The 57,449-nt window shown below is 73.1% G+C and carries 48 protein-coding genes (1 of these 48 running past the window's edge); 28 read left to right on the plus strand and 20 right to left on the minus strand.

Annotated features, from left to right (window positions below):
* Positions 1-130: 130 nt before the first annotated feature.
* Both ACGF5G_RS32125 and ACGF5G_RS32130 read left to right on the plus strand, forming a co-directional pair.
* Positions 131-847, plus strand: a complete 717-nt coding sequence (locus ACGF5G_RS32125; protein ID WP_393269820.1) for a TetR/AcrR family transcriptional regulator — start codon at positions 131-133, stop codon at positions 845-847.
* 5 nt (positions 848-852) lie between these two features.
* Entirely contained in the window at positions 853-1,827 is a 975-nt protein-coding gene (locus ACGF5G_RS32130; protein ID WP_393269822.1) for a VOC family protein, read from the plus strand.
* 116 nt (positions 1,828-1,943) lie between these two features.
* Here ACGF5G_RS32130 and ACGF5G_RS32135 read toward each other — a convergent pair whose 3' ends face one another.
* Positions 1,944-2,798, minus strand: a complete 855-nt coding sequence (locus tag ACGF5G_RS32135; RefSeq protein WP_393269825.1) for an arginase family protein — start codon at positions 2,796-2,798, stop codon at positions 1,944-1,946.
* A gap of 37 nt (positions 2,799-2,835) precedes the next feature.
* Here ACGF5G_RS32135 and ACGF5G_RS32140 point away from each other — a divergent pair, with 37 nt between their 5' ends.
* Positions 2,836-3,522, plus strand: coding sequence for a helix-turn-helix domain-containing protein (locus ACGF5G_RS32140; protein WP_393269828.1), 687 nt, complete (start codon positions 2,836-2,838; stop codon positions 3,520-3,522).
* A gap of 94 nt (positions 3,523-3,616) precedes the next feature.
* On the opposite strand, the gene ACGF5G_RS32145 is transcribed toward ACGF5G_RS32140, so the two are convergent.
* The gene (locus ACGF5G_RS32145) at positions 3,617-4,012 is read right to left on the minus strand and encodes a VOC family protein (RefSeq protein WP_393269831.1); all 396 of its coding nucleotides are present in this window, start codon (positions 4,010-4,012) and stop codon (positions 3,617-3,619) included.
* A gap of 191 nt (positions 4,013-4,203) precedes the next feature.
* Here ACGF5G_RS32145 and ACGF5G_RS32150 point away from each other — a divergent pair, with 191 nt between their 5' ends.
* The 4 genes from ACGF5G_RS32150 to ACGF5G_RS32165 all read left to right on the plus strand — a co-directional run bounded on the left by ACGF5G_RS32150 (position 4,204) and on the right by ACGF5G_RS32165 (position 9,463).
* Entirely contained in the window at positions 4,204-4,353 is a 150-nt protein-coding gene (locus ACGF5G_RS32150) for a hypothetical protein (protein WP_350685822.1), read from the plus strand.
* A 7-nt stretch (positions 4,354-4,360) separates the two neighbouring features.
* A complete protein-coding gene (locus ACGF5G_RS32155; RefSeq protein WP_393269834.1) occupies positions 4,361-5,785 on the plus strand; it encodes a class I SAM-dependent methyltransferase in 1,425 nt (474 codons plus the stop codon).
* A 115-nt stretch (positions 5,786-5,900) separates the two neighbouring features.
* The gene (locus ACGF5G_RS32160; protein ID WP_393269968.1) at positions 5,901-7,904 is read left to right on the plus strand and encodes a sulfatase-like hydrolase/transferase; all 2,004 of its coding nucleotides are present in this window, start codon (positions 5,901-5,903) and stop codon (positions 7,902-7,904) included.
* 275 nt (positions 7,905-8,179) lie between these two features.
* On the plus strand, positions 8,180-9,463 hold the full coding sequence (locus ACGF5G_RS32165; protein ID WP_393269835.1) for a citrate synthase: 1,284 nt from the start codon (positions 8,180-8,182) through the stop codon (positions 9,461-9,463).
* A gap of 151 nt (positions 9,464-9,614) precedes the next feature.
* Here the strand turns inward: ACGF5G_RS32165 and ACGF5G_RS32170 are convergent, their stop codons facing one another.
* The 4 genes from ACGF5G_RS32170 to ACGF5G_RS32185 form a co-directional block, all read right to left on the minus strand.
* Entirely contained in the window at positions 9,615-11,018 is a 1,404-nt protein-coding gene (locus ACGF5G_RS32170; protein ID WP_393269839.1) for a glycosyltransferase family 4 protein, read from the minus strand.
* Between the two features lie 237 nt (positions 11,019-11,255).
* Positions 11,256-11,945 (minus strand): fasciclin domain-containing protein, encoded by a 690-nt coding sequence (locus tag ACGF5G_RS32175; protein ID WP_393269842.1) that lies wholly within the window; start codon positions 11,943-11,945, stop codon positions 11,256-11,258.
* Positions 11,946-12,191: 246 nt separating this feature from the next.
* A complete protein-coding gene (locus tag ACGF5G_RS32180; protein ID WP_393269845.1) occupies positions 12,192-14,285 on the minus strand; it encodes a M14 family zinc carboxypeptidase in 2,094 nt (697 codons plus the stop codon).
* 192 nt (positions 14,286-14,477) lie between these two features.
* Positions 14,478-15,140 carry a response regulator transcription factor gene (locus ACGF5G_RS32185; RefSeq protein ID WP_393269848.1) on the minus strand — a complete coding sequence of 221 codons (663 nt, stop codon included), beginning with the start codon at positions 15,138-15,140 and terminating at the stop codon, positions 14,478-14,480.
* A gap of 271 nt (positions 15,141-15,411) precedes the next feature.
* Here ACGF5G_RS32185 and glgX point away from each other — a divergent pair, with 271 nt between their 5' ends.
* Genes glgX through treZ form a run of 3 tightly spaced genes read left to right on the plus strand, consistent with a single transcriptional unit; the run spans position 15,412 to position 21,585 of the window.
* Positions 15,412-17,529, plus strand: a complete 2,118-nt coding sequence (glgX, locus tag ACGF5G_RS32190) for a glycogen debranching protein GlgX (protein WP_393269851.1) — start codon at positions 15,412-15,414, stop codon at positions 17,527-17,529.
* 1 nt (position 17,530) lies between these two features.
* Positions 17,531-19,855 (plus strand): malto-oligosyltrehalose synthase, encoded by a 2,325-nt coding sequence (gene treY, locus ACGF5G_RS32195; RefSeq protein ID WP_393269855.1) that lies wholly within the window; start codon positions 17,531-17,533, stop codon positions 19,853-19,855.
* Complete coding sequence (treZ, locus tag ACGF5G_RS32200) at positions 19,852-21,585, plus strand: malto-oligosyltrehalose trehalohydrolase (RefSeq protein ID WP_393269857.1); 1,734 nt, start codon at positions 19,852-19,854, stop codon at positions 21,583-21,585. Before treY ends, treZ begins: the two co-directional genes overlap by 4 nt.
* A gap of 609 nt (positions 21,586-22,194) precedes the next feature.
* Here the strand turns inward: treZ and ACGF5G_RS32205 are convergent.
* Together ACGF5G_RS32205 and ACGF5G_RS32210 are read right to left on the minus strand one after the other, a co-directional pair.
* Positions 22,195-22,689: an NUDIX domain-containing protein gene (locus ACGF5G_RS32205; RefSeq protein WP_393269860.1), complete on the minus strand. Its 495-nt coding sequence runs from the start codon at positions 22,687-22,689 to the stop codon at positions 22,195-22,197.
* A 41-nt stretch (positions 22,690-22,730) separates the two neighbouring features.
* A complete protein-coding gene (locus ACGF5G_RS32210; RefSeq protein ID WP_393269862.1) occupies positions 22,731-24,089 on the minus strand; it encodes a hypothetical protein in 1,359 nt (452 codons plus the stop codon).
* Positions 24,090-24,329: 240 nt separating this feature from the next.
* On the opposite strand from ACGF5G_RS32210, the gene ACGF5G_RS32215 reads away from it, so the two are divergent.
* The 8 genes from ACGF5G_RS32215 (at position 24,330) to ACGF5G_RS32250 (ending at position 34,496) form a co-directional block, all read left to right on the plus strand.
* Complete coding sequence (locus ACGF5G_RS32215; RefSeq protein ID WP_393269865.1) at positions 24,330-24,500, plus strand: hypothetical protein; 171 nt, start codon at positions 24,330-24,332, stop codon at positions 24,498-24,500.
* Positions 24,487-25,638 carry a helix-turn-helix domain-containing protein gene (locus ACGF5G_RS32220; protein WP_393269868.1) on the plus strand — a complete coding sequence of 384 codons (1,152 nt, stop codon included), beginning with the start codon at positions 24,487-24,489 and terminating at the stop codon, positions 25,636-25,638. The genes ACGF5G_RS32215 and ACGF5G_RS32220 overlap by 14 nt, the downstream gene beginning before the upstream one ends.
* A 355-nt stretch (positions 25,639-25,993) precedes the next feature.
* Positions 25,994-27,004 (plus strand): trypsin-like serine peptidase, encoded by a 1,011-nt coding sequence (locus ACGF5G_RS32225; protein ID WP_393269970.1) that lies wholly within the window; start codon positions 25,994-25,996, stop codon positions 27,002-27,004.
* 151 nt (positions 27,005-27,155) lie between these two features.
* Complete coding sequence (locus ACGF5G_RS32230; protein ID WP_393269973.1) at positions 27,156-27,707, plus strand: YciI family protein; 552 nt, start codon at positions 27,156-27,158, stop codon at positions 27,705-27,707.
* Between the two features lie 306 nt (positions 27,708-28,013).
* Positions 28,014-29,654 (plus strand): pentapeptide repeat-containing protein, encoded by a 1,641-nt coding sequence (locus tag ACGF5G_RS32235; RefSeq protein ID WP_393269871.1) that lies wholly within the window; start codon positions 28,014-28,016, stop codon positions 29,652-29,654.
* A 65-nt stretch (positions 29,655-29,719) separates the two neighbouring features.
* Entirely contained in the window at positions 29,720-30,226 is a 507-nt protein-coding gene (locus ACGF5G_RS32240) for a hypothetical protein (RefSeq protein WP_393269873.1), read from the plus strand.
* Entirely contained in the window at positions 30,223-33,687 is a 3,465-nt protein-coding gene (locus ACGF5G_RS32245; RefSeq protein ID WP_393269876.1) for a tetratricopeptide repeat protein, read from the plus strand. Before ACGF5G_RS32240 ends, ACGF5G_RS32245 begins: the two co-directional genes overlap by 4 nt.
* 137 nt (positions 33,688-33,824) lie before the next feature.
* Positions 33,825-34,496 (plus strand): hypothetical protein, encoded by a 672-nt coding sequence (locus tag ACGF5G_RS32250; RefSeq protein ID WP_393269976.1) that lies wholly within the window; start codon positions 33,825-33,827, stop codon positions 34,494-34,496.
* Here ACGF5G_RS32250 and ACGF5G_RS32255 read toward each other — a convergent pair.
* From ACGF5G_RS32255 to ACGF5G_RS32270, 4 genes are all read right to left on the minus strand, one after another.
* A complete protein-coding gene (locus tag ACGF5G_RS32255) occupies positions 34,475-34,729 on the minus strand; it encodes a hypothetical protein (RefSeq protein WP_393269879.1) in 255 nt (84 codons plus the stop codon). The two genes, ACGF5G_RS32250 and ACGF5G_RS32255, sit on opposite strands and share 22 nt — an antisense overlap.
* Positions 34,663-34,941, minus strand: a complete 279-nt coding sequence (locus ACGF5G_RS32260) for a hypothetical protein (protein WP_393269882.1) — start codon at positions 34,939-34,941, stop codon at positions 34,663-34,665. The genes ACGF5G_RS32255 and ACGF5G_RS32260 overlap by 67 nt, the downstream gene beginning before the upstream one ends.
* A 266-nt stretch (positions 34,942-35,207) precedes the next feature.
* Positions 35,208-36,206 (minus strand): hypothetical protein, encoded by a 999-nt coding sequence (locus ACGF5G_RS32265; RefSeq protein WP_393269885.1) that lies wholly within the window; start codon positions 36,204-36,206, stop codon positions 35,208-35,210.
* 272 nt (positions 36,207-36,478) lie between these two features.
* On the minus strand, positions 36,479-37,957 hold the full coding sequence (locus tag ACGF5G_RS32270) for a glutamate--cysteine ligase (RefSeq protein ID WP_393269888.1): 1,479 nt from the start codon (positions 37,955-37,957) through the stop codon (positions 36,479-36,481).
* Between the two features lie 183 nt (positions 37,958-38,140).
* Between ACGF5G_RS32270 and ACGF5G_RS32275 the strand changes: the two genes are divergently transcribed.
* Positions 38,141-38,479 carry a DUF3817 domain-containing protein gene (locus ACGF5G_RS32275; protein ID WP_393269890.1) on the plus strand — a complete coding sequence of 113 codons (339 nt, stop codon included), beginning with the start codon at positions 38,141-38,143 and terminating at the stop codon, positions 38,477-38,479.
* 17 nt (positions 38,480-38,496) lie between these two features.
* Here the strand turns inward: ACGF5G_RS32275 and ACGF5G_RS32280 are convergent, their stop codons facing one another.
* Both ACGF5G_RS32280 and ACGF5G_RS32285 read right to left on the minus strand, forming a co-directional pair.
* On the minus strand, positions 38,497-39,357 hold the full coding sequence (locus ACGF5G_RS32280) for an alpha/beta fold hydrolase (RefSeq protein WP_393269893.1): 861 nt from the start codon (positions 39,355-39,357) through the stop codon (positions 38,497-38,499).
* A gap of 111 nt (positions 39,358-39,468) precedes the next feature.
* Positions 39,469-40,017, minus strand: coding sequence for a hypothetical protein (locus ACGF5G_RS32285; protein WP_393269978.1), 549 nt, complete (start codon positions 40,015-40,017; stop codon positions 39,469-39,471).
* 142 nt (positions 40,018-40,159) lie between these two features.
* Here ACGF5G_RS32285 and ACGF5G_RS32290 point away from each other — a divergent pair, with 142 nt between their 5' ends.
* Genes ACGF5G_RS32290 through ACGF5G_RS32300 form a run of 3 tightly spaced genes read left to right on the plus strand, consistent with a single transcriptional unit; the run spans position 40,160 to position 44,189 of the window.
* On the plus strand, positions 40,160-41,284 hold the full coding sequence (locus tag ACGF5G_RS32290) for a Vms1/Ankzf1 family peptidyl-tRNA hydrolase (RefSeq protein ID WP_393269896.1): 1,125 nt from the start codon (positions 40,160-40,162) through the stop codon (positions 41,282-41,284).
* Positions 41,277-43,040, plus strand: coding sequence for a thiamine pyrophosphate-binding protein (locus ACGF5G_RS32295; protein WP_393269898.1), 1,764 nt, complete (start codon positions 41,277-41,279; stop codon positions 43,038-43,040). The genes ACGF5G_RS32290 and ACGF5G_RS32295 overlap by 8 nt, the downstream gene beginning before the upstream one ends.
* Positions 43,041-43,091: 51 nt before the next feature.
* On the plus strand, positions 43,092-44,189 hold the full coding sequence (locus ACGF5G_RS32300) for an iron-containing redox enzyme family protein (RefSeq protein WP_393269900.1): 1,098 nt from the start codon (positions 43,092-43,094) through the stop codon (positions 44,187-44,189).
* A gap of 128 nt (positions 44,190-44,317) precedes the next feature.
* On the opposite strand, the gene ACGF5G_RS32305 is transcribed toward ACGF5G_RS32300, so the two are convergent.
* A complete protein-coding gene (locus tag ACGF5G_RS32305; RefSeq protein WP_393269903.1) occupies positions 44,318-44,548 on the minus strand; it encodes a CDGSH iron-sulfur domain-containing protein in 231 nt (76 codons plus the stop codon).
* Between the two features lie 190 nt (positions 44,549-44,738).
* Here ACGF5G_RS32305 and ACGF5G_RS32310 point away from each other — a divergent pair, with 190 nt between their 5' ends.
* Positions 44,739-46,160, plus strand: coding sequence for a hypothetical protein (locus ACGF5G_RS32310; protein WP_393269905.1), 1,422 nt, complete (start codon positions 44,739-44,741; stop codon positions 46,158-46,160).
* A gap of 228 nt (positions 46,161-46,388) precedes the next feature.
* Entirely contained in the window at positions 46,389-47,528 is a 1,140-nt protein-coding gene (locus tag ACGF5G_RS32315; RefSeq protein ID WP_393269908.1) for a SigB/SigF/SigG family RNA polymerase sigma factor, read from the plus strand.
* Positions 47,529-47,606: 78 nt separating this feature from the next.
* Here the strand turns inward: ACGF5G_RS32315 and ctaD are convergent, their stop codons facing one another.
* The 3 genes from ctaD to ACGF5G_RS32330 all read right to left on the minus strand — a co-directional run bounded on the left by ctaD (position 47,607) and on the right by ACGF5G_RS32330 (position 51,016).
* A complete protein-coding gene (ctaD, locus tag ACGF5G_RS32320) occupies positions 47,607-49,610 on the minus strand; it encodes a cytochrome c oxidase subunit I (RefSeq protein ID WP_393269910.1) in 2,004 nt (667 codons plus the stop codon).
* Between the two features lie 106 nt (positions 49,611-49,716).
* Entirely contained in the window at positions 49,717-50,445 is a 729-nt protein-coding gene (locus tag ACGF5G_RS32325; protein ID WP_393269913.1) for an ATP-binding protein, read from the minus strand.
* A gap of 118 nt (positions 50,446-50,563) precedes the next feature.
* The gene (locus ACGF5G_RS32330) at positions 50,564-51,016 is read right to left on the minus strand and encodes a DUF4383 domain-containing protein (protein WP_393269980.1); all 453 of its coding nucleotides are present in this window, start codon (positions 51,014-51,016) and stop codon (positions 50,564-50,566) included.
* Between the two features lie 105 nt (positions 51,017-51,121).
* Between ACGF5G_RS32330 and ACGF5G_RS32335 the strand changes: the two genes are divergently transcribed.
* Entirely contained in the window at positions 51,122-51,919 is a 798-nt protein-coding gene (locus ACGF5G_RS32335; RefSeq protein WP_393269916.1) for an RNA-guided endonuclease InsQ/TnpB family protein, read from the plus strand.
* Between the two features lie 184 nt (positions 51,920-52,103).
* On the opposite strand, the gene ACGF5G_RS32340 is transcribed toward ACGF5G_RS32335, so the two are convergent.
* Positions 52,104-53,261 (minus strand): glycosyltransferase, encoded by a 1,158-nt coding sequence (locus ACGF5G_RS32340; protein ID WP_393269918.1) that lies wholly within the window; start codon positions 53,259-53,261, stop codon positions 52,104-52,106.
* A gap of 76 nt (positions 53,262-53,337) precedes the next feature.
* Positions 53,338-54,336, minus strand: a complete 999-nt coding sequence (locus ACGF5G_RS32345; RefSeq protein WP_393269983.1) for a glucosyl-3-phosphoglycerate synthase — start codon at positions 54,334-54,336, stop codon at positions 53,338-53,340.
* 210 nt (positions 54,337-54,546) lie between these two features.
* On the opposite strand from ACGF5G_RS32345, the gene ACGF5G_RS32350 reads away from it, so the two are divergent.
* The 3 genes from ACGF5G_RS32350 to ACGF5G_RS32360 form a co-directional block, all read left to right on the plus strand.
* On the plus strand, positions 54,547-55,554 hold the full coding sequence (locus ACGF5G_RS32350; protein WP_393269921.1) for a Gfo/Idh/MocA family protein: 1,008 nt from the start codon (positions 54,547-54,549) through the stop codon (positions 55,552-55,554).
* Positions 55,547-56,635, plus strand: a complete 1,089-nt coding sequence (locus tag ACGF5G_RS32355; protein ID WP_393269923.1) for a zinc-binding alcohol dehydrogenase — start codon at positions 55,547-55,549, stop codon at positions 56,633-56,635. The genes ACGF5G_RS32350 and ACGF5G_RS32355 overlap by 8 nt, the downstream gene beginning before the upstream one ends.
* Before the next feature lie 70 nt (positions 56,636-56,705).
* Positions 56,706-57,449: the 5' end (the start) of an ABC transporter ATP-binding protein gene (locus ACGF5G_RS32360; protein ID WP_393269925.1), read on the plus strand. It continues 1,098 nt past the right edge of the window; 744 of the gene's 1,842 nt are visible here — the first part of the coding sequence; its start codon is at positions 56,706-56,708; its stop codon lies off the right edge, out of view.

Here is a 57,449-nt window from a genome sequence, read left to right on the forward strand (position 1 = left end):
GGTTTTTGGTGCGTGGCTGTGGGGGGGGGGGGGGGGGTGGCGCGCGGCCCCCCCCACCCCCCCCCCCCACACGCCGTCGTGACTGATGACCAGAATGCTATTCTGGTCATCAGTCATCGAGAGGGGTCCCGTGGCGGAGCGACAACCGGATCAGATCGACCGCGCCGACCGCATCCTCGACGCGGCGAAGGAGTTGCTGCTGCGCTGGGGATACCGGCGGGTGACCATCGATGAGATCGCGCGGCACGCCGGCGTCGGCAAGGGCACCGTCTACCTGCACTGGCGCAGCCGGGAACAGTTGTTCTTCGCCGTCGGCGCGCGGGAGGCGGCCGCGATGCTCACCGCAGTGGTGACCGCCATGCGGGAAGACCCGAAAGAGATCGCGCTCCACCGGTACCTGCGCCGGTTCTTCCTGGAAGCGATGTCGCGACCGGTCCTGCGCGCGATCTTCACGCGGGACACCGACGTGCTGGACCGGTTCCTGTCCAGCCCCGCCCGCCGCCCCCTGCAGAGCGCCAAGCTGCTGGCCTCCCGCGACTACCTGAAGGTCCTGGCCGACAACGGCCTGCTGCGGACGGACCTGCGGCCGGAGGACCTGGACTACACCCTGCCCGCGGTCATGTTCGGCTTCTTCGGCATCGACCGTTTCCTTTCCCCCGAGGTGGAACCGGGGCTCCCGGACAAGGCCGACCAGCTCGCCGACACACTGTGCCACGCGTTCGAACCAGCGCAGCCACCGTCGCCGGCACGGCTCGCCGCTGCCGCGCCGGCGGTTGTCGCCATCCTCGACCGGCACACCGACGACTACCGCCGCGCCGCCTACGGCGCACTGACCGGCGAGGGGTGACAGCCATGGGCAGGGACATCGGCGGCCTGCATCACGTGGGCCTGGTCGTGGCAGACATGGCCAAGGCTGTCGAGACCTGTCGGCGGCTCGGTTTCACCGTTCCGCCGCCGGCCTGTCCGACGCTGCCCACCGCTCCGGGAGCGCCCCCGCGACCGGTCGGCGCGGCGAACACCCACATCTACCTACGCCGCAACTTCGTCGAGATCGTGACCGTCGTCGAGGACGGCCAGCCGATGCCGGCGGGGGCGCGCACGATTCCCCTCGACGTTCCCGACGACAAACTGCCGGGGCTTCTGGCCGCCGTCCGCGGCGCCGCCGCGAACCTCACCGCCTGCCTGGACCGATTTCCCGGCATGCACATCCTCATCTTCGACTCACCGGACATCGACCGCGCCGCCAGCCGACTCGACAGCGCAGGTGTCGGCCACGGCGGCGTGCACGCCGTACAGCGCCCGATCGAGACCGCCGACGGCACCCGGATGGTCCCTGCCCACTACCTGGAGATCAACAGCGACGAGCCGGGCGCGCCACCCGGCCGCCTGCCCGAGGGCAGGCTCGGCATTGCCGAGAACGCCGCCGTCGATGAGCACCAGCAGCCGGCGCACGCCAACGGCGCGGTCGATCTGGTGGGATGCGTGCTCTGCGTACCTGACGACGAGTTGCCCGAGACGGCACGCCGCTACGAGGCGTATCTCGGCCGCGCCGCTGGCCGCGATGGCCCCACCGCGACCTTCGACCTCGACGATGCCACCGTCACCCTGGTCGCCGCCTCCGCGGTGCCCAACCTGCCGCCGGGTGGGCGTCCGCCAGCCGTGCCCGCCTTTGTCGGGTACACGGTCGCCGTACACGACATCGCCCGGACCGAGGAGTACCTGAGGGCAGCCGGGGTGTCACACACCAAGCCCCGGGCGGGCGAGATCGTCGTACCAGCCAGCGAGGCCCTCGGCGCCGCGATCGTCTTCCGCTCCAGCACCCGCTGACATCAACCCCGGACGTCCGATGAGGGTCTTCACAGCCCGCTCGCGGCGGTGGTGGACGAGTCGGTGCGCATCCGCCACCCGCACCCGGCCGGCCGGCTCTCGCGCTCGGCGCGCGGTCAGTCGGACAGCAGCTCGGCGAGGGCCGCCGCGATCCGCTCCGCGTGCCGCCCGTCGGGGTCCTCGTCGGCGTTGAAGTCCGCGACGCTCATCCCGATCAGCCGACCCGAGCGCACCAGCGGCCGGACCAGCGCCGCGAGGTCGGCCCAGTCCAGGCCGCCCGGCTCGGGGTAGCTGACCGCCGGCAGCACGACCGGGTCGAGCACGTCGAGGTCGAGGTGCAGCCAGGCCGGCGTGATGCCGGTGGCCAGCTCCCGGCCCACGGCCGCCGCGTCGGGCCCGCGCAGCCGGTCGGCCGGCACCAGGTGCACGGCGCGGTCGACCCGGAAGGCTTCCATGCCCTCCGCCACGTCCGGGTCCGGCGGGCGGTGGCCGAGCACGTGCACCTGGTCGGGGTCGACCAGCGGCCCCTCCCGGTCGAGGACGCCGGCCGGGCCGTGGTCGGTGACGATCGACAGCTCCATGTCCGCCGCCTCACCGGTGGGCGAGGTACGCCCGTCCTCGAAGTCGAGGTGGGCGTCGAGGAACCACAGGTCGAAGCCGGCCGGCAGCCCCTGTAGCGTGCCCGGCAGGATCGCGCAGTCGCCCCCGAGCACGAGAGGGCTCTGCCCGGCGTCGAGCAGCTCCGTCACCTGGGCGGCGATCGCCCGGGTGGCCCGCCGCAGGTGTTCGACGCCGATCACGCCGGTCTCCGGGTCCCGGGCGGGATCGGTCACCAGGGTGTCGACCGCACCGGCGTCCGCCGCGCCCAGTCGGCCCAGCAGCCCCGCCGACCGCAGCGCCGCGGGCGCCCGCCGCTCGCCCCGGCCGCGGCCGGAGGAGTCGAGCGGAGCGTCCAGCACCGACCATCGCACAATCGAAGGCTAGTCCGGTCGTGGCAGGCTGGGCGCCATGTACCGGGAACGTCCCGCCGGGTTTGCCGGCGCGGTGCTCTGGACCAGCACGACGAGGGTGGATGCCGCGCCGACCCGGGTGCTCCCCGACGGCTGCGTCGACCTGATCTGGACGAGCCGTGGTGGCCTGCTGGTGGCCGGGCCGGACCGCACCGCGCACCTGAGCGGCGGCGGGCCGGCGCAGCGCTGGGTGGGGCTGCGGCTGCCGCCCGGCGTCGGCCCGGCGGTGCTCGGCGTGCCCGCCGTCGAGCTGCGCGACCGACGGGTCCCCCTGGCCGACCTGTGGGGCGACCGCGACGTCGACCGGCTGGCCGAGCGGGCCGGGGCCGCCCCGGCCGCCGTGCTGACGGAGACCGCCGCGGCGCGGCTGCGGGCGGTCGGGGGCCCGGACCCGCTCGGCGTCCGGGTCGCCGCCGCGCTGGCCGCCGGCACGACCGTGGCGGCGGCCGCCGCCGAGGTCGGCCTCGACCCGCGCGCCCTGCATCGCCGCAGCCGGCACCTGTTCGGGTACGGCCCGAAGACCCTGGCCCGGATCCTGCGGATGGGGCGCGCCCTGGCGCTGGCCCGCGCCGGCACCCCGCTGGCCGAGGTGGCGGCCCGCTGTGGGTACGCCGACCAGGCCCACCTCACCCGCGACGTGCGGGACCTGGCCGGGGTGCCGCCGACCGTCCTGCTGTCCCACTGAGCGAACCCGGTCCGGCCCTGCGGTCGAGCCTGGGCGAGCGGATCGCGCTCAGCCCCGCGAGCGGGCCGCCCGGCGTCGCGCCGAGGGGGCCGGCTCAGTCCTGTGCGAGCGGGGCGAACAGGTCCACGCCGTTGCCGTCCGGGTCGAGTACCACCGCGTACCGCTGGCCCCAGTAGGCGTCCCACGGGGGCAGGTGGCCCGGGTGACCCTCGGCCACCAGTTCGGCGTAGAGCCGGTCCACCTCGGCCGGGTCGGCGCACCGGAACGCGAGCCCGGCCCCGCCGCCGCCCCCGAACTTCCGGTCCGGGTCGAAGGAGCGGACGGTCTCGGCGGTGTCCCAGGCCAGCCGGAGGCCCCCCGGCAGGGTGACCTCCACGTGCGGCTCGGTGTCGGCCTCGGCCGGGATGTCGAGGCCGAGCCGGCGGTAGAAGGCGAGCGAGCGTGGCAGGTCGCTGGCGACCATGCCGATGAGATCCAGTGTCGGTGCCATGACTGCCACGGTAGGGGTGGCCCCCGACGGGCGTCTTGAACGAAACGGACGCCGGGTGGAGTGTCCGGTGTGGCCTTCACAGCGGGGACGATCGGCGTACGGTGTCAGACAAGTCCGGCTTTCCGGCCAAATCCCTCATAGGGTGCGACCGGGCGCGCCGGCGGTCGAGACGGCGAGGGAAGGAGCGGTCGGTGGAACACCTGGCCTACCTGGACGCGGGGTCCGGCAGCCTGATCGTGCAGGCGGTGGTCGGCGGGGTGGCCGGCGCCGCGGTGGCGGCCAAGCTCTACTGGCGGCGGCTGGTCGACCGCTTCCGCCGCCAGCCCACCGACCACCGCTGACCGGGCGATGGTGACCCCCCACACCGGCGTGCGCGCCGAGCCCGGGTCGTTCCGCGACCCGGCCAACCGGGTCTTCCACCTCGGCGACGACGTGCTGCGCGGGCTGGACGAGCGGGCCGCCTGGGAGTGGCGCGAACTGGCCGCCGCCGACTTCTTCCCGCCGCTGCTCGCCGCCGGCAAGGTCTGCGGCACCGAGCCGGTCGAGCCGGCGCGGGTGCCCACGGCCGCCCGGTGGGCGGCCGTGCTCCGCCACGAGCGCATCCCGTTCGTCTCGCACCCGTACGAGTGGTCCTTCGCCATGCTGCGGGACGCGGCGCTGCTGCACCTGGAGATCCTTCGGGCGGCGCTGCCGGCCGGGTTCACCACCAAGGACGGCTCGGCGTACAACCTCCAGTGGCGGGGGGCGGAGCCGGTCTTCATCGACGTCGGCTCGTTCACCCCGGCGCGCGACGGCGAGCCCTGGGCCGGCTACCGGCAGTTCTGCCAGACCCTGCTCTACCCGCTGCTGCTCGGTGCCCACCTCGGGCTGGACTTCCAGCCGTGGCTGCGCGCCCGGGTCGACGGGATCGAGCCCGACCAGATGCGCCGGCTGTTCGGCGGGGCGCGCCGGCTGCTGCCCGGCGTGCTCACCCACGTGCACCTGCACGACGCGATGCAGCGCCGCAACGCCCGGGCCAGCACCGCCGACGTCCGGTCGCAGCTACGGGCGGCCGGCTACTCCCGGGACCTGGCCCTGGCCACCGTACGCGGGATCGAGAAGCTCGTCCGCCGGCTGGAGCACCGCCCGGCCGCCAGCCACTGGGTCGACTACCAGCGCACCTGTGCGTACACGGCCGACGACCGGGCCGCGAAGGAACGCTTCGTCGCCGAGGCGCTGGCCGGCCCGCCGCGTCCCCGCCTGGTGCTCGACCTCGGCGCCAACGACGGCCGGTACGCCCGGCTCGCCGCGCGGCAGGCCGACTACGTCGTCGCGGTGGAGCAGGAGCCGGCCGTCGTGGACGGGCTCTACCGGGCGCTGCGCGGCGAGGGCGAGCGGCGGATCCTGCCGCTGGTGATGGACCTCGCCGATCCGTCCCCCGGTGGTGGCTGGCGGGGCGTCGAGCGGGCCTCGTTCGCGGACCGGGCCCGGGCGGACGTGGTGCTCGCCCTGGCCGTGGTGCACCACCTGGCGATCGGGCGCAACGTGCCGCTGACCGAGGTGCTGGAGTGGCTCGTCGGCCTCGCCGCCCCCGGTGGCCGGATAGTGGTGGAGTTCGTCCACCCCGAGGACCCGATGGCCCGCCGGCTGCTGGCCAACAAGCCCGAGGGACTCTTTCCGAGCTACCGGCGCGCCGAGTTCGAACGGCTGCTGGGAGCCCGGTGCCGGATCGCGCGCCGCCTCGACCTGCCCTCAGGCACCCGGACCCTCTACGCGGCGGTCTCGGGTGGCTGAGCCGGCAGGCGGCCCACCGCCCGACCCGGCGGCCCACACGGCACCGGCGGCCCCGACCGCCCGGGCCGACGACACCGCCCCGGCGGGCCACGTCGCCCCGGCCGACCCGCCGCCGGTGTCCGAGCGGGCCGGCCGGTCGTCGGGCCGGCGGGCGGAACTCGGCCGGCTGGCGGAGGTCGCCGCCCTCGTCGGCCTCGTGGTGACCCAGCCGCTGCTGGACGTCCTCGGCCGCAGCCCGGACTTCTTCCTGTTCCACCGGGCGGACCGACGCGAGATCCTGCTGCTGGTCGCGCTGGTCGTGCTGGTGCCCACGGCGGCCGTGGCGCTGCTCGGCACGCTGTCCCGGCTGGCCGGGCGGGCCGCCCGCTCGGTGACGCACACCCTGCTGGTCGGGCTGTTGCTCGCCGCCCTGGCCGTGCAGGTCGGCCGGCACGGTACGCCGCTGCGGGGCGTACCGCTGCTGCTGGTGGCGGCGGTGGCCGGCGCCGCCGGGGCGGTCGCGCACCGGCGGTGGCGCGCGCCCGGGCGGGTGCTGCGGCTGGCCGCCGCCGGCCCGCTGCTCTTCGTGGGGTTGTTCCTGTTCGCCTCGCCCACCTCCACGGTGGTGTTGCCCGGCGGCGAGGGCGGCGCGGCCGGGACGGCCGGGCCCGGCAACCACCCGCCGGTCGTGGTGCTGGTCCTCGACGAGCTGCCGCTGGTCTCCCTGCTCGGACCGGACGGGCGGGTCGACGCCACCCGGTATCCGCACTTCGCCGAGTTGGCCGCCGGCTCCACCTGGTACCGCAACGCCACCGGCGTCGCCGGCTGGACGCCGTACGCGCTGCCGGCGATGCTCACCGGCCGGTACCCGCAGCGCGCGGCGGCGCCGCACTACTCGCAGTACCCGGACAACCTCTTCACCGCCTTCGGCGGCCTGTACGACATCCGCGCGGAGGAGAGCATCACCCGGCTCTGCCCGCCCAGCCGGTGCGAGTCGCCGGTCACCCCGGAGCAGGGGATGGGCGTGCTCGTCCGGGAGACCGGCGGACTGCTGCGCCGCCTCGCCGGCCCCGTGGACAGCCGGGTCGACCCGGAGGACTCCTACCGGGAGCGCACCCGAGCCGAGGCGGGCATCGACGACGCCGAGCCGGTGCCGGCGGACCCGAAGTTCCGCTGGGACAGCCTGAACGCCAACCAGCCGGCCCGGTTCACCAGTTTCCTGGCCGGACTGCGGCCGGCGTCCCGGCCGACGCTGCACTTCCTGCACCTGCTGATGCCGCACCCCCCGTGGACGTACCTGCCGTCCGGAACGCGCTACGACGCCCCGGAGGACCTGCCGAACGACGGCGACGGCTGGGTGGAGCTGGCCCACCGGCGCCACCTCGCGCAGCTCGGCTACACCGACCGGCTGATCGGGGAGACCCTGCGCACCCTGCGGGCGCGCGGCCTCTACGACGAGGCCCTGCTGGTGGTCACCGCCGACCACGGGGTCAGCTTCACCAAGGGCGCCCAGGGGCGCGGGATGGACGCCCTCCGGGCCGCCCCGGACGAGGTTGCCTGGGTGCCGATGTTCGTCAAGACCCCGGGGCAGCGCGCCGGGCGGGTCGACGACCGGAACTGGCAGCACGTCGACCTGCTGCCCACGATCGCCGACGAGGCCGCCATCCGGCTGCCGTGGCAGGTCGACGGCCGGTCCGCCCGCGAGGCCCCGCGCGCCGAGACGGGCAAGGTCTTCTACGACCGCCCCGGGGAACCGACGCCCATCCCCGGCGGCGTGCCGGCCCCGCCCGCGCCGCCCGCGCCCCACCCGCTCGTGGGCACCGCCGTCGGCGACCGTCCGAACGGCGGCACCGCCCGCGTCGCCGACCTGTCCGCGTTCCGGGCCGTCGACCCGGACACCGGGCGGCTGCCGGCGGCGGTCTGGGGCGACGTGCCGGACGAGGTGCCCGACGGCACCCTGCTGGCGGTCGCCGTCAACGGCCGGGTCGGCGCCGTCGTCCCGGTGGTCCCCCGGGACGCCGGTGGCCGCCGCTTCGCCGCCCTGGTCGCCGACGACCGGCTCTTCCACGCCGGGGCGAACCGGCTGGACGTCTACCGCGTCGCCGCCGACGGGACGCTGCACCGCCTCGACCTGTCCTGAGCCGCCGCGGCCCGCCCGCGACGGGCGCCCTGCCCTCCGCGACGCGCGCCCTCCCGCCTGCGCCGGGCGGCCGGCCCATCGGTAGCGTTCCCATGCTCACGCGGCACCCGCGGCCCCGACGTGCCCGAAATGGATGGGGTTTCCCGGCCCGCTGGTCGGGAATCGGGTGACGCAGACCTCACCGCCGAACCACGGCGGGCGGTATCCCCGCGACCGCGATTACGGTAAAAGCGAAGGCAATTCAACGCAGATCTGCCGGCGAAGCGAGGAACCACATGACGGAAGTCAAGCTCGATCACCCCGGTGGGCAGCTTTCGATGCCGGTGCAATCCGCGGTCGAGGGCCCCGCCGGCATCGGGGTGGGCAAGCTGCTCAAGGAAACCGGGATGACGACGTACGACCCCGGTTTCGTCAACACCGCGGCCTGCTCGTCCGCGATCACCTACATCGACGGCGACGCGGGGATCCTGCGTTACCGCGGGTACCCGATCGAGCAGCTCGCGGAGAAGTCCTCGTTCCTGGAGGTCTCCTACCTGCTGATCTACGGTGAGCTGCCGAGCCAGCAGCAGCTGACCGAGTTCTCCGAGCGGATCCGGCGGCACTCCCTGCTGCACGAGGAGATGCGCCGCTTCTTCGACGGCTTCCCGCGCGACGCGCACCCGATGGCGGTGCTCTCCTCGGCCGTGAGCGCCATCTCGACCTTCTACCAGGACAGCCTGGACCCGTTCGACGCCTCGCACGTCGAGATGTCCACGGTCCGGCTGATGGCGAAGGTCCCCACCATCGCCTCGTACGCCTACAAGAAGTCGATCGGCCAGCCGCTGCTGTACCCGGACAACTCGCTGGGCTACGTGGAGAACTTCCTGCGGATGACCTTCGGCGTGCCGGCGGAGCCGTACGAGGTCGACCCGGTGGTGGCCAAGGTGCTGGACATGCTGTTCATCCTGCACGCCGACCACGAGCAGAACTGCTCCACCTCGACCGTGCGGCTGGTCGGCTCCAGCAACGCCAACCTCTTCGCCTCGGTCTCGGCCGGCGTGAACGCGCTCTTCGGCCCGTTGCACGGCGGCGCCAACCAGGCCGTGCTGGAGATGCTGGAGAAGATCCAGGCCGACGGCGGCGACGTCGCGTCCTTCGTCCGCAAGGTGAAGGACAAGCAGGACGGCGTGAAGCTGATGGGCTTCGGCCACCGGGTCTACAAGAACTACGACCCGCGCGCGGCGATCGTGAAGAACGCGGCCCAGGACGTGCTCGGCCGGATGGCCAAGCCGGACCCGCTGCTGGACATCGCGATGCAGCTCGAGGAGATCGCGCTGGCCGACGACTTCTTCGTGTCCCGCAAGCTCTACCCGAACGTGGACTTCTACACCGGCCTGATCTACAAGGCCATGGGCTTCCCGACCAAGATGTTCACGGTGCTCTTCGCGCTGGGCCGGCTTCCCGGCTGGATCGCCCAGTGGCGCGAGATGATCAACGACCCGGAGACCAAGATCGGCCGCCCGCGGCAGATCTACACCGGCTCCCCGGAGCGGGCGTACGCCCCGTTCTCGGAGCGCTGACCTCCGCCGTACCACGCCGAAGGCCGCCGACCCGCACCGGGTCGGCGGCCTTCGCCGTCTCCACGCCCATCAGGCCCCGCCGCGTCGCCCGCCGGTTAGGAAGGGCCCCTTCCTCTACCGAAAGCGTTAGGAAGGTGCCCTTCCTTACTTCTCAGCGCAGGCCGGCGGCGGCCAGCAGGTTGCCCTCCGCGATGGCCGGCAGGGCGCGGCCCCGGGCCATCCGTTCGGCGGCCCGCGCGGCGGTGAAAGCCGGCGCCGTGGCGATCGCCGCGGCGTAGGCGGCGGCCGTGCGGTGCGCGATCGCCGTCCAGCCGTACCGCTCGTGGACCATGGCGTGGGCGCGGCGGGCCAGCTCGCGGGCCCGCTCCCGGTCCGACAGCAGGGCGTGCACGGCGTCGGTCAGCCCGTCCGGATCGTGTGGCCGGAAGGTCATCCCGGTGACGCCCGGCTCGACGATCTCGGCCAGCCCGCCGGTCGCGGCGACCGCCAGGGGCGCGCCGGCGGCGGCGCCCTCCAGGGCCACCATGCCGAACGGCTCGTAGATGCTCGGCACCGCGAAGCAGTCCGACGCGGCCATCACCGCGGGCAGGTCGGTGCCGCCGAGGAAGCCCGGGAGGCTGACCGTGCCGGCCAGGCCGAGACGGTGCACCTCCGCCTCCAGCTCGCCGCGGTACGGGCCGTCGCCGACGATGACCGCGCGCAGCCCGGGGTGCCGCTCGCGCAGCCGGGGAAGCCCGGCGATCAGGTGCTGCACGCCCTTCTCGTAGACCAGCCGGCCGGCGAAGGTGACCAGTGGGCCGTCCCCGGCGAACCGGGCGCGGGCCTGCGCCACCGCGGCCGCCGGCGCCCGCCAGCGGTGCGGCTCCACGCCGTTGGGCACCACGTCGACCCGGCCGGCCGGCACGCCGAACAGCCCGGTCACCTCGTCGCGCATGTAGCCGGAGCAGACGATCACCCGTCCGGACTCGCCGGCCAACCAGTGCTCGACGCCGTGGATGGTGCGGTTCATCTCCTCCGGCAGCCAGCCCTGGTGCCGGCCGGCCTCGGTGGCGTGGATGGTGCTGACCAGCGGGATGTCCAGGTGCTCGCGCAGGGTCATCGCGGTGTGCGCGACGAGCCAGTCGTGGGCGTGGATGACGTCGTACGTGCCGGCCTCGGTGGCGCGCAGGGCGGCCCGGGTGAGGGTGTGGTTGAACGCCATGGTCCAGGCGAGCAGGGAGGAGGTGGCCAGCGGGAAGGTGACCGGGTCCTCGGCGGCGCGCACGATGCGGACGCCGTCGGCGTACTCCTCCAGGGGCGCGCCGTCGGCGTGCCGGGTGACGACGGTGACCTCGTGCCCGGCGGCGGCCAGGGCCACCGACAGGGCGTGCACGTGCCGGCCGAGCCCGCCCACGAGCACGGGCGGGTACTCCCACGAGAGCATCAGGATGCGGCGGGTCTGCGGGGGCGTGCCCGGCCCGGCGTGCGCCGGGACCTGGGGCCGGGAGGTGAGGGTGGGCCGGTGGACCCGACCCGGGGAGGTGGTGGGCTGCTCGCCGACCCGCAGGGTCGTCACATCAATCTCCGTCCATGCATGAAGGTGCGCGCCGGCAGCGGTGGCGGCGAGACAGTGGTGGGGGTGGCCGAGGGGCCGAGGGGAGACGCGCGTGCGCGTCCCGTGAACAAGCAAAGGGCATCGAGCCCGATCCCGCATCTCGAAAAGGGCCAAGGTGACGGAGGACACCGGCCGCCGACCCCCGGGTGCGGGGTCGGCGGCCGGTGTCGTGGGCCGGTTGGGGAGCCGTCGGGCCGCTCAGTGGTAGTCGTCCTCCTCGCGGGCGGTGTCCGGCAGGCTTCCGAGCACCTTGTTGATCACGTGGATCCGGGCGCCGGCGGCCCGGTAGTCCGCGCAGACCGTCTCGGCCCGGTCGGCCAGCCGGGCCCCCGGCTCGGCCGCGGTGACGGCGAGGGCGCTGCCCGCGAGGGTGGTGACGGAGCCGGCGGCCACCAGTTCGGCGGCCGAGCGCGCCCCGCCGACCAGGTGCTCCTTCAGCAGCCCCCGCAGCGTGTCGGTGTCCTTGAGCAGCAGGTGGTCCAGGTTGGCGGTGGAGAACTTGGCCCGGAAGGCGTCGTCGGTCGGGGCGAGGATGGTCAGCCCACCGGCGGCCGACAACTCCTCGGCCATCCCGGTGGCCCGGACCGCCGCCTCGAACGTGGTGAGCACGGGAATCCAGGTGAGGGCCTGGTCGGGCGACTGGCCCACCAGCGAGCCCGGGCTACCCGGCTCGGCCCCCGAGGGCAGCACGTCGCACAGCGGTCCGGTGACCGCGACCGGTGTGGCGTCGCCGGTGCGGTCCGTCGCGGCGGGCGTCTCCTCCTGCGAGCTGGTGCACCCGGTCACCGCGACCAGGAGGGCCAGCGCAGCCCCGGCCACCGCCCGCCGGCGGCGGGCGACCCGGGACCGGTTTCCGGAGCACGGCCCCGGGGTGAGGGTGTCGGGCACGGTCTTCTCCACTTCGGAACGGGTGCGGGTGGTGGCGGGGCGGGGGGGGGGGGGCGCCCGGGCCGCCCCCCGCGGGGGGGGGGGGGGCCCCGGGCCCCCCCCCCCGCCCCGCCCGCCGCCGGGCCCCCCGCCGGGGGGGGGGGGGGGGGGCCGGGGCCCCGGGGGGGGGGGGGGGGGGGGGGGGGGGGGGGGGGGGGGGGGCGCCCCCCCCCCCCCCCCCACCGCGTTCGGGCGGAACTCAGCAGGTCACAGACGCGCGCACTGGCCGAAGTTCGGACCCCGTACGGAGTTGGTGACCTCCATGTTCGTCGGCTCGGGGGAGTTGCCGGCGCAGGCCAGCGGACCGTTGACGGTGTTGCCGGCCACCAGCGGCGCCACGCCCGTGCTGCCGGTCACGCTGACCGGCCCGGTCACCTCGTTGCCGACCAGGACGACCGGGCCGCTGGTGCCGGTGGCGCGCACCGGACCCTCGACCGTGCTGTCGGTCATGACGACCCCGGCGGCGCCGGTGGCGTTCACCGGACCGTCGATCGAGCTGCCGTTGACGATCAGCGTGGCGCCGGGCCGCACCTGGATCGAACCCCGGACGGTGGCCCCGTCCAGGCAGGCGACGCCGGAGACGACCAGCGTGCCGTCGTGGGTGCCGGTCAGGATGGGCGCGATCCGCTCGCCGGCGACCAGGCCCTCGACGGCCTGCTCGTCGAGCAGCAGCGGGATCAGGCCCCGCTGCGGCTGGGACAGCGGCACCAGGTAGCCGTCGGCGACCTTGATCACCTTCCAGCCGTGGGCGGCGATGCGCTGGGCCGCCGTGGTGCGCTTGCCGGCCGGGCCGTCGGTACGCTCACCGTGGTACTGCTCCTCGGTCAGCTTGTACGCGCACGGCGGCTGGTCGAGGATCCGCTCCGGGGTGGGGGCGTCCACGGGCGGCGGGGCCTCACCCGGGTGCGGGGCCGGGTAGGCCTCGATCTCCCGGGAGCCCCGGAACACGATCCGTCCCTCGTTGGCGGACTGGAACGTGATTGCCTCGGCGCGGGCCTTGGTGATGTCCTTGACGTTGGCGCCGTGGTACTTGAAGAACTCGTTGAACGTCCACAGCGCGGAGTACGTCTTGCGTCGGCGGTTGTTCGCGGTGTTGCTCTCGTCGGGCCGCGTCGGGCCACCGGAGCTGCGCAGCTCCAGCAGGGAGTTGACGACGTTCTTCAGGCCGAGGGTGTTACGCAGGATGGTCTCTTCGCTCAGGCCCACCGTGGCGTTGGAGGTGCAGCCGTACGGGCACGCCCACCAGCCGTCCTGGGCGCCCTGGGCGTACATGTGGCCTTCGATCATCTCCTGCGACTCGTCGAAGATTCCCTGCGCCACGTTCTGGTGCCGGGGCGGCAGCATCGGCAGGTCACCGGCGTTGGTGTTGCCGTACTCGTGGCCGTCGTAGCCGGCGACCGGCCGGTAGTCGCGGACCATCTCGGCGAGGGAGTGGGTCTCCGGCTGGCGGATCAGCGAGTGGTCCCGGTTCAGGTCCTGACCGGTGGAGTTGCCCCGGGTGTTGGCGGCCCGCCCGTCGCCGTTGAGCGTCGGCACGATCAGCATGGTGGTCTTCGACAGCAGGTCGAGGGTCTTGCTGTCCTTGGTGAAGGCCAACTGCCGGGCCATGATCAGGCAGGCCTCGCGGTCGCCCGGCTCGTTGCCGTGCACGTTGCAGTTGACCATCAGGGGGTTGGTCGCGGCCACGGCCTCCGGGGTCGCCGGCGGCTTGGGGTAGCCGATGACCAGCATGTTGATCGGCCGGTCCTGGACGGTGCGGCCGATCTCCACCACGCGAACGCGGTCGCTGGCCGCGTCGATGGCGGCGGTGTACGCGTACTCGTTGACGTCGCTGGTGTACTGGGCGCCCAGCGTGTCCTCCCACTGGGTGCGGAGGTTCTCACCCGGGGCGGCCGGGTCGCCCCAGTGGGCCCTGGTGGTGCCGCTGACCGGCGCCGAGTAGGGCTGGGCCTCGGTGCCGAACCGGGCCCGGACCCGCCACTGGAAGCCGTTGCCCGGTACGAAGCCGGCGTCGGCGAAGGTCGGCGCGGTGTTGTTGACCTGGCGGTTCGGGCGCCAGACGCCGACGATGACGGGCGTGCCGGGCGTGCCGTCCCCGGTCAGCGGGGTCCGCTCGATCTGGTAGTCGGTGGCCCCTTCTACCCGGGTCCACGCCAGCGTGGCGTACCCGTCGCCCTGCACGACCGTGAGGCCCTGCACCTGGTTCGGCTCCGCCTGCTGAAGGGCCGCGCTCGGCTGCCCGTGCGCCTGCCCGGGCACCGCCGTCGCCACGAGGGTGGCGGCGAGCAGGGCGGAGAACACACCGGCCGTTGTCCGTCTGTATCTCAAAAGGGATCTCCAAACAGGAGGGATGGCTGGGGTGCGCCCAGCACACCCGCACTCGGCCCACCGTTGGCCCGCCCCCTGCGTTTCTTGAGGATCATCTGAGGTTTCCGACCTGTTCACCGCCGTCGGCGGGCGGTCGCGGACACCCGGGTCGCTCACCGGCCGTCGTCATCCCGCGCGCAGCCGGTAGCCGACGCCCCGGACCGTCTCGACCAGGCCGGCGTCGTCGAGCTTGCCCCGCAGGGCCGCGACGTGCACGTCGAGGTTGTGCCGGGTCCCCCAGGTGGTCTGCCAGACGTCCAACTGCAACCGGTCCCGGGGCACCACCGCGCCGGCCTGCCGGGCCAGCGCCACCAGCAGGTCGAACTCCTTGCGGGCCAGGCTGACCTCCCGGTCGCCCACCCAGACCCGCCGGGCGTTGACGTCGATGCGCAGCGTGCCGACCCGCAACTGGCTCGTGGTCCGGGCGCTGCGGACGGTACGCCGCATCACCGCCTCGATGCGGGCCTGCAACTCCACCATCGAGAACGGCTTGACGACGTAGTCGTCGGCGCCGGCCCGCAGGCCGGCCACCAGGTCGTACTCCTCGGCACGGGCGCTGACCGCGATGATGGCGACGTCCTCGTCGGCCTGACGAAGCCGCCGGCACACCTCCAGGCCGTCCCGGTCGGGCAGGTTGAGGTCCAGCAGGACCAGGTCGACCGGGTCAGCCTGGATCGCTTCGGCGGCCGTCAGCGCCGGCACCACCTCGTATCCCCGGCGGCGCAGGGCCTTGGTGAGGGCAGACGCCACGCGTAGGTCGTCTTCCACCAGGAGAATCCGCACGTACATCCCCCTCGGACCTCGTCCCAGCCGGGTCCTGCGAGTCTGTCCGATGATCAACACCCTGACCAGTGCGGATGCAAGATCGTAACCGCGGCGCTCGGTCCGTGCGGTGGGGTGCGCCGGCGGGTATCGGTCGGGTGGATTCCGGTCATCCGCCGATCGGGTGGATTGGCGGCCGAACCCGCGGGGCAATACCGGCACGCGTGTCGCCCGGCCCCCGCAGTGTGGTGCGCTCATGGTGCGGTGCGCGCTCATGATCTTGGGCCGAAGGAGCGACATGCAGGTCTGGCCGGGTGAGCGGTATCCCCTGGGGGCCGCCTACGACGGGATGGGCACCAACTTCGCGATCTTCTCCGAGGTGGCCGAGCGGGTCGAGCTGTGCCTGTTCGACGAGGGGGAGACCGGGGCGGAACGGCGCGTCGAGCTGCGCGAGGTCGACGCCTACGTCTGGCACGCGTACATCCCGGGCGTCGAGCCGGGGCAGCGGTACGGCTACCGCGTGCACGGGCCGTACGACCCCGCGAACGGGCTGCGCTGCAACCCGCACAAGCTGCTGCTCGACCCGTACGCCAAGGCGGTCGACGGCGACGTGCGGTGGGACCCGGCGGTCTACGACTACGAGCACGGCGACCCGGAGCGGATGAACACCACCGACTCGGCGCCGTTCGTGCCGAGGTCGGTGGTGGTGAACCCGTACTTCGACTGGGGCAACGACAGGCCGCCGCGCACCCCGTACCACCACTCGGTGATCTACGAGGCGCACGTGCGCGGCCTGACCATGCGCCACCCCGACATCCCCGAGGAGCTGCGCGGCACGTACGCCGGCCTGGCCTCCCCGCCGATGATCGAGCACCTGACGACGCTCGGGGTGACCGCCGTCGAGCTGATGCCCGTGCACCAGTTCGTGCACGACCACCGCCTCGCGGACCTGGGACTGCGCAACTACTGGGGCTACAACACCATCGGCTTCTTCGCCCCGCACCACGGCTACTCCGCGTGGGGTCGCCTGGGCCAGCAGGTGCAGGAGTTCCGGGGCATGGTCAAGGCGCTGCACGCCGCCGGGATCGAGGTCATCCTCGACGTGGTCTACAACCACACCGCCGAGGGCAACCACCTCGGCCCGACGCTGAGCTTCAAGGGCGTCGACAACCCCAGCTACTACCGGCTGAGCGAGGAGGATCGACGCCGCTACGTCGACTACACCGGCACCGGGAACAGCCTCAACGTGCGCAGCCCGCACTCGCTCCAGCTGATCATGGATTCGCTGCGCTACTGGGTGACCGAGATACACGTCGACGGCTTCCGCTTCGACCTCGCGGCGACCCTGGCCCGCGAGTTCTACGAGGTCGACCGCCTCTCCACCTTCTTCGAGGTGGTGCAGCAGGACCCGGTGGTCAGCCAGGTCAAGCTCATCGCCGAGCCGTGGGACGTCGGCCCCGGCGGCTACCAGGTGGGCAACTTCCCGCCGGTGTGGACCGAGTGGAACGGCAAGTACCGCGACACCGTGCGCGACTTCTGGCGCGGCGAGCCGGCCACCCTGGCCGAGTTCGCGTCCCGCATCTCCGGCTCCGCCGACCTCTACCAGGACGACGGGCGTCGACCGTTCCACAGCATCAACTTCGTCACCTGCCACGACGGGTTCACCCTCACCGACCTGGTCTCGTACGACGACAAGCACAACGAGGCCAACGGGGAGGAGAACCGGGACGGCGAGAGCCACAACCGGTCGTGGAACTGCGGGGTCGAGGGGGACACCGACGACCCGGCGGTGCTGGCCCTGCGGGCACGGCAGCGGCGCAACTTCCTGGCCACCCTGGTGCTCTCCCAGGGCGTGCCGATGATCGGCCACGGCGACGAGCTGGGCCGCACCCAGCGCGGCAACAACAACGCGTACTGCCAGGACAGCGAGCTGGCGTGGGTCGACTGGGAGCACGCCGACGCCGACCTGCTGGAGTTCACCCGCAAGCTGGTCGCCTTCCGCCGTCGCCACCAGGTGTTCCGCCGCCGCCGCTTCTTCACCGGCCTGCCGGTGCGTTCCCGGCTGGTCGACGAGCCCCTGCCCGACCTGGCCTGGTACACCCCCGACGGGCGGGAGATGACCGGCGAGGACTGGGGCAACGACTTCGGCCGCTCCGTCGCGCTCTTCGTCAACGGCGAGGGCATCCGCGAGCGCGGCCAGTACGGCCAGCGCCACGTGGACAGCTCCTTCCTGCTCTGCTTCAACGCCCACGACGCGCCGCTGGACTTCACCGTGCCCGGGCCCGAGTTCGGCCGACGCTGGGAGCTGGTGATCAGCACGGTCGAACCGGAACCGGAGAAGACCACCGTGGTCGAGGCGGGCGGCATCTTGGGCGTGCCGGACCGCTGCGTGGTGGTGCTGGAGAGGACGGCCTGACATGTCGACCACCCCTCGACCGGTCGCGTCCCGGGTCGGCGCCACCTACCGGGTGCAGGTCCGCCCCGGCTTCGACCTGGACGCCACCGCCGGCCTCGCCGACTACCTGGCCGACCTGGGCGTCACCCACCTCTACAGCGCGCCCCTGCTGACCGCCACCCCGGGCTCCGCGCACGGCTACGACGTGGTCGACCACCGGGCGGTCAACCCGGAGCTGGGCGGCGAGGCGGGCCGGCGACAGCTGCTGCGCGCCCTGCGGGCGGCCGGCCTCGGCCTGGTCGTGGACATCGTGCCCAACCACGCCGGGGTGGCCGTGCCCGCCGCCAACCCCGCCTGGTGGGACGTGCTGCGCCGGGGCCGCGAGTCGGCGTACGCCGGCTGGTTCGACATCGACTGGGACGCCGGCCGGCTGCTGCTGCCGGTGCTGGCCGACGCCCCGGACGCCCTCGACGACCTCAAGCTCGCCGACGGGGAGCTGCGCTACCACGAGCACCGCTTCCCGGTCGCCGAGGGCACCGGCGACGGCAGCGCCCGCGAGGTGCACGACCGGCAGCACTACGAGCTGGTCTCCTGGCGGCGCGGCGACGCCGAGCTGACGTACCGCCGGTTCTTCGCCGTCTCCGACCTCGCCGGGCTGCGGGTGGAGGACCCGGCGGTCTTCGCCGCCACCCACGAGCTGGTCCTGCGCTGGGTGTCGGCCGGGGAGGTCGACGGCATCCGCGTCGACCACCCGGACGGGCTGCGCGACCCGGCCGGCTACCTGGCCCGGTTGCGCGCCGCCGCCCCCGCGGCCTGGCTGGTGGTGGAGAAGATCCTGGAGTACGGCGAGGAGCTGCCATCCTGGCCGGTGGACGGCACCACCGGCTACGACGCCCTCGCCGCCGTCTGCGGGCTCTTCGTCGATCCCGACGCGGAGGCCGACTTCACCGCGCTGGACACCCGGTTGACCGGCCGGCGCACCTCCTGGGAGGACCTCACCCACGACACGAAGCTCGCCGCCGCCACCCGGCTGCTGTCGGCCGAGCTGACCCGGCTGGCCGCGCTCGCCCCCGACGTCGACCGCGAGGCGGCCCGCGCGGCGCTGGCCGAGCTGGCTGCCGCGTTCCCCGTCTACCGGGGCTATCCGCCCGAGGGCGCCCGGCACCTGGCCGCTGCCCGCGCCGAGGCCGGCCGCCGCCGCCCCGACCTGGCCGGCGCGCTCGACGCGGTCACCCGCCGACTGCGCGATCCGGACGACGAGTTGGCGAGGCGCTTCCCGCAGTTCACCGGCGCGGTGATGGCCAAGGGGGTGGAGGACACCGCCTTCTACCGCTGGAGCCGCTTCGTCGCGCGCAACGAGGTCGGCGGCAGCCCCGCCCACTTCGGCACGCCGCCGGCGGAGTTCCACCGCTTCGCCGCCGCCCGGCAGGTGCGCTGGCCGGCGAGCATGACCACCCTCTCCACCCACGACACCAAGCGCTCCGAGGATGTCCGTGCCCGGCTCGCGGTGCTCAGCGAACTGCCGGGGCGCTGGGCCGACCTGGTCGCGCGGTGGACGGCCCGCGCGCCGCTGCCCGACCCGGCCTTCGCGCACCTGCTCTGGCAGACCGCCGTCGGCGCCTGGCCGATCGGGCGGGAGCGGCTGCACGCGTACGCCGAGAAGGCCGCCCGGGAGGCGTCGGTGTCGACGAGCTGGGCCGACCCCGACCCCGTCTTCGAGCGGGCCATGCACGCCGTGGTCGACACGATGTACGACGACCCGGAGCTGCACGCCGAGCTGACCGCGTTCGCCGCCGAGATCACCCCGGCCGGCTGGTCCAACTCCCTCGGGCAGAAGCTGGTGCAGCTCGCCATGCCCGGGGTGCCGGACACCTACCAGGGCACCGAGCTGTGGGACAACTCCCTGGTCGACCCCGACAACCGCCGCCCGGTCGACTTCGCCGTACGCCGGCAACTGCTCGCCGACCTCGACGGCGGCCCGCTTCCGCCGGTCGACGCCGGCGGGGCGGCGAAGCTGCTGGTGGTGTCGCGGACCCTGCGGCTGCGCCGCGACCGCCCGGAGCTGTTCACCGGCTATCGGCCGGTGCCGGCGCACGGGCGCGCCGGGCGGCACGCGGTGGCCTTCGACCGGGGCGGCGCGGTCGCGGTCGCCACCCGGCTGCCGCTCGGCCTGGCCCGCGCCGGCGGCTGGGACGACACGGTCCTGTCACTTCCCGTTCACGAGCTGACCGACCTGTTCACCGGCCGGGTCTACAGTGGCGGGGAGACCCGTCTGGCCGCCCTGCTGGCCACCTATCCCGTCGCGCTGCTGGCTCCCACCCCCGAGTCCGTGGAGGCTGCGTCATGACCGAATTCGCGGTGTGGGCGCCGCAGGCCGCCCGGGTCCGGCTGCGCCTGCCGGGCGTCGCCGACCACGAGATGCGTTCCGGTCCCGGCGGCTGGTGGCGGGTCGAGGTGCCCGCCACCGGCCCCGGCACCGACTACGCCTTCCTCCTCGACGACGACGAGCGGGCGCTGCCCGACCCCCGGTCGGCCTGGCAGCCGGCGGGGGTGCACGGGCCGAGCCGGCTCTACGACCACGCGGCGTTCGAGTGGACCGACCGCGCCTGGACCGGCCGGCAACTGCCCGGCAGCGTCCTCTACGAGCTGCACGTCGGCACCTTCACCCCGGAGGGCACCTTCGACGCCGCCATCGGCCGCCTCGACCACCTGGTCGACCTCGGCGTCGACATGATCGAGCTGCTCCCGGTCAACGCCTTCAACGGCGAGCACAACTGGGGCTACGACGGCGTCTGCTGGTATGCCCCGCACCAGCCGTACGGCGGCCCGGACGGCCTGAAACGGCTGGTCGACGCCGCCCACGGCAAGGGTCTGGGGGTGATCCTCGACGTCGTCTACAACCATTTCGGGCCCTCCGGGGCCTACGCGCCGATGTTCGCGCCGTACCTCACCGAGCAGAGCAACACCTGGGGCCGCACGGTCAACCTCGACGGCCCACACTCCGACGGCGTCCGCCGCTACATCGTCGACAGCGTGCTGATGTGGCTGCGTGACTACCACGTCGACGGGCTGCGGCTCGACGCCGTGCACGCCATGCCCGACAGCCGCGCCACCCACCTGCTGGAGCAGGTGGCCGTGGAGGTGGAGTCGCTGGCCACCCACCTCGGCCGGCCGCTGTCGCTGATCGCCGAGTCCGACCTCAACGACCCACGGCTCATCACCCCACGGGAGGCCGGCGGCTACGGCCTGCACGCCCAGTGGAACGACGACGCCCACCACGCCCTGCACACCCTGCTCACGGGCGAGCGGCAGGGCTACTACGGCGACTTCGGCTCCCTGGAATGCCTCACCGACGTGCTGACCGGCGGCTTCTTCCACGCCGGCACCTGGTCCAGCTTCCGCAACCGGCACCACGGGCGGCCGGTGGACCGGCAGCGCACCCCGGGGCACCGGTTCGTGGCGTACCTGCAGAACCACGACCAGATCGGCAACCGGGCCACCGGCGACCGGATCTCCGCCACGCTCTCCCCGGGGCTGCTGCGGGTGGGCGCGACGCTGCTGTTCACCGCGCCCTTCACGCCGATGCTGTTCATGGGGGAGGAGTGGGCGGCCAGCACCCCGTGGCAGTTCTTCACCAGCCACCCCGAGCCCGAGCTGGCGACCGCCGTGGCCACCGGCCGTAAGCGGGAGTTCGCCGCGCACGGCTGGCCGGAGGGGGACGTGCCGGACCCGCAGGACCCGCAGACGTTCGTCCGCTCCCGGCTCGACTGGGCCGAGCTGGACAAGCCCGAACACCGCGAGATGTACGACTTCCACCGGCGGCTCATCGCGCTGCGCAAGAGTCGCCCCGACCTGTCCGACCCGCGGCTGAACCGGGTGGAGGCGCGCCACGGCGACCACTTCCTGGTGATGCGCCGGGGGGAGACGCTGGTGGTGGCGAACCTGGCCGCGAAGCCGCAGCGGATCACGCTGCCGGGGGTGGCGCGGCGGGTGCTGCTGGCCACGGGGGAGGGGGTCACGGTGATGCGGGACCGGATCGAACTGCCGGCGGAGACGGCGGCGGTCGTGGCGCTTTGAGCATCGCGCGACTTCGGAGACGTCACGCGGATGCGGCCGGCACGAAAGCCGGCCACGCTTTGGCGTCGAACCAGCAACGGTTGCTCGGCTTGCGCCAGGTGGCGGTCAGGATCAGACCAGCGGCGAGCAGGTGTACGCCGCCGGTTACGGCCACCTACTCCGGCCGATGCGCCTGCTGCGAACGGTGATGGCCCGACTGCCGCCCGCCGGTCGCTTCGATGAAGTCGGGCCGCACCAGACAGAGCAGCACTGGTGCCGACGAGCCGATAGTCGACTCCTGCGGCCTCCGGATCGATCTGGTCAAGGACCGTGGACAGACAGGGCTGGACAGTACCGATGCCGAAGACCCGCAAGGGTGGTACGACTACCTGCTCATCGGGACCACCACGCTCCGTCTAGAGGTGGCCAACGATCCCGGCTCCATCGTCACGATGGTTCAGGTCCACCACCCGCCCGACCATCTGCTGACCGCCCGCATCGAAACTCACGTCAATGCTTACCCGCTACCAGGTCATCGCTTGAGCGACCATTTAGTCGCACCGTCAGCATCAGGGCATGCACAGGCGTCGTCTCGACGTTGGAGGTCATGGCGGGGACGACCGCTGTTGATCATTCCTGCGGTGGTGAGGCAGAACCGCCGTCGGCAAGGTACACCGGGGTGCGCCGGGCTCGGGCGCGTATCGCCGCGTGGGCTCGCGGAGCGACATTGTCCGGGAGCCGCTGCTCAGCGTCCTGAGGCGAGAAGAAGGCGATGTCCTCAAGCTCCTGCTCAGGCAGGGTGATGCCCTCAAGACTGGCGACCGTACCGCAGTCGAAAGTGAAGTGGATCAGGGCGCGTGGCCGCTGCCCGGCGGGAGGTGCCCAGTCCACGACGAGCAGGTCGCCCACCACCACAGCAGTACCCAGCTCTTCGCGGATCTCGCGGGCGCAGGCGTCATGCGGATATTCGCCCTCGTCCACGTAACCACCTGGGAATGCCCAGTGGTCGTGGTAGGTGGGCTTGACGAGCAGTACGTTGCCATCCGGGTCGGTGATGAAGGCGGCTGCGGCGGCATAGAAGGCGGGAAGGTTGGCGTACCAGGTAGCGGGCTCGGTCCAGGTCACTCCGGTGACGCTAGCCGACATTGTCTGGATGGGACCTTGTGTTACCTGGGCGCTGTCGGAGCCGCGAGAGTCAGCAGGAGTTCGTTGGTCTCAGGCATGGCTCGATGAGGGCGCAGAGCGGTGGCAAGTTCGCGGACGCGATGTGTCACGCGGGCGGAGTGGACGGTTGTTGCGTGGTGCGTCAGCTCCCGGCCCCGGTCGTAGGCAGCCTCGATGTCTCCAGCGCGAGCATGGGTCGTGGCGATGAGGGCGGTGTGCAGGGCACGCGTCCGGATGTTCTGGTTGGCGACGGTGAGCGCGTCAGGTGCGTGTTTCAGGGCCTGTCGGTATAGGCCCAGGTCGCTGAGGCACTTGACCGCCGCGCCGGCGAGGTGGGCCGGGCTGAAGTAGCTGACCCAGCGCGGACCGCCGTCGGGGTCCGTACGATCGATGGCTCGCTCGGCCATGGCGAGGGCGTTCTGGCACGCACGTCTTTCGCCTGACTTGCCGTACGCGCTGGCGGCGGTCGTGTACAGCCGCGAGCGGACGGCGGCGGGGGCACGGCCTGCTCCGTCGATGGCAGCTTCGGCGAGCCGGACGGCGTCGTGGGCGTGCCCGAGGTAGACGGCCTGGGTGGCGAGGTTGGCCAGCAGGTGGGCGCCGTACAGGCGGTCGTCGGCGGCCTTGGCGAGCCGTAGCGCGATGGTCAGATGATGTTGGGCGGTGCCGTGGTCGCCTGCGTCGTAGGACATGAAGGCGAGCTGGCCGGCAAGCGTCGCGGTCGCGCGCATGAGGTCCCGTCCGACGGCGTCGGTGTAGCTGCCTCGCAGCATCGGGACGACCTGGCGCACGAGGAGGTCGACCATGAGCGCCCGGGTGCGCGGGGAGCCACCGCCGTGGCGTCGGTCGAGGTCGGTGAAATGGTCGGCGAGGGCGTACAGGGATTGGATGTCTGCACTCGTCACCAGTTGCCGGCCGCTGCAGGCGACCGCCCGGTCGGGCAGGTCGTACCGCCAGGCGAGCGCGGTTTGGAGGGCGTCGCCGCTCTGGAACGTCCCGCCAGGCGCTGAGCCGAGCTGCTTGGCGAGCATGGCCCAGAGTCTTTCGGCAGCATCGATAGCCTGACCCGCGGACGTGGGGTAGCCAGCATTCACGGTGACATCGCGTGCCGTGAACCCGAGTTCGGTGACGGCAACGGGGCGACCGAGTTTGCGGGCGAACGTTTCGGCCATGGTGGCTTGGACATGGTCGACCGGCCGGCGTCCGCGTAGCCACCAGTAGACGCTGGCGGCGTCGTAGCGCCATGTGCCGTGGATACGACCGGCGTGGTTGAGCTGGCGAGCGAAGGCGGCGTGGGCGTTGCCGTACCCGGCGGTGCGAAGCAGTGCTTCGAACGCCGCATTCGTGACCGGCCGCGCCATGGACATGCCTCCAGATATCGAGTGGCTACCAGCAGTGACGAGCCTATGGGCTGCTGCGGCGCTGTGGGTGCCTCGCGCAACCCGGCGCAACCTGGCACCGAGGACTACGCAACGGCACGCATCGCCTGCCATCTGGTCTGTCGACCAACAGTCGACTTCGCTGGCCTCACGGCGCAATGGGGCGGCGATAGGAAGTGCTTCCGAGACCTACCGTCGCGCCCCCGGTCGACGGAGGTGTGGATGCAGGGCCAAGGCGACGAGCCGGCGATGAGTCGGGGCGAGCAGGTCGAGGCGGCCGAGCGGGAGGCCGCCAAGAAACGGCTGCTCGCCCAGGCCGAGGCGGAGCGCGTACCGGTGGAGGACACCACCCGGGCGATTCCGGACCGGCGGTGGCGGCGTGACCAGCGGTGACGAGCCGATCGGTCGTCGGGTGGCACGCTGGCGGGTGCGGCGGCGGATGACCCAGCAGATGCTCGCGGACCGGCTCGGCAGGTCCAAGAGTTGGATGGACAAGGTCGAGCGGGGCGTCCGCGCTCTGGACCGGTACCCCGTCATCCAGGAGATCGCCGAGGTGCTGCGGGTCGACCCGTTGGTGTTGCTCGGCGAGGACCGCCCGCCGCCGTCGACGGATGCCGGCCCGCCGGACGGGGTGGACGGGATACGGGCCGCTCTCGCCCGCTACGACCGCGAGCCCGGCCGCCCGGTGCGGGCAACGGAGATCGAACGGCATGTGGCACACGCCTGGCTGACCTACCAGCACGCGCACTACCTCCAGGTGGTGCGGTTGCTGCCGGGGCTGCTCGACGCTGCCCAGGGCGTGCGTGCGGACGCGCCGGGGCTGCTGGTGCAGGCGTATCGGATCACCGCGTCGGTGCTGGTGAAGCTCGGCGAGGCCGACCTGGGTTGGCTGGCCGCCGACCGGGCGGTGGCCGTGGCGGGCGGTGACCCGGTGCTCGCGGGGGTGGCGGCGGTATCGGTCGGGCAGGCGCTGCGCTCCCTGGGTCGGGACCGGTTGGCGCTGGCCGCGACGGTCGCCGCCGCGCACCGCGTCACACCCGGATCGGAGACGGTCCACGGGGCCCTGCTGATCCAGGCCGCTCTGGCTGCCGCCGGATGCGGTGACACCCGCCGGGTCGGGGAGTTGACCGCTCGGGCCGCCGACATCGCCGCCCGGGTCGGGGCCGGTGACGACCCGTACCGGACCAGCTTCGGGCCGGTCGCGGTCGAGTTGGCCCGGGTGGTCGCGGCGGTCGAGTCGGGGGACGCCGGGGAGGCGGTGCACCGGCACGAGCAGGCGGTCCGGCGGGAGGGATGGCGGTGGCTGCCGGCCGAGTACCGGGCCGCGTACCTGGTGGACGTTGCGCGGGCGTACCTCCAGATCGGCGACCTGCGCGGGGCCGGGCGGGTGCTGGTCGAGGCGGACGGCGTCGCGCCGGCCGAGGTCCGGTGCCGGCCGCTGGCGCGTACGGTGATCGCCGAACTTGCCCGGGGTCACCCGGCGCCGGCCGGCGTGGCGCGCCTGGCGGCGCTGGTCGGCCTGACCCGCTGACCCGGCCGGCACGTTGTGCGGCCGTCGCGGCTAGCGGACGGATGCTATTGGTTGCCGGAATCGCAAGTCCCACTAGTCGATAGACAACGGCGCGCCCTCAAGCGGAGAGCGCGGATTCGTGGCGCTGGGATTTGCGCGGGCAATACCGAGGTTTCTGTTCAAGCTGGAGGCGGTTTGTCTGCCGCAGTCGTGTTGTTGACGTTATCGGTCGGTCGAGAAAAGGGTCGAGGGCGTGGGCACCTCCATCTTGTCGAGTCAGTGTCAATTACCTGCCATTCCATTATCTTGTGATCAATGCAAATCACTCGATACGTTTCCCTGGCCCGAATGGAGCACCCAGGACAAGGGGGAACTCTTGAAAACAACCCTACGCTGGTCCGCAGCGGCCAGCCTGGCGCTCGCGCTGGTCGTGACCGCCCCGGCGGCCGCCGAGGCGAAGCCGACCACAGTCGAGAGGAACGGCAACACCACCACCACCGCCCGCACCAGCGACGGTCGTGCGATCACCAACGCGGCGATCGCCAAGGAGGTCGCCGCCTTCTGGACGCCGGAGCGGATGGCGAGCGCCGTCGACCTGGACATCGCGAAGCGCCCAGGCGCCAGCGAGTCGACCAACCGGGCGCCGAAGCCCGACGGACCGGCGGGCACGGTCGCGCCCCTGGCGCCGAGCGTCGCCAGCGGCGACGACGTCAGCATCCAGCTCAACGAATCAGCGGTCGTCGGCAAGGTCTACTTCACCATGCCCGGCGGCGGCACCGCTTCCTGCTCGGCGAGCGCCGTCGCCAGCGGCAAGCGTCGGCTGGTCATGACCGCGGGTCACTGCGTGCACCAGGGCGCCGGCGGGCAGTGGTACAGCAACTGGCAGTTCGTGCCGCGGTACCGCGACGGAGTGCGGCCGTTCGGGACGTTCGTGGCCTACCAGCTCACGGCCCGCACCGCGTGGATCAACAACAGCAGCTACGACGAGGACATGGGCATCGCCATCATGCACAACGGCGGTAACTGGGGTCTGAAGGTCGTCGACACGGTCGGTGGTCACGGCCTGCGCTGGAACTGGGGCTACAACATCTCCCTGATGACCGCCCTCGGCTACCCGTCGAACCTCGGCGGCGGGGAGAGCCAGTACTACTGCCAGAGCGGCACGTGGTACGCCGGCGGCCAGCAGATCCGGATGTGGTGCAACATGACCTACGGCTCCAGCGGCGGCCCTTGGCTGCAGGAATACAACGACCAGAACGGCCTCGGATACGTCAACAGCGTCGTGAGTCACGGCGACAATCCGGGCAACGGGCAATTCGACGGTCCGTACTTCGACAATGACATCAAGAGCCTCTACGACTTCGCGGAAGGTCTCTCCCCGGCGTAAGGAAACATGACCAGCAGAGCCCCGGCCCGTGGCCGGGGCTCTGCGCGTGTGCTCCGTTCCCGTAGCCGGCGTCGGGGCGCCGCCCTCGGTGGGCATGCGGCGGAGGTGCTGACACTTGCACCGGTCCGAAACGGAGATCAAGATCTGCGGCATGGAGTTCTTCTGCTACCACCGCGACCGGCGTGATTCCCTCGCACTGCGCACCGAGTTGCTGGAGGAGCACTGGTCCTACATGGACCGGTACGCGGCGGAGATGGTCGCCCGAGGCCCGACCTTCGCCCCCGACGGGGAAACGCCGACCGGCAGCGTGCACATCGTCGACCTGCCCGATGCCGCCGCCGCCCGGGCATTCGCCTTCGACGAGCCCAACCACCAGGCCGGTGCGTACCGGGACGTGCTGCTGCGCCGCTGGCACAACACGCTGGGGCGCACCATGTGGGACTTTCCCGGTGGCCGGACCGGTGGCAACCGGTACCTGGTGCTCGGCCTCGGCGCGGGGCAGGCCGCCGACCGGGACGTGCCGCCCGACCGGGACGACCTGATCGCGTACGGGCCGCTGCTGTCCGACGACGGCGCCACCTGGCTGGGCACGGCGGTGCTGATCAGGGCGACGGACCCGGACGAGGCGCGCGCCGTGCTGACCCCGGACCGGTACGCCGAGATCGAGGTGCATGACTGGAGGTTTGGCGGCCGTCCGTCATGATCCACAGGCGGCGGGTGCTTGCCGCCTGGCACTGCTCGGGCGAGCGGACGAGCTGAGGTTCCGACAGCCATGCGGTTCGAGCTCGACCGGAGCGCGCCGGTGACAGCGTCGCGCCGGCCGAGGTTCGATGCTGGCGGGCGGGGCATCCCACCAGGACCCTCCCGGGCATCGCGGCGACATGCACGGCGGCTTCGAAGCCGACCACGGCGACTTGTCACCATCCCCGGCTATCCTGCGCCCGCGCCCCGGGACGGTCCCGGCGGCGGGTACCGGGTGGCGGGACAGCCACCCCGCTGGGAGGCTCGCGTGGCAACCGAGGAGGCCGGTGTCGAGGCGTGCCGGGTCGCCGCACGGCAGGTGGCGGAGGGGCCGGGCGCGGCGCGCGAGGAAGCCCTGCGGCGGCTGGCCGACCTCGGCGCGACCGACCCGACGCTGCGCCAGGACGTGGCTGACGCGGTCTGCGCCTGGCTGCGGACGCCCGGCGCCGCCGACGGCGGGGACGGCCACGCGCGGCGGGCGGCGCTGCGGGTGCTGGCCGGGCTGTTGCGCCCGGCCGGGGCGGGCGAGGCGACGCCGCCGGGGCTCGCCGTGGACCTGTCCGGGGCGTCCCTGGTGGACGCGGACCTCGGCGGTTGCGAGCTGGCCGGGGCCCGGTTCGCCGACACGCGGTTCCTCGGCACGACCTCGTTCGTCGGCGCCCGGTTCACCGGCGACGCGGACTTCACCCGCGCGCTCTTCCACGGCGAGGCCCGGTTCGACGGGGCGGTGTTCGCCGCCGACGCGGCGTTCGGGCGTGTCCGGTTCCGGGGACGGGCCGGCTTCGACCGGGTGGACTTCGGCGGCATGGCCTGGTTCGGGCGGGGCGAGGACGAGCTGTGGGAGGACGATCCGGCCTGGGACGCGATCGAGGACGTCCGGCCCGCGCCGTGGGACGAGCCGAACGAGGACGACCCGGGCTGGCCCGTCGCGGTGCTGATGGGGGACTACCAGAGCTGGGAGGAAGGCGGGGACGGGGCACGCTTCGCCGGGACCGCCTCGTTCCGGCAGGCCCGCTTCGTCGGCCCGGCCTGGTTCTACAAGGCCCGGTTCGGTGGAGAGGCGACGTTCCGGGACGCCCGGTTCGGCGCGGCGGTGCGACTCGACCAGCCCACGGTGGACCTCAGCGGCGCACAGTGGGCCGGCGCGGCCGGCGAGCCGGTGAGCTGGCCCCTCGGCTGGACGTCCCGCCCCGGGCCGGACGGCACGGGCGTGCTCGTGCCGGACGAATCCGTGTCGCCGTACGCGCGGCAACTCGGCGACGGCGATCCCGCCGTCCGCCACGCCGGGCTGCGCGCCCTCGGCGAGCTGGGCGACGCGCGACCGGAGCTGCGCCAGCGGGTGGTCGACACCGTCTGCGGATACCTGCGCGGGCCGTTGCCGTTCGACGTGCGCGGCGACCTGGGCCCCGCCGAGGCCCGGGAGTCGGCGCTGCGACGCGACGCGCAGCGGCTGCTCGCCGAACGGCTGCGCCCGGTGGCCGCCACCCCCGACGGGCCGACGCACTGGCCGGGCATGAACCTGTCGCTGTGCGGCGCGACGCTGCTCGACCTCGACCTGCACGGCTGCCACGCGGGGTACGCGGACTTCACCGCCGCCCAGTTCCACGGCGCCACCCGGTTCGACGACAGCACGTTCGACGGTGCCGCCTTCCGGCTGGGTGGGCCCGAGGGGCGCGCATCGTTCCACGGCGAAGCCACCTTCGTCGGGGCGCGCCTGGACCGGTGGCGCGGGGTCCGAGAGGTGCTCGACGGCGTCGTGTTCCACGCCGGCGTCGTCGTCGACCCCGCCGAGGACCTGACCGATCAGGTCAAGACCCCGCGCCGCGAGCTGTCCGACGCCCACACCGAGACCCGCAAGACCGACAAGGCCCGCGCCACCGCCGATGGAAACCACGGCGAGGCCGGTTAGCTAACCCGCATGCCGTACCGCCGGCGGGGTGGCTGGCGGTTGCGGTAACAGCCGACAATTGATTCATGACCATGCGTGGCGGGAAGCGGTGGTGGATCGTCGGGGCGGCCCTCGGGCTGGTGGCGTTCGCGCTAGGTGGGTTCCTGGCGCGGGCCGGGCTGGTGAACGCGGACCGGTGGGCCAGCGTGATCGGGGTGTTCCTGAACATCGCCGGTCTGACGGCGACCGTGTGCAGTGTGGTCCAGGCCCGCCGGTCTCCGCGGACCGGGACCGCGGAACGGCCGTCGGAGACGGTGCGGAACACGATTCGCGACGGTGAGATCGCCGGGCCTGCGCTGCTTGGCCGGGATATGCACCAGGTGAGCCTGACCGGTGACCCGCTCCCGCCTGCGGCTCCCGCCGGCCCGGACAGCCCAGCGACGCCCGCCGGTGGGGGCGCGTCGGGGGATGTGGATAACCGGGTCGAGGGCGGCACGTTCCACGGGCCACTGATCATGGGCCGGGACATGCGCGACGTCGTATTACCCCCTCCGCCCGGCGGGCGGCCGGGCGGGGACGGGACCAGCCGGTGACCGGCGCCGCTTCCGGGACGAGCCCGGGCGAGGTGTCGAACCAGGTCACCGGTGGGGTGTTCTTCAGCGCGGTGGTGATGGGCCGCGACATCCAGGTGGTCCTACCCGCGCAGATCCGGCCCGCGTTGACCGGACTACCACCGGCCGCGGCGGTGTTCGCCGGCCGCGACACCGCGGTGCAGACCCTACGGGAGGCGTTGCGGCCCGACCAGGCGGGCGGGACGCAGTTGGTGTCGGCGATAGCGGGAATGGCCGGGGTCGGCAAGACCGAACTGGTCCTACACACCGCCCACCAGAGCATCCGGGAGGGCTGGTTTCCCGGCGGGGTGCTATTCGTCGACATGTTCGGCTACGACCCCCAACGCCGGCTGTCCGCCGCCGACGCCCTGGCAGGCTGGCTGAGCGCGATCGGGATCCCCGGCGAGCACATCCCGCCCACACAGCAGGACCGGTCCCGGTTGTGGCGCAGCGTCCTGGACGCATACACCGGCCAGGGCCGGCGCCTGCTGCTGATCATCGACAACGCCGCCAGCGAGGACCAGGTCACCCCGCTGCTACCCGGTGACGACCGGATCCCGGTACTGGTGACCTCCCGGCACACCCTGGACCTCGACGCCCGCCTGCACGACCTGGACGTGCTTGACCCGGTCGCGGCCGTCACCCTGATCAGTGAGGTCATCGCCATCCGCCGCGGTCCCGGCGACCCACGCTTGCAGACCGGCGGGCGTGCGGCGCTGGCCGACCTGGCAGGGCTGTGCGCCGGGCTACCCCTCGCCCTGCGGATCGTCGCCGCGCTGCTGGCCGACCGCCCCCACCTGCACCCGCAGGCCCTCGCCGGCCGGCTACGCGACGACCAAGGCCGGTTGGACGGGCTGTCACGGCAGCAGGCCGCAGTCCGCGCCGCGTTCGATCTGTCCTACCAGCACCTCACCGACGCCCAAGCCAGGATGTTTCGGCTCCTGCCGGTCAACCCCGGCCCGGACATCGCCACCACCACCGCCGCCCACCTCGCTGACCTACCCGAACCTCAGGCCAGCGTGCTGCTCGAAAACCTCCACCGCGCCCACCTGATCGCCGAACCCGCCCCGGACCGGTGGGGCATGCACGACCTCATCCGCCTGTACGCCGCCGACCAGACCCCCACCACGAGCGACGAAACCGACCGGGCCCGGCGACGGCTGTACGGCTACTACCAGGACACCGTCCGCACCGCGAAAACCCACCTCGACCCGACCGTTCCGACTGACACCAGCGTGTTCGGTGACCGGGCACACGCGCTGGCCTGGCTCGACGCCGAACACACCAACCTCATCGCCGCAGCCACCACCGCCCCCACCCACCACCTGGGCGACACCACCGTCGGCCTCGCGTCCGACCTCGCCCGGTTCCTGGACTTCCGCCGTCACTTCACCGACTGGATCACCATCACCACCCACGCCCGCGACATCTGCCAGCAGACTGGCGACCTGCACGGCGAAGGCACGGCGTGGAACAACCTCGGCCTCGCCCTGCGCGAGGTGCGCCGGTTCGACGAGGCCATCACCGCCCACACCAAGGCCCGCGACATCTTCCAGCAGACCGGCGACCAGCACGACGAAGGCGCGGCGTGGAGCAACCTCGGTGCCGCCCTGGACCAGGTGCGCCGGTTCGACCAGGCCATCACCGCCCACAGCAGGGCCCGCGACATCTTCCAGCAGACGGGCGACCTGCACAGCGAAGGAGCGGCGTGGGGCAACCTCGGCCTCGCCCTGGCCGAGGTGCGCCGGTTCGACGAGGCCATCACCGCCCACACCAAGGACCTGAACATCTGCCAGCAGACTAACGACCTGCACGGCGAAGGAGCGGCGTGGGGCAACCTCGGCCTCGCCCTGGCCGAGGTGCGCCGGTTCGACGAGGCCATCACCGCCTACACCAAGGCCCGCGACATCTTCCAGCAGACGGGCGACTTGCACGGCGAAGGAGCGGCGTGGAACAACCTCGGCGTCGCCCTGCGCGAGGTGCGCCGGTTCGACGAGGCCATCACCGCCCACAGCAGGGCCCGCGACATCTTCCAGCAGACCGGCGACCTGCACGGCGAAGGCCAGACGTGGAACAACGTCGCCATCGCCCTGGCTGAGGTGCGCCGGTTCGATGAGGCCATCACCGCCCACAGCAGGGCCCGCGACGTCTTCCAGCAGACTGGTGACCTGCACGGCGAAGGCCAGGCGTGGAGCAACCTCGGCCTCACCCTGGCTGAGGTGCGCCGGTTCGATGAGGCCATCACCGCCCACAGCAGGGCCCGCGACGTCTTCCAGCAGACCGGCGACCTGCACGACGAAGGCGCGGCGTGGAGCAACCTCGGTGCCGCCCTGGACCAGGTGCGCCGGTTCGACCAGGCCATCACCGCCCACAGCAGGGCCCGCGACATCTGCCAGCAGACCGGCGACCTGCACGGCGCAGGAGCGGCGTGGAACAACCTCGGCCTCGCCCTGCGCGAGGTGCGCCGGTTCGACGAGGCCATCACCGCCTACACCAAGGACCTGAACATCTGCCAGCAGACTAACGACCTGCACGGTGAAGGCCAGGCGTGGAACAACCTCGGCCTCGCCCTGGCCGAGGTGCGCCGGTTCGACGAGGCCATCACCGCCCACACCAAGGACCTGAATATCTGCCAGCAGACGGGCGACCTGCACGGCGCAGGCCAGGCGTGGAACAACCTCGGCCTCGCCCTGGCCGAGGTGCGCCGGTTCGACGAGGCCATCACCGCCCACACCAAGGCCCGCGACATCTTCCAGCAGACGGGCGACCTGCACGGTGAAGGCACGGCGTGGAACAACCTCGGCCTCGCCCTGCGCCAGGTGCGCCGGTTCGACGAGGCCATCACCGCCCACACCAAGGACCTGAATATCTGCCAGCAGACGGGCGACCTGCACGGCGAAGGCCAGGCGTGGAACAACCTCGGCCTCGCCCTGGCCGAGGTGCGCCGGTTCGACGAGGCCATCACCGCCCACACCAAGGACCTGAATATCTGCCAGCAGACGGGCGACCTGCACGGCGAAGGCCAGGCGTGGGGCAACCTCGGTGCCGCCCTGGCTGAGGTGCGCCGGTTCGACGAGGCCATCACCGCCCACACCAAGGCCCGCGACATCTACCAGCAGACCGGCGACCTGCACAGCGAAGGCACGGCGTGGAACAACCTCGGCCTCACCCTGCGCCAGGTGCGCCGGTTCGACGAGGCCATCACCGCCCACAGCAGGGCCCGCGACATCTTCCAGCAGACCGGTGACCTGCACCGCGAAGGCAGGGCGTGGAACAACCTCGGTGCCGCCCTGCGCCAGGTCCGCCGGCTCGACGAGGCACGTACCAGTTGGCAGCGAGCGGTGAACGTGTTCACTAGCACTGGTGACACCGACAGCGCGACTGCGGTCCGTGGATGGCTGGCCGATCTACCTCCACCGACAACACGAGCTGACCTCAGCTAAACGATCAAGGCCTCGCCGACTGGCAGTCTCGTGTAATCCAACCGTCTGGTATTCGGACTGGTCTCGTGGGGTGAGATGACGCTTTCGTGGTGACCGCTGGGGTGCGGGCGGAGCGGGAGGTGCGTCGAGGTTTAGATGTGCCGGTGACCGTTCATGACGTAGTCCGTGCCTTGCCGGACATCCAGGTGCTTCGCGAGCGGTGTCGCGCGTTGGCGATGCTGGACGCGATCATGAGTCCGGAGTGGGAGTTGCGGTACTACTCGTTTGATTCGCGCTGGGCGCCGGATGAGCAGATGGCGTCGATGCGAAATGGGTCCGGCGACGTGTGGTCGATCGTGTTCTCGCCGGCCGGTGCGTTCATCCGTGGCTTCGATCACGAGTCGCCGATGAGCTCGGCAGGCAACGATGACGAGCTGTGGCCCGGACTGGTCGATACGGTGCCGGAGGTCTTCTCCGCCTATGTCGACGAACCGGCGTTCAGCTGCGAGGGCAGGCTGGAAGCGACGGTCTGTCTGTGGCGGCAGCACGGTGAGGACCAGTGGCATGCCGGAGAGATCGACTTCCCTGACGGTGATGACCCGGACGGTGCCAACCGTCTGTTCAAGGTGCTGGTAGAGGGCACTCCGGCGGCGTACCAACGCTTCGCCGAAGACTACTACGAGACGGCCGTCGATCTGGAAGCAGTCGGCGAGACTTTTGCTCTGCGCCCGCTGACCGACGAGCTGGTGCGCCGCTTGAATGCTGATCTCGTGGTGGCCGATCTTGCCGAGGATCTCGCTGAGATTGGCTACCCGTCCCGGCCGGTGTAGCGGTTCCAGGTGCTGCCGGCAGAGGCGTAGTGGCGTTGCGTGGTGGTGTGGTGGAAGTCGAGGGCTTGGGCGACGACTTGGAGTATGAGTTGGCGCAGGGCGGCGAGGCGGCCGGGGACGGTCGGGATGCCGAGGTCGCGGATGAGCGGGGCGATCGTGCGGATGGTCAGGGGTTGGCCGGCGCGGCGGCCGGGGAAGAACCAGCGGGCGTCGCGGTTGGTGGCGATGCGCATGTTGGTGCCTGGTCACGCATGGCCAGCAGTAGTTCGGGGACCGGTGTCGGCGGGTCGCCGATGCGTAGGAGGACGTCGGCTCCGGTGGTGTCGATGTCGTCGATGGTCAGGCTGAGGATGCGGTCGAGGGGTTGGGCGTAGAGCAGTGGGAGGATCGCGGCGACGCGGGTGCGCAACTCGCCGGTGTCGTCGGTGATCAGCTTGCGCAGCATTGCGAGACGGCGGTGCTGGGTGATGGGGGTCTGCTGGCCGGACGGTGCGGAGGAATGTGCAGTCGCGGCCTGTGCCCGGCGTGGGTTGCCAGGTCAGGAACGGTTTGAGGAGTTGCCGCTGGTGGGGGCGGTGGTCGACGAGCCAGCGGTCGAGGTCGTCCTGCCGTAGGAGAGCGAGAGTCAGGCCCTGCTTTCGGATCCAGGTGATGAAGTCGCCGGCGGCTCGGGACCAGGGCGGTGCCGCCCCGGTCCCGAGCCCGGGCCGGTCAGGACCAGGGGGCCGTCGGATACCAGGGGATGATCTCGCGGCGGGCGAGGATCCGCACGTCCCAGTAGAGGAACGTGAAGGCGCCGGCCACGATGAACGCGACCGCGGTCAGGGTCGCCAGTCGGGTCGGCCGGGCGCTGAACCACCGTTGCAGGCGGGAACCGGCGAGCCAGGCCAGCAGCAGGAACAGCACCGCCATGATGACGATGTTGCCGATCGACTGGAGGGTGAACGCGGCGGCCCCGTAGAGCGGGTTGCCGCTCTCGGCGGCGTCGCGGAACATCTGCCGGAACAGCGCGAACGGCCGGCCGATGAGGAAGCCGGCGATCAGCGCGCCCATGAAGACCATCGGCGCGTTCGGGTACCGCTGGGCGATCCGGGCGAACGGATCCGGCACCACGCCGAGCGCGGCCAGGCCGAGGTAGATCATGATGAGCCCGATCAGGCCGAAGACCACCATCGACTGGATGCTCCGCGGCGACAGGCTGCCGGGGCTGTTGCTGGCGGTGGAGAACTGCGGCATCGACGTTCCGACGAAGCCCACGATCGCGCCGTACGTGGCCGACACCGCGATCATGCCGACCGACATCCAGCCCAGTGGCTTCAGCGGCTGCACGAACCTGCTGAGCCTGCTGCCGGTGGTGCCGGTCAGCGGGGCGAGGGCGCCGAACGCGGCGATGTTGCAGGCGGTGAACGTGCCGGCGATCCCGGAGACGAAGGCGAACAGCACGCCGGCCGCGACGCCCTGGATGGGGGTCTCCTTGGCGTCGTGGCCGAGCAGGGTGTTGGCGACGTTGTCGCCGATGGTCCGGTCGACGAACTCCGCCGACCAGATCACGGTCAGCAGGAAGCCGCCGAGGACGCTGAGCAGGATGATCAGCCCGCGCCGCCGGGGGAAGTGCCCGGTGACGAACGCGGACGTGCCGGTCTGCGCGGTGTCGGGTCGGATCCGGACGGGTACGTCGGGTTGCTGGGGGGACCGCTGGGTCTGCGTCACGTGCGCTCCTCAGGGTGGGGGGTGGAACCCGGGCGCGACCGCCGATGTTGGCGACGCCGCCCGCGACCGGCGTACGGGAGCCACCGGTCGGCCTGGACGCACCCGCCCGACCCCCTCCTACCAGCAACGAATCGTGCGGGATCGATGTCCGCGTCTCATCATGGGGCGCTTCCGGTCCCGGGGGTTCTTCCGCCCTGCGCAATCGCGCTGGGTGATCGACCTGGGCCCCAGAGTGCCCGCGCCGATCCCGCCGGTCGCCCGGCCCGCCCTGATCAAGGCAGCGGCCACTCGTGGACCGGCCGGTTGCTGTGCATCAGCGTCACGTAGTGCCGCACCACCTCGCGCAGCGCCTCCGGCCGGTCGAGGTGGTCGGTGGACTCCAGCCGGTGCAGGGTCTCCACCTGCCAGCTCGCGCCGTTGCGCCCCGTCAGGCAGCGCTGCTCGATGATGCCGAGCAGCCGGTCGCGCTCGCCCGGGTCCAGGCCCCACCGGTCCAGCCCGTGGTGGGCCAGCGGCAGCAGTCGCCGCAGCACCAGCTCGGTGACGGGGAGGTAGCCCAGGCCGGGCCAGAAGACCTGGGCGTCGATGCCGTGACGGGCGCAGCTGGTGAAGTTCTCCTCGGCGGCGCTGAAGGACATCTGCGACCACAGCGGCCGGTCGGCCTCGGCGAGCGCCCGGACCAGGCCGAAGTAGAAGGCGCCGTTGGCGATGGTGTCGAGGACGGTCGGCCCGGCCGGCAGCACCCGGTTCTCCACCCGCAGGTGCGGGCGACCCTTGAGCACGTCGTAGACGGGCCGGTTCCACCGGTAGACGGTGCCGTTGTGCAGGCGCAGCTCGGCGAGCTTGGGCACGCCGCCGGCGGCGAGGGCCTCGGCCGGGTCCTCCGGGTCGCAGACCGGCAGCAGCGCCGGGAAGTAGCGGACGTTCTCCTCGAACAGGTCGAACACGGTGGTGATCCAGCGTTCCCCGAACCAGACCCGGGGGCGTACGCCCTGCGCCTTGATCTCTTCGGCGCGGGTGTCCGTGGCCTGCTGGAACAGCGGGATGCGGGTCTCCCGCCACAGCTCGCGGCCGAAGAACAGCGGCGCGTTGGCGCCGAGCGCCACCTGGATGCCGGCGATCGCCTGGGCGGCGTTCCAGTAGTCGGCGAACTGGGCGGGGCTGACCTGCAGGTGGAACTGGGTGCTGGTGCAGGCGGCCTCCGGGGTGATCGTGTCGGCGGTGACGGCGAGCCGCTCCACTCCGTTGATCGCGATCCGTAGGTCCTCGCCCCGGGCCGCGAAGATCTGCTCGTTGAGCAGCTCGTAGCGGGGGTTGGCCGACAGTGCCGCCGCGGTCAGGTGCTCCGGGCGCAGCGTCGGCAGGATACCGATCATGACCATGTGGGCGCCGATCGCGCGGGCCTTCTGCTCGGCGGCGTTCAGGCTGGCCCGCACGTGCTCCTCGAACTCGGCGGTGCCGGTGCCGGTCAGCCGGCGGGGTGCCACGTTGATCTCCACGTTGAACTGGCCCAGCTCGGTCTGGAAGCTCGGGTCGGCGACGGCGGCCAGCACGTCGGCGTTGCGCATGGCGGGCATCGAGTCCCCGTCGACCAGGTTGAGTTCGATCTCCAACCCGGTCATCGGCCGGTCGACGTCGAACCGCGACTCGCGCAGCATCTCGGCGAACACGTCGAGGCAACGGCGCACCTTCTCCCGGTAGCGGGCCCGATCCTCGCGACTGAAGGTCCGCACGCCGACTTCCTCGCCCATGGTCACCACCCTGTCACCGCTGGTCCCCTAAACCTCGCACGCCGCGTCGGGGCCGGGGAAGACCTGAGACCTCTTCTCTACCCAGAGGGGCTCCCGGTGATCCCCGTCGCCCGTGCCCCGGTCGCGCCCGGGCGCGACCGGGGCCACCGATAGCATGGCCGGCGGCGAGAGGTGGAGATGCTGATGCGCGAGAAGGTGACCCGGTTGTTCGTGGTGGCGGCGATCGCCGAGGCGATCTCCTGGGCCGCCCTGCTGGCCGGCATGGCGGTGAAGTACGGCCCGCCCGCCAACGAGCTGGGCGTGCAGGTCTTCGGGCCGATCCACGGCGGCCTGTTCATCGCGTACGGCGTGCTGGTGCTCGCGGTGGCCCGCCTGCGCCGGTGGAGTCTGCTGGCCACCGGGGTGGCCCTGGCCTGTGCCGTGCCGCCCTTCGCCACGCTCGCCTTCGAGCGTTGGGCGCGGCGGCGCGGCATGCTCGACGCCGCCCGCGAGCCCGCCCGCGAGGCCGCCCCGGTCGGCTGACCCGCCCGAGCGGGCGGCTACCCGGCGAGGAAGGCGGACAGTTCGGCGGCGAGCTGTTCCGGCGCCTCCTCGGCCATGTGGTGGCCCGACTCGACCGGTGCGGCCCGCACGTCGTCGGCCCACTCCCGCCAGATCGCGGCGGGGTCGCCGTAGAGGTCCACCATGTCGTCCCGGGTGGACCACAGGAAGAGCACCGGGCAGCTGATCCGCCGGCCGGCGGCCCGGTCGGCGTCGTCGGCCGCCCGGTCCGGGCCGAGGCCCGCCCGGTAGTCCTCGCACATGGCGTGCACGGTCGCCGGGTCGTGGATGGCCCGGCGGTAGTCGGCGTACGCCTCCTCGCCCATCTCGGCGGGGGAGCCGCCGTACCAGGCGTCCGGGTCGGCGTTGATCACCTGCTCGGCCGGCTTGTCGAGCTGGCCGAGGAAGAACCAGTGCCACCATCGGGCGGCGAACCGGGCGTCGGCGCGGGCCAGGGCCTCCCCGATCGGCACCCCGTCGAGCACCCCGAGGCGGCTGACCCGGTCGGGGTGGTCCAGCGCGGTGCGCATCGCCACGTAGCAGCCCCGGTCGTGCCCCACCACGGCCGCGCGGTCGTGGCCGAGGGCGTCGAGCAGCGCCACGACGTCGCCCGCCATCGCCCGCTTCGAGTACGGCGCGTGGTCGGGGGTGCTCGGCGGCGTCGACGAGCCGCCGTAGCCGCGCAGGTCCGGGCAGATGACCGTGTGCCGCTCGGCGAGCAGCGGCGCCACCCGGTGCCAGGTGGCGTGGGTGCGGGGATGGCCGTGCAGCAGCACCACCGGCGACCCGGACCCGCCGTGGCGTACGCGCAGGCGTACCGGCCCGAGGTCGATCTCGTCGAGCGTGAATCCGGCGAACATGGCGCCTGCGGTGCCCGGGCGCGCGGGGCGCGAAACGTCAGATCGGCGCCGGCGCGCGAGCCAGGCCGGCGCCGGGGGGGCGAGACGTCGGGTCGGCGCCGGGCGCGTGACTCAGGTGAGCGCGGCCCAGGCCAGCAGGGCGGCGACCAGCAGCCCGCCCAGTGCCGCCTGGAGCAGCAGCGGCGGCCCGAGGTGCGACCACAGCGTGGCGGTGCGCGGGGTGAGCAGCTGCCCGGTCGTCAGGTTGACGATCCGCTCGATCTTCGGCGGCAGGTCGGGGTCGCCCTGCCGGCGTAGCGTGAGCTGCACGTGGTCGGCGGGGTGCAGGGCGCTCTGCGGCAGGTGCCCATGCAGCTCGACCTCGCAGAGCTGCCCGGCGGAGTCGCGCAGCCGCACCGGGGTGACCAGGTATTCCGGGCCCTTCTTCAGGTCCTTGAACCGCCGGCGGGCCGCGCCGGAGCCGGCGGAGAACAGGGACCGGACCACCGCCGCCAGCAGCCCGGCCACCCCGGCCGCCGCGAGCACCGCGACCAGCACCGGCTGGCCGATCCGCACCTCGCGCGGGTAGCCGTCGAGCAGGCGGACGACCCGGCCGGTGACGATCCGGCCGGTGGGGTGGACGATCCGCCGGATATGGAGGTCGCTGTCCATGGTCACCACCCAGAGTCCGGTTGCGTTCACCGATGGTATCGGCCATCCGGCCTGAACGACGTGAATGAATCCTGGTCACGCGCTCACGGCGGCCAGGTGACAACCGGACCGGCGCGGGTAAGCGGGGGGCCGAGCTGGAAAGGGGTCGAGCATGCAGCTGTCCTTCCTGCGCCCGCTCTACGACCGGCCGGGGCCGTGGGTCTCGGTGTACCTGGACGCCTCCGCCAACACCCATGACGCCCACCCGGCGCTCGATCTGCGGTGGCGGGGCCTGCGCAACCAACTCCAGGAACAGCGCGCCGACGTGGACACGATCGACGCGGTCGAACGGGTCGTCCGCGGGCACGACCCGATGCCGGGGGACTACGGCCTGGCGATCTTCGGCACCCGGGGCCGGGTGGTGCTGTCGGAGTACCTCTCCGCCCCGCCGCTGCGGGACCTCGCCGCTTTCACCCCCCTGCCGCACGTGATGCCGCTGCTGGCGCAGCGCGGCGAGCAGGTGGCGTGGGTGCGGGTGCTGGCCGACCGGACCGGGGCCGACGCCATGGCGATCAGCGCCGGCGGCGTGCCGCGCCGCGCCCACGTGACCGGCCGGGAGGACTTCCAGTTGCGCCGGGTGAAGCCCGGCGGCTGGTCCCAGTCGCGGTACCAGCGCGCCGCCATGGAGGCCTGGCACCACAACGCCGGCGACGTCACCGCGGCGACGGTGGAGCTGGCCGAGAAGGTCGGCGCGGACGTGGTGGTGGTCGCCGGCGACGTGCGGGCCACCGGCGTGATCGCCGCCCAGATGCCGCAACGCTGGCAGGACGTCGTGGTCCGCACCGACGCCGGCTCCCGGGCCGGCGGCGCCGACCAGACGCTCCTGGACGACCTCACCGTGCAGACCATCGCCGAGGTGGCCGACCAGCGGATCACCGCCGCGCTGGACCGGTTCGGCATGCAGGAGGACGTCGGCGCCGGGCTGGAAGCGGTGGTCTCCGCGCTGCAACGCAACCAGGTCGACACCATGCTCATCGTTGACGACCCGTCGGCGACCGGGGAGTTGTGGATCGGGCCGGACCCGACGGCGATCGCCACCGACCCGCGGCAGCTCGCCGACATGTCGGTGCGCGACCCGGAGAAGGTCCGTGCCGACGCCGCGCTCGTGCGCGCCCTGGTCGGCACCGAGGCCGAGCTGACCGTGCTCGGCCCCGACGAGGCGCCGGAGCTGGCCGACGGCGTCGGGGCGGTGCTGCGGTACGTCGACGCCGCCACACCGGGGCGTGGCAGTGCCTGAGCGGACGGTGGCCGACCTGGTGGTCGAGCGGCTCCGTGCCTGGCGGGTGCCGCGGGTCTTCGGCTATCCCGGGGAGGCCATCGCCCCCGTGGTCGAGGCGCTCGACGCCTCGGGCGGGGACCCGGCGTTCGTCCCCGCCCGGCACGAGGAGACCGCCTCCTACATGGCCACCGGGCACGCCAAGTTCACCGGCGGGATCGGGGTTTGCCTGGCCACCCAGGGGCCGAGCGCCGTTCAGCTGCTCAACGGGCTCTACGACGCCAAGCTGGACAGCAAGCCGGTGGTGGCCATCGTCGGCGAGGACGTCTCCGGCCCGCTCGGCGGCGCCCACCAGGAGATCGGGTTGAGCCGGCTGTTCGGCGACGTGTGCAACCAGTTCGTCCGGTACGGCCGCACCCCCGCCGGGGTGCCGGCCCTGCTCGACCAGGCGTTCCGCACCGCCGCGGCCACCCGCAGCCCGGTCTGCGTGGTGCTGCCGCGCCAGTTGCAGGAGACCGCCGTGCCCGACCTGCAACCCCAGGCGGCAGGCGTGTTCGCGGCGATGCCCGGGGAACCACTGGCCCGGGTGCTGCCGCACGACGTCGACCTGGAGGCGGCCGCCCAACTGCTCGCCAACGGCAAGCGCACCGCCATCCTGGTCGGGCAGGGTGCCCGGGGCGCGGCGGAGGACATCGTCGCCCTCGCCGACCGGCTCGGCGCCGGGGTGGCGGCCTCGCTGCTCGGCAAGCCGGTGCTCGACGAGCGGCTGTCCTTCCACGCGGGCGTGCTCGGCGAGGTCGGCACCCCGGCCGCCGCCGAGCTGATGGGCGGCTGCGACACCCTGCTGCTGGTCGGCACGAACGACCCGTGGACTGACTACTTCCCGATGCCGGGGCAGGCCCGCACCGTGCAGATCGACATCGACGGGCGCCGGATCGGCACCCGCTACCCGGTGGACGTGCCGCTGGTGGGGGACGCCGCGGAGACGCTGCGGGCGCTGCTGGCCAGGGTGCCGGAGCGGCCCAACGCCCGCTGGCGGGAGACCGTGGAGGGCTCGGTCGACCGCTGGCGGGCCGAGCGCGCCGACCGGGCCGCCGCCCCCGCCGAGCCGGTGAACCCGCAGCTCGTGGTGCAGGAACTCGCCAGCCGGTTGCCCCGGCGCGGGGCGGTCGCGGTGGACGTCGGCTCGGTCATCTACTGGTACGCCCGGCACCTGGAACTGCCCCCCGGGGTGAACGCCCAGCTCTGCGGCACCCTCGGCTCGATGGGCTGCGCCCTGCCGTACGCGGTGGCGGCCAAGCTCGCCGCTCCGGACGAGCCGGTGATCGCCCTGCTCGGCGACGGCGCCATGCAGCTCAACGGGCTGGCGGAGCTGATCACCGTGGCGCACCACTGGCGGGAGTGGCGCGATCCCCGGCTGGTCGTGCTGGTGCTCAACAACCGGGACCAGTCCGGCATGGGCGGCGGCCGCCCGCCGTCCACCGACCCGACGCGCCGCCGCCCCGACGTCCCGTACGCCGGCTGGGCCCGCCTGCTCGGGCTGCACGGGGTGCGGGTCGACCGGCCGGAGCTGGTGGGGGCGGCCTGGGACGAGGCGCTCGCCGCCGACCGCCCGTGCGTGGTGGAGGCGGTGGTCGACCCGGCGGTACGTTTGGCGCCCCCCGAGCCCGCGTTCGCGGACCTGCGCGGCGTCTTCGCCGATGGCGACGCCGCCCGGCGGGTCCGCGACCGGATGCTGACCACCGGGGTGGCCGTGGAGGCCGAAGACCTCGTTTAGCCGCCCGGCGGGCGGGCACTGAGGACCGGCAGTCAGACGCGGGAGGTCGCCTTGTCCGAGCCCACCGATCGCCGGTACGGGCCCGCGCGTCTGCCGGAGCCCCGCGGACCGGTCTCGGCGGCGGTGCTGGACGCGCTGCGGCAGGAGCCGCACGACCTGCCGGCCGGGCTCGGTGCTCGGCTCGACCCGGTCGACCCGCTCACCGACGAGGACCTCCAGCTCACCCTCTTCTGCTGCTACGAGCTGCACTACCGGGGCTGGCGGGGCGTCGACGACGACTGGGAGTGGCAGCCGTCCCTGCTCGCACTGCGCGCGTACGCCGAACGGGTCTTCGAGGCGGCGGTGCGGGCGCTCGTGGGGCCGCTGCCGGCGTTGCTGCCCGGCGGCGTGCCGGCCGCCCTCGCCGACGTGGTCGCCGCGGACGCCGGGCCGTCGCTCGCCGGGCACCTCCACCGCCGGGCGTCGCTGGCGCAGTTCCGGGAGTTCGTCACCCACCGCTCGATCTACCACCTGCGGGAGGCGGACCCGCACAGCTGGGGCCTGCCGCGCCTCGGCGGACCGGCGAAGGCCGCCCTGGTGGAGATACAGACGGACGAGTACGGCAACGGGCGGCTGGACCGGATGCACGCCGAGCTGTTCCGGGTGACCCTGGACCGCCTGGGGCTGGACACCGGATACGCCGCCCACCTGGACGCGGTGCCGGCGGTCACCCTGGCCACCAACAACCTGATGTCGCTGTTCGGGCTGCACCGGCGGCTGCGCGGGGCGCTGCTGGGGCACCTCGCCGCGTACGAGATGACCTCGTCGCTGCCGAACCGGCGGTACGGCAACGGGCTGCGCCGGCTCGGCCTGGACGAGGCGGCCACCCGCTTCTACGACGAGCACGTGGAGGCCGACGCGGTGCACGAGCAGATCGCCGCGCACGACCTGTGCGGCGGCCTGGTCCGGGTGGAGCCGGGGCTCGCCCCCGACGTGCTCCTCGGTGCCGCCGCCGCGCTGGCGGTGGACCGGCTCTTCGCCGCGCACCTGCTCGACGCCTGGGCCGCCGGCCGCACCTCGCTGCGCCCGACCCCCGGCCCGCCCCGGGCCACCCTGCGGGAGTCCCCCCGGCCCGGCGGGATGGCCGCGCCGGTCACCGCCGTGGCCTGACCCGCGCGGCCCGCCCTCCGCGCCTGCCCGATCCACCGCTCGTCGATCTTGCGCTTTCGGCCCCTGTCACGGGTTGTTCATCCCGATTCGTGGGGGCACCAAACGCAAGATCGCGGGGTGGGGCGGGGTCAGGTCTGGCGGGTGGTGCCGGCGCGGAAGCCGATCACCTTGTGCGTGCCGTCGCAGAAGGGCTTGAGCGCGGACTTGCCGCACCTGCACAGCGCCACGGTGCCCCGCCGCGCGTCGATGGTCTCGCCGTCCGGGGTGAGCAGGGCGAAGTCGCCCCGGACCAGCAGCGGGCCGTCCTGGTACGGGGTGATGGTGGCCGCCGCGGCGGGCGTGTCGTCGTCTGCGCGCATGGGCGCTCATGTGCCCGCCGTCCCGGCGCCGAAACCCCTGGTCACGGCTCGGGTGCCCGGCCGGCGGCGGGGACGGCGGCAACCGCCCGGATCTTCTGATTACTCCCGCCCGGTGGTCGATGCCCCGTTTGAACCCCATCGGGACGGGAAGCCGGGCCGCGTGGTGAGCGAACGAGGCAAGGTGGGGCCGGTGCACAAGGTGCGCAAGGGGCTCACGGCCGACGGTGCCGGACTGGCGGGCGACCGGGTGGTGGCCGCCGGCAGCGCGGCCCGGGTCCTGGTGGCCGCCACCGCGCGGGCGCTGCGCGGCACCGACTGCGCCGACCTGGGACACCCCGGACACCCCGGCCCGCTGTCGCGGTTCACCGGCGCGCCCGAGCCGGTCCGGCGGGCGGCGGTGGTCCGGGCCGCCGGTCGGGTGGCGCTCACCCCCGGCCAGACGGCCGAGGTCGACGCCGAGCGGATCGCCCGCTGGTTCGTCGACCAGTACCCCCGCCGCCGCTACCCGGGCGCCCTGCTCGGCTCCCCGCACGGGGCCGCCGCGCACCTGGCGGCGGCGCTCGGCGTGCCCTGGCTGCCCGCCGGGTTCGAGATGAGCGTGCACTGGGCCCAGGGCGCCGTGGACAGGCCGCAGGCCGCCCTCGACCACGGAGCGGCGCTGACCGCCCGCCTGCTCGCCGGCAACCCCGACCTGCACGTACGCCAGGTGCACTGCCCCGCCAGCCGGGGCGCGCTGGCCGGCGCCACGGTGTCGCTCGGGGCCCGGTGGCGGTCCCTGCCGGCCGCGTACGCGCGGTTCCTGGCCGACCTGCTGGAGCCGGGCGCACCGGTGCTGCTGCTGCGCGACGTCCGCACCTGGCCGGTGTTCGACTCCGCGCCCGGCCACAGCTTCCAGGTCGGCTGCCCGGGCAGCGGCCTGGACCCGGTGGACTTCCACCCGGACAGCCACGCCCTGCGCCAGGTGCTCCGCTCCGCCGGCGGGGACGGCGCGCACTGGCAGCCGCCGGAGGTCTGCGCGCCACCCGCCCCGGCCGAACACGGCGTGGAGTCCGGTTTCGAGGACAGTGCCCGGGAGTGGACCGCCCGGCACCGGCATCCGCTGCACCGCGTGCTCGTCCCGCGGCCGGGCGCGCTGAGCGCCGCGACCGCCGACCTGTACCGGCGCTGGCTGCGCGCGGCCGGCAAGACCGGCAACCGGCTGGTGGTGGAGTGCGGCCGGCTGCTCGACCCGTGGCAGGTGGTGCGGGCCGGGATGGTGCCGTACTGGTGCGAGAACGCCACCCGGCGCAGCGTGGAGGGGGTGGAGTGGTGGCTCGCCGGCAGCGAGCCGTTCAGCTCGGTGGACGTCCTGCCCGAGCCGCCCGGCCTGCGGTCGCCGGCGCTGGCCGGGTTGCCGCAGTGGCTGGCCGTCGCCGGCTTCGGCCGCCGCCGGCGGGCGCTGGACCGCACCTCGGCGCGCGGCTACCCGGTCACCTCCGTGCCCACCCGCCGGGCCACCGAGGTGCTGCGGGCCCAGCCGTACGACCTGCCGACGCCGCCGCCGATGACCGTCGCCGAGGCACTCGCGGCACTGCGGGACAGCGGCGCCCACCAGGGGTTGCTGATCTGTTGAACCAGCCCTGTCGAAACATCCTCGCGAAACCGGGGTCCCGTGATTGAGTACCTACGGAGCGGGAACACCGCTGGCTGCGACGGCCTGATCACGCCGTCCGGCGCGGCGTCGTCGCCCGCTGGCATCCCAGTCATGTGACCCACTTCCGGCCCGGTGCGTGGTGCGACCACGCGCGCGCACGACCGGTTTCCTGAATCCGGGCGGGGGACCTTCCTGAGGGAGGCGCGGATGTTCGGACAGAGCACCACAACCACACCACCTCCGACCGATCGGGGCCTGGAGGACCTGGACGCGGCCGCGCTGGCGTACGCGGCCCGGATCGAGGGTCTTCCGCCCGAACGGCGCCAGGAGGCGCGTGACGACCTGGTCCGGTTCGCCCTGCCGTTCGCCGGCCGACTCGCCCGCCGGTACCGGGGGCGGGGGGAGCCGCTGGAGGACCTGGAGCAGGTCGCCCGCCTCGGCCTGGTCAACGCCGTCGACCGGTACGACCCCGAGCGGGGATCCTTCACCGCGTACGCCGCGATCACCATCGTCGGCGAGATCAAGCGCCACTTCCGCGACCGCACCTGGGGCGTGCACGTGCCCCGCCGGCTGCGCGACCTGATCCTGGAGGTGGGGCAGGCGACCGCCGCGCTGACCAGCGAGCTGTCCCGGGCCCCGTCGGTCGCCGAGCTGGCGGCGCGGCTGGAGACGCCGGAGGAGGAGATCCTGGCCGCGCTGGAGTCGGCGGCCGGCTACAGCCCGGCCTCGCTCAACGCCCCCGTCGGCGGGGAGAGCTCGGCCGAGTTCGGCGACCTGGTCGGCGAGTCCGACAACGCGCTGGAGTCCGTGGACGACCGGGTGACCGTCAGCGGGCTGCTGCACCGGCTGCCCTGGCGGGAGCGGCGCATCCTGGCCATGCGCTTCTACGGCAACCAGACCCAGGCGGAGATCGCCGCCCGGTTCGGCATCTCCCAGATGCACGTCTCGCGGCTGCTGTCGCGGGCGCTGACCTGGCTGCGCCAGGCGATGCTCGCCGACGCCCCGCCGCCGTGGCAGAACGGCGCGGCCGAGTCGGACAGCACGAAGACCCGCATCTCCGTGAAGCAGAACGGCGACCGGGTGGTCGTGGAGGTCGGTGGGGAGGTCGACCGGGACGGCGCGGACCAGCTCCGCAGGGCCATGCTGGAGGCGGTGACCGGCCAGCCCGCCGAGGTGGTGGTGGATCTGGTCGGCGCGGGCGGCTTCGACGCCGGCGGCATCGCCGCGCTGATGGCCGGCCGCGAGGCCGCCGCCCGCACCGGGGTGCCGCTGCGGCTGACCCGGGTCCAGCCGGCCGTGCGCCGCTCGCTCAGCGCGGCGGGACTGTCTCCGACGCGCGACAACTGACGCGCGCTGGCGTCTGCCTGCGGCCAGACGACGAAAAGGGGTCGGCGCACGGTGCGCCGACCCCTTTCGCGTACCCGCTCAGCGCTCCGGGGTGTCGTCGGGCTCGCGGGGGTGCCGCCAGCGGTCCTTCTCCGGCGGTTCCGGCTGGGCGCCGGGCCGGGTCTCCTCCTCCGGCTCGGTGTACTCGAAGCTGGGCCGGCGCACCTCCTCGGGCGCCGGCACGTCCACCGGCCGGGCCCCGGACTGTGGCGCGGGGTGGTAGCCGGCCGCTTCCCGTGCGCCGTGCGCCCCCTCGGCGGCCGGCGCCTCGGGCAGGTGCTTCTCGCGGTGCAGCTCTTCGCGGAACTGCTGCGGCGGCTTGGTGGTGCGCTGGGGCAGGTCCCGGCCGAGGTCGGCGACCAGCGGGCCGTACTTGGCGTCGAACGCGGGGCGCTCGGAGCGGATCCGGGGCATCCGGTCGAAGTTGCGCAGCGGCGGCGGGCAGGTGGTGGCCCACTCCAGGGAGTTGCCGTAGCCCCACGGGTCGTCGACCGCCACCATGGCGCCGTACCGCCAGGTTTTCCACGCGTTCCAGATGAAGAAGAGCGTGGACGCGCCGAGCACGAACGCGGAGATGCTGGAGAAGGTGTTCAGCGCGGTGAAGCCGTCGGTCGGCAGGTAGTCGACGTACCGGCGGGGGAAGCCCTCGTTGCCCAGCCAGTGCTGGACGAGGAAGGTGCCGTGGAAGCCGAGGAACATGGTCCAGAAGTGCGCCTTGCCGAGCCGCTCGTCGAGCAGCCGCCCGGTCATCTTCGGCCACCAGAAGTAGAAGCCGCCGAAGAGGGCGAAGACCACGGTGCCGAAGAGCACGTAGTGGAAGTGCCCGACGGCGAAGTACGTGTCGTGGGTGTGCCAGTCCGCCGGCGGGCTGGCCAGCAGCACCCCGGTGAGGCCGCCGAAGAGGAAGGTGACCAGGAAGCCGATCGCGAACAGCATCGGCGTCTCGAAGGTGAGCTGCCCCTTCCACATCGTGCCGATCCAGTTGAAGAACTTCACCCCGGTGGGCACGGCGATCAGGTAGCTCAGGATGCTGAAGAACGGCAGCAGCACCTGGCCCGTGGCGAACATGTGGTGCGCCCACACGGTCATCGACAGCACGGTGATCGCCATGGTGGCCAGCACCAGACCGGTGTACCCGAAGATCGGCTTGCGGGCGAAGACCGGGATGATCTCGGTGATGATGCCGAAGAACGGCAGCGCGATGATGTAGACCTCGGGATGGCCGAAGAACCAGAACAGGTGCTGGAAGAGCATCGACCCGTTGTTCTCCGGGGTGAAGACCTGCGCGTTGAGCAGTCGGTCCGCCGCCAGCGCCAGCAGCGCCGCGGCGAGCAGCGGGAAGACCAGGAGCACCAGCACGCTGGTGAACAGCATGTTCCAGGTGAAGATCGGCATCCGGAACATGGTCATGCCGGGCGCGCGCAGGGTCAGGATCGTGGTGATCAGGTTGACCGCGCCGAGGATGGTGCCCAGCCCGGAGACGACCAGGCCCACCACCCACATGTTCGCGCCGACGCCCGGGGAGTGCTCCTGGCTGCTCAGCGGCGTGTACGCGGTCCAGCCGAAGTCGGCGGAGCCGCCCGGGAGGGCGAAGCCGCCGATCACCATCAGGCCGCCGAACAGGTAGAGCCAGTACGCGAGGGCGTTGAGCCGGGGGAACGACACGTCCGGCGCGCCGATCTGGATCGGCACGATGTAGTTGGCGAACCCGAACGCCGCCGGGGTGGCGAAGAGCAGCAGCATCACCGCGCCGTGCGAGGTGAACAGCTGGTTGTACTGCTCGGGGGCGAGGAACTGCAGACCCGGTCGGGCCAGCTCGGCCCGCATCAGCATCGCCTCGACCCCGGCGACCAGGAAGAAGCCGAACGAGGTGAGCAGGTAGAGCAGGCCGATCTGCTTGTGGTCGGTGGTGGCCAGGAACCGGATCAGGGTCCCGCCGGGGACCGACTTGCGCAGCGGCCCGGGGAAGCCGCCGAAGCGTGCCGGTGCCAGGATCGCCGGGCCCCGGTCGCGTGGAGGTTCCGTGGTTACCCGCTTGGGCATGTGACTCTCACCCCGCCATGACGACAGAAAGGACGGCGTGCCTACCCGCCCCTCTGCCCATGTAACCAGGCGACAGCGGCTATTCAGGCTAGAGCGGTAATTTCGGTCAATTGGCGGGCAGTACGGCCCAGACGGCCTTCCCGTCGCCGGCCGGCACGCTGCCCCAGCGCTGCGCCAGCTCGCGGACCAGCATCAAGCCACGGCCGCCCTCCGCCAGCAGCTCGGGGGAGCCGGCCCGGGCCGAGGCCCGGCAGCCGTCCACCACCGCGAGGTGCAGGTACGGCTGACGCAGGGTGAGCGTTACCTGCATCGGGGTCCCGGCGTGCCGGACCACGTTGCCGACCAGCTCGCTGAGCACCAGCGAGGCCGGGCCGGCCGCCTGCGGCAGGTTCCACCGGGCGCACGCGTCGGCGACCAGCTCGCGGGCCCGCCGGCAGGCCTCCGCCACCGGTTCGAGCCGGGCCCGCAGCCGGGGCACCACCGCCGCGTTCGCCACCCGGGTGGCCTCCTCGCAGTCGCGGCGCACCGGCACCACCCGGCAGGCGGTCGACTCCGCCAGCCAGCCCGCCGCCTCCGGCGGCGGGGCGCAGAGCACGACCGGCACCGCCGGCCAGTCGGCGGCGCGCCGGGCGGCGGCCGCGAAGACCGAGAGCGCGAGCCGGTCGCGGACGGTGACGTCGGTCAGGTCGACCACGAGGGCGTCGGGCTGGGCGGCCAGGCAGTCCGCCAGCACGGTGTGCACCGCGCGCATGGTGCCGACATCGAGGCCGCCGCGGAGCCGTACGACGGTCACGGGCGACGCGTCGCGCACCTCGCAGGTGATCCGGCTCGACATGTGTGCGCCCTCGCTTCGCAGGGTCGGGGACCTGCGAACTACCCGGGCACCGGGGGAGTCAAACCGGAACGGGGCGCGACCGCGACGGTGGTCACGGCCGCCCACCGGTCGCAATGCGTCACCGGCGGGGCTGCCCCCGCGTGGTCAGCACGCCGAGCGCGATCATGCCGACGCCGAGGAACAGGTGCAGCCAGTTGTCGGCGTTGTTGACCGGGACGAAGTTGGCCCCGCTGTCGTGGTCGACCACCAGGCCGTAGAGCCAGAGCACCAGATAGATCGCTCCGCCGCCGACCAGGAAGGTGCGGGCGCCGGAGATTGTCCGGGCCAGCGCCAGCCCCGCCACCCCGAAGAGCAGGTGGACGATGTTGTGCAGCACCGAGACCTGGAAGAGGCCGAGCAGCTTGGCGTCGGACTCGTGCCCGGCGAACCGCAGGTCACCGAAATCGCTGGTGACCCCCGGCACGAAGCCGAGCACGCCGACCAGGAGGAAGACCACCGCCACGACGCCGGCGGCCCGCCGGACGGGCGCCTTGCCGTCGGCCGGGTTGCGCCGGGCACGGGAGTGCGCCATGGGACCGGTCACCGGGTCACCGCCAGGATGCCCCGTCCTTCAGGGCGGGGAGGAATGGCGGATGCGCTGTCAACCATGATCGTCCTTTCTGGTAGGACTGGTCCTGTGCGGACGGCGTACAGGTGTCGGGCGTACCCGACCCCGGAGCAGGTGGCGGTGCTGAACCGCACGTTCGGGTGTGTACGCGTCGTCTGGAACCGCACCCTCGCCGCCCGTCACGCCCGCTGGCACACCGAACGGAAGTCCACCTCCTATGCGGAGACGGATCGGGCGTTGACGGAGATGAAGAAGCAGCCCGATCTGGCGTTTCTGGGTGAGGTGTCGTCGGTGCCGTTGCAGCAGACCCTGCGGCACCAGCACACCGCCATGAAGGGCTCCGCCAACCGCGCCAAAGCCAAACGGAAAGTCGCCCGGGCGCATTCGCGGGTACGTGACGCGCGCCGGGACTTCCTCCACCAGCAGTCCACCGCCCTGGTGCGCCGGTTCGCCGCCATCGCGGTGGAGGACCTGGCGGTGGCGAACATGGTCCGCAACCGCTGCCTGGCCAAAGCGATCTCGCGTACCGGCTGGGCCGAGTTCCGTACGTTGCTGACCTACAAGGCGCACCGCGACGGCCGTATCCTCGCGGTGGTGGACCGCTGGTACCCGTCGTCGAAGACGTGTTCGGCGTGCGGGCACCTGCTCGCCCAGCTTTCCCTCGGCACACGCCACTGGTCGTGTCCGGGTTGCGGCACCCGGCATGACCGGGACGTCAACGCCGCCCAGAACATCGCCGTCGCGGCCGGGCTGGTCGAGACGCAAAACGCCTGCGGAGCGGACGTCAGACACGAAGGAACTCCTTCCGTGCGGTCTGCGGTGAACCAGGAACCCCAACCCGCGAGGGTGGGAATCCCCCGCCTCTAGACGGGGGAGGATGTCAACGCGGTCTCCTCACTGTGCGTGGGAATGCTGGGCCGTCCGCGCCTTCCCGCTCCCCGTCCCGCCAAACCCGCGGCCGGCGGATTTCCTCGTGCCGCTCCGGCGGCCACGCGACGGCCGGGGCCGTCCCGCCCTGCCAGGCGGACCGACCCCGGCCGGGAGCGTGGGATCAGACCGGTTGCAGCCGCGGTGCGGCGGCCAGCTGGCGGACCCGTTCGTAGAGGCCCACGTACTGCTCCGCCATCACGGCGGGGGTGAAGCGCGCCGCGGCCTCGCGTCGGCACTCGTCGGGGTCGAGGAGGCTGGCGGCCAGCAGCAGGTCGGCCAGCTCGTCCTCGTCGGTGGTGAGCAGGCCCGTGCGGCCGTGCTCGATCAGCTCGGGCAGACAGCCCCGCGCCGTCGCCACCACGGGCGTGCCCAGGGCCAGCGACTCGACCACCGCCGTGCCGCCCGGCTCCTCCCAGCGCAGCGGGAACAGCGAGGCGCGGGCGCCCGCCAGCAGGTCGTCGCGCTCCTGCCCGGCCACGGTGCCCACCCAGCGGACCAGGTCGCCGTCGACGTGCGGCGCCACCTCGTCGTAGAAGAACCGGACGTCCGGGTTCTGTCGTGCCTCGTCCCCGGCGGCGGCCAGGTCCTCCGGCCGGTGGTACGGCCCGACGGGCCCGGCGAGCACCAGCGGTACCCCCACCCGGTGCGCGAGGCGGGCCCCCAGGTCCTGGCCCTTGCCGGGGTTGATCCGGCCCAGGATGACCAGGTAGTCGCCCTTGTCCGCGCCCGGCCGCCGGTCGGCGTCGACGGCGAGGGGGGTCGACAGGTGCACATGCCCCACGGAGTGCTCCCGCAGCGCCCGGGGCGCGCGGGCCAGTTGCGAGGCGGACACCCCGTTGACCCGGACCCGTTCGCCGCCGTCCAGGTTGCCGTAGAGCGCCGGGTGCTTGGCCAGGTCCCAGTGCAGCGTGTGCAGCGCCGGCGGGGCGTCCGGGCCCATCGCGGCGAGGGTGGCCAGGCCCACCGCCTCCACGTGGTCGTGCACCAGGTCGATGTCGTCGCGGGAGTGCAGCGCGCGCACCACCCCGTTCAGGTGCGCCTGGGAGATGCCGCAGACCTGGTTGTACGGCCGTTGCAGCGCGTGGAACTGCCCGTCGGGAAAGACGGACAGCTTCTCGTCGACCGGCAGGGTGCTGCTGTCGACCGACGCGAGCACCACCCGTACGCCGAGGCGGCGCAGCTCCGGCACCAGCGTCGCGATCACGTTCTCGATGCCGCCGTAGCCGGGCGGCGGCACGGACAGCCACGGACCGGCGTTCATCAGGACGGTGAGGCTCATCGTGCGGGGTTCCTTCCCTCGGCGGGGCCCTGGGCCGTCCGCGACCGGTCACCTGCGTTCTGGTGCGGCCGGGCGGTCACGCCGCGGCCACCCGTCGGCGGGGGATCCGGTGCCGCAGCTCCGCCAGGGGCGGTCGTTCCTCGATGGATACGTCGCTGACGACGATCTCCCGGTCCAGGTTGGGCAGCGCGTCGGAGCCGCCGCGCCGGAACTGGGTCAGCAGGGCGGCGGGCATCGCGCCCGGGGCAGCCCAGCCGCGTCGCTGCAACCGCGACCAGGCGGTGAGCATGATCTGGGCCGACATCCGGCCCAGCGCGGCGGTGTCCTGGTGGCGGTGCTTGCGCTCGCCCAGGTCCACCTGGGCCAGCGCGTCCAGCCCGACGAGGTCGAGCAGGTCGATCAGCATCGCCGTCTCCACCCCGTAGCCGGAGACGAACGGCACCCGCTCCAGCACCTCCCGGCGGCCGGCGTATTCACCGGCGAGCGGCTGGACGAAGCCCGCCAGCTCCGGCCAGAACAGGTTGAGCAGCGGCCGGGCCATCAGCTCCGTCACCCGGCCCCCGCCGTCGGCCTCCACCCCGGTCGTCCCGACCAGCGGGCGGTGGTAGAAGCCCTTGACGAAGTCGACCGACGGGTCGGTCAGCAGCGGGCCGATCAGCCCCGTCACGAAGTGGGGGCGGAACTCCCGCAGGTCGGCGTCGACGAACGCGACGACGTCCCCCTCGGCCGCGGCCAGCCCGGCCCAGAGCGCGTCGCCCTTGCCGGTCAGCCGGGGCAGCCCCCGGGTCATCGCGTCCTGGCCGACCACCTCCGCGCCGGCGGCGCGAGCCACCTGCGCCGTGCGGTCGGTGGAGCGCGAGTCCACCACGATCAGTTCGTCCACCAGGGCCACCCGGTCCATCAGGTGCTCCCGGATGGTCGACACGATCGCGCCGACCGTCGCCTCCTCGTTGTGGGCCGGCAGGACCACGCTGACCCTGCTGCCGCCCTTCGCGCGCAGCAGCCGCCGCGCCGGCCAGTCGGCCGCGGACGTGGTGCGGTAGGTGGCCCAGGCCTCCACCACCGGTGAAACCATCGTCTCCGTATTCCGCACAGGCACCCCCTGATCGTGGCGGAAAAACCCGTTCTGTTTTTCCCACTACTGCGCTCGCGCTAACCGCAGCATGCCTAACAGCTTGATCACGGAGGTCACGCGGCCGGGTTCCCCCCTGGTGAACGTTTGATTGCGCCCACGCGGGGGGAGTGCACTCGACGGAACGTGAAACCGTGGCGGAAGGGCTTTTACATGCGCACGTGCCGGGTGGGACTGGTAGGGGCCGGCGGGGTGGCGCAACGCCACGCCCGGGTGCTGGGTGGCTTCGCGGACGTGGAACTGCTCGGGGTGACCGACGTGGTCCCGGCGGCGGCGGCGGAACTGGCCGGCGCGCACGGCGCCCGGACGTTCGACGGCGTGGAGGAGTTGCTGGCCGCCGGGCCGGACGCGGTGTACGTCTGCGTGCCGCCGTTCGCGCACGGCCCGGCGGAGGAGGCGGTGATCGCGGCCGGGGTGCCGATGTTCGTGGAGAAGCCCGTCGCGGTCGACCTGGCCACGGCCGAGCGGATCGCCGACCTGGTCGCCCGGCGGGGGCTGCTCACCGGCGTCGGACACCACTGGCGGTACCTGCCGGTGGTGCAGCAGGCGCGGGAGCTGCTCGCCGGCCGTCCGGTGCGGATGGTCAGCGGCGCGTGGTGGGACAAGGTGCCCCCGGTCGCCTGGTGGTCCAGGCGGGACCGCTCCGGGGGACCGGTGGTGGAGCAGGCCGCCCACGTGCTGGACCTGGTGCGGACGCTGGTCGGGGAGGCGACCGAGGTCACCGCGTACGGCAACGGGACGCCGCCGCCGGTCGACGGCGCCGACATCGACTCGGTGACCACCGCGGCGCTGCGGTTCGCCGGCGGGGCGGTCGGCACGCTGACCGCCGCCTGCGTGCTCGGCTGGAAACACCGCGCCGGCGTGGAGATCCTCGCCGACGGGCTGGCCCTGTCGCTGGCCGAGGACAGCCTGGTGGTCCGCGACGCCGACGGCGAACGTCGCTTCGGCGCCGACCCCGACGCCGCCCGGGTGGCCGTCGACCGGGCCTTCGTCGACGCGGTCCGCGGGGTCGGCGACGACGTCCGCGTCCCGTACGCCGAGGCGCTCGGCACCCAGCGGCTCGCCCTCGCGGTGGCCGACTCCGCCCGCACCGGCCGGACCGTACGCCTGGACCGCCCGGCCGCCGCGCCGCTCGCCACGGGGGTGACCGTCGATGCGTGACAAGGTGGTGGTGGTCAGCGGCCCGGGCCGGGTGGAACTCGTCGAGCAGGACGCCGCCGAGCTGACCGACGGCACGTTCCGGGTCGAGACGCTGTTCAGCGGCGTCTCCGCCGGCACCGAGCTGAGCTACGTCAAGGGCACCAACCCCTACCTGCACGTCACCTGGAACGCCGACCTCGGCCTGTTCCAGCCGGGCGGGGCGAGCACTCCCTACCCGGTGACCCGGCTGGGCTACATGCAGGTCGGCCGGGTGGTGGAGAGCCGCACCCCGGCCGTCGCCGTGGGCACCGTCGGCGCGATGACGTACGGCCACCGCACCGGCTGGGTCGCCGACCCGGTCGCCGAGCGGTTCGTGCCGCTGCCCGACGACATCGACCCAGTGCTCGGCGTCTACGTGGCGCACATGGGGCCGATCTGCGCCAACGGGGTGCTGCACGCCGCCGCCGACCTGCACGGCGCCGACGTGCGGTCGCTGGGCGACGGCGTCCGGGGCCGCCGCGTGGCCGTCGTCGGCAGCGGGGTGGTGGCCCTGCTCACCGCCCTGTTCGCCAAGCGGCACGGCGCCGCCTCGGTGGTGGTGCTCGACCCGACCCCGCAGCGGCGGGCCGTCGCCGAGGCGCTCGGCCTGGAGACCCTCGACCCGGAGGCCGACGACCCGGCGGTGGTCCTCAAGACCCGCTGGGCGCACGGCCCCGGCGACCGGGGCGCCGACGTGGTGTTCCAGTGCCGGGGGCAGGCCTGGGCGTTGCAGCTCGCGCTGCGCCTGCTGCGCCCCCAGGGCACGGTCGTCGACCTGGCCTTCTACCAGGCCGGCGCGGACGCGGTGCGGTTCGGCGAGGAGTTCCACCACAACGGACTGTCGCTGCGCTGCGCGCAGATCGGCCGGGTGCCGCGCGGGCTCGCCCCCACCTGGGACCGCGAGCGCCTCTCCGCCGAGACGATCGACCTGCTGCGGGCGTACGGGGACGTGGTCCGCAAGCACCTGGTGTCGGCGGTGGTGCCGTTCGAGGAGGCGCCGACGCTGCTGACCGACCTGGCCGAGCGGCGCCGGCAGGAGCTCCAGGTGGTGCTGACCGTCTGACATCCGCGTCCGGCCGGGGCGGATGCCGGGGCCGGTTACCGTTGGCGGGCATGACCGCCAGGACCGCGTCGTGACCGCCGACGCCCCCGCAGCCGCCGCCGCTCCCGCTCCCGCCCCCGCCGAGGCTCCCGCCGGCGGCCCCGCGACCGCCCCCGGGGAGCGCCGGGTCGGCCTCGCCGCCCTGCTGCCGTACCTGCGCGCCCACCGCGGCACCCTCGCCGTGGTGGCCGCGCTGTCGCTGGCCGGGGCGGCGGCGTCGCTGGCGCAGCCGCTGCTCACCCGCGCGGTGCTCGACGGCGTGTCGGCGGCCCGGCCGGTGGCCGGCCTGGTGGCGGTGCTGGTTGCCCTGGTGCTGGGGGCCGCGGCGCTCGGCGGGCTGCGGGACTACCTGCTGCAACGCACCGCCGAGGGCGTCGTGCTGGGCACCCGGCGGCGGCTGGCCGGGCACCTGCTGCGGCTGCCGATCGCCGAGTACGACCGCCGCCGCACCGGCGACCTGCTGTCCCGGGTCGGCTCGGACACCACGCTGCTGCGGGCGGTGGTCACCTCCGGGCTGTTCGAGGTGGTCACCGGCGCGGTGATGGTGCTGGGCGCGGCCGGCGCGATGGTGCTGCTCGACCCGGTGCTGTTCGGGGTGACCCTGCTCGGGGTGGCCGCCGGGGTCGGCTTCGCGGTCGCCTTCGCGCACCGGATGCGCAACCTGGCCCGGGCCGCCCAGGAGCGCATCGGGGAGATGACCTCGGCGGTGGAGCGGGCGATCTCCGCCGTCCGGACGATCCGCGCGGCCCGGGCGGAGCGGCGCGAGGCCGACACG

The organism is Micromonospora sp. NPDC047730 (assembly GCF_043204765.1).
Taxonomy (GTDB): domain Bacteria; phylum Actinomycetota; class Actinomycetes; order Mycobacteriales; family Micromonosporaceae; genus Micromonospora.

Bases quoted from the DNA above. Each gene is read 5' to 3' on its own strand.
- ACGF5G_RS32260 (WP_393269882.1), bottom strand. From the start codon at position 34,941: ATGCTGCGCAAGCTGATCACCGACGACACCGGCGAGTTGCGCACCCGC.
- ACGF5G_RS32165 (WP_393269835.1), top strand. From the start codon at position 8,180: ATGACGGAAGTCAAGCTCGATCACCCCGGTGGGCAGCTTTCGATGCCG.
- ACGF5G_RS32330 (WP_393269980.1), bottom strand. From the start codon at position 51,016: ATGGCGCACTCCCGTGCCCGGCGCAACCCGGCCGACGGCAAGGCGCCC.
- ACGF5G_RS32240 (WP_393269873.1), top strand. From the start codon at position 29,720: ATGACCATGCGTGGCGGGAAGCGGTGGTGGATCGTCGGGGCGGCCCTC.
- ACGF5G_RS32185 (WP_393269848.1), bottom strand. From the start codon at position 15,140: ATGTACGTGCGGATTCTCCTGGTGGAAGACGACCTACGCGTGGCGTCT.
- ACGF5G_RS32155 (WP_393269834.1), top strand. From the start codon at position 4,361: ATGGTGACCCCCCACACCGGCGTGCGCGCCGAGCCCGGGTCGTTCCGC.
- ACGF5G_RS32315 (WP_393269908.1), top strand. From the start codon at position 46,389: ATGTTCGGACAGAGCACCACAACCACACCACCTCCGACCGATCGGGGC.
- ACGF5G_RS32145 (WP_393269831.1), bottom strand. From the start codon at position 4,012: ATGGCACCGACACTGGATCTCATCGGCATGGTCGCCAGCGACCTGCCA.
- ACGF5G_RS32140 (WP_393269828.1), top strand. From the start codon at position 2,836: ATGTACCGGGAACGTCCCGCCGGGTTTGCCGGCGCGGTGCTCTGGACC.
- ACGF5G_RS32345 (WP_393269983.1), bottom strand. From the start codon at position 54,336: ATGGTTTCACCGGTGGTGGAGGCCTGGGCCACCTACCGCACCACGTCC.
- ACGF5G_RS32340 (WP_393269918.1), bottom strand. From the start codon at position 53,261: ATGAGCCTCACCGTCCTGATGAACGCCGGTCCGTGGCTGTCCGTGCCG.
- ACGF5G_RS32280 (WP_393269893.1), bottom strand. From the start codon at position 39,357: ATGTTCGCCGGATTCACGCTCGACGAGATCGACCTCGGGCCGGTACGC.
- ACGF5G_RS32355 (WP_393269923.1), top strand. From the start codon at position 55,547: ATGCGTGACAAGGTGGTGGTGGTCAGCGGCCCGGGCCGGGTGGAACTC.
- ACGF5G_RS32130 (WP_393269822.1), top strand. From the start codon at position 853: ATGGGCAGGGACATCGGCGGCCTGCATCACGTGGGCCTGGTCGTGGCA.
- ACGF5G_RS32290 (WP_393269896.1), top strand. From the start codon at position 40,160: ATGCAGCTGTCCTTCCTGCGCCCGCTCTACGACCGGCCGGGGCCGTGG.
- ACGF5G_RS32210 (WP_393269862.1), bottom strand. From the start codon at position 24,089: ATGGCGCGGCCGGTCACGAATGCGGCGTTCGAAGCACTGCTTCGCACC.
- treY (WP_393269855.1), top strand. From the start codon at position 17,531: ATGTCGACCACCCCTCGACCGGTCGCGTCCCGGGTCGGCGCCACCTAC.
- ACGF5G_RS32350 (WP_393269921.1), top strand. From the start codon at position 54,547: ATGCGCACGTGCCGGGTGGGACTGGTAGGGGCCGGCGGGGTGGCGCAA.
- ACGF5G_RS32230 (WP_393269973.1), top strand. From the start codon at position 27,156: ATGGAGTTCTTCTGCTACCACCGCGACCGGCGTGATTCCCTCGCACTG.
- treZ (WP_393269857.1), top strand. From the start codon at position 19,852: ATGACCGAATTCGCGGTGTGGGCGCCGCAGGCCGCCCGGGTCCGGCTG.
- ACGF5G_RS32255 (WP_393269879.1), bottom strand. From the start codon at position 34,729: ATGCGCATCGCCACCAACCGCGACGCCCGCTGGTTCTTCCCCGGCCGC.
- glgX (WP_393269851.1), top strand. From the start codon at position 15,412: ATGCAGGTCTGGCCGGGTGAGCGGTATCCCCTGGGGGCCGCCTACGAC.
- ACGF5G_RS32325 (WP_393269913.1), bottom strand. From the start codon at position 50,445: ATGTCGAGCCGGATCACCTGCGAGGTGCGCGACGCGTCGCCCGTGACC.
- ctaD (WP_393269910.1), bottom strand. From the start codon at position 49,610: ATGCCCAAGCGGGTAACCACGGAACCTCCACGCGACCGGGGCCCGGCG.
- ACGF5G_RS32215 (WP_393269865.1), top strand. From the start codon at position 24,330: ATGCAGGGCCAAGGCGACGAGCCGGCGATGAGTCGGGGCGAGCAGGTC.
- ACGF5G_RS32305 (WP_393269903.1), bottom strand. From the start codon at position 44,548: ATGCGCGCAGACGACGACACGCCCGCCGCGGCGGCCACCATCACCCCG.
- ACGF5G_RS32275 (WP_393269890.1), top strand. From the start codon at position 38,141: ATGCGCGAGAAGGTGACCCGGTTGTTCGTGGTGGCGGCGATCGCCGAG.
- ACGF5G_RS32270 (WP_393269888.1), bottom strand. From the start codon at position 37,957: ATGGGCGAGGAAGTCGGCGTGCGGACCTTCAGTCGCGAGGATCGGGCC.